The 54,980-nt window shown below is 70.1% G+C and carries 58 protein-coding genes, 1 tRNA gene and 2 pseudogenes (2 of these 61 cut by a window edge); 45 read left to right on the forward strand and 16 right to left on the reverse strand.

Annotation, left to right across the window (positions count from 1 at the left end; all coding sequences use genetic code 11):
- The 3 genes from FDO69_RS27660 to FDO69_RS27675 form a co-directional block, all read left to right on the forward strand.
- A protein-coding gene (locus FDO69_RS27660) for an aldo/keto reductase (protein WP_104782904.1) crosses the window boundary here: on the forward strand, window positions 1–117 show its final stretch. It extends 870 nt beyond the left edge of the window; only the last 117 of its 987 coding nucleotides appear in the window; the start codon falls outside the window, past its left edge; its stop codon occupies window positions 115–117.
- Window positions 118–659: 542 nt separating this feature from the next.
- On the forward strand, window positions 660–1,337 hold the full coding sequence (locus tag FDO69_RS27670; protein WP_199838332.1) for a formylglycine-generating enzyme family protein: 678 nt from the start codon (window positions 660–662) through the stop codon (window positions 1,335–1,337).
- A 94-nt stretch (window positions 1,338–1,431) separates the two neighbouring features.
- Complete coding sequence (locus FDO69_RS27675; RefSeq protein WP_138430195.1) at window positions 1,432–1,722, forward strand: hypothetical protein; 291 nt, start codon at window positions 1,432–1,434, stop codon at window positions 1,720–1,722.
- 123 nt (window positions 1,723–1,845) lie between these two features.
- Here the strand turns inward: FDO69_RS27675 and FDO69_RS27680 are convergent, their stop codons facing one another.
- Window positions 1,846–2,319: an ArsI/CadI family heavy metal resistance metalloenzyme gene (locus tag FDO69_RS27680; protein WP_104782914.1), complete on the reverse strand. Its 474-nt coding sequence runs from the start codon at window positions 2,317–2,319 to the stop codon at window positions 1,846–1,848.
- A gap of 79 nt (window positions 2,320–2,398) precedes the next feature.
- Between FDO69_RS27680 and FDO69_RS27685 the strand changes: the two genes are divergently transcribed.
- The 3 genes from FDO69_RS27685 to FDO69_RS27695 are packed head-to-tail and all read left to right on the forward strand — an operon-like array spanning window position 2,399 to window position 4,315.
- Window positions 2,399–2,806 (forward strand): ArsR/SmtB family transcription factor, encoded by a 408-nt coding sequence (locus tag FDO69_RS27685; protein WP_104782916.1) that lies wholly within the window; start codon window positions 2,399–2,401, stop codon window positions 2,804–2,806.
- Between the two features lie 23 nt (window positions 2,807–2,829).
- Window positions 2,830–3,903 carry an ACR3 family arsenite efflux transporter gene (gene arsB, locus FDO69_RS27690; RefSeq protein WP_104782918.1) on the forward strand — a complete coding sequence of 358 codons (1,074 nt, stop codon included), beginning with the start codon at window positions 2,830–2,832 and terminating at the stop codon, window positions 3,901–3,903.
- Window positions 3,896–4,315: an arsenate reductase ArsC gene (locus FDO69_RS27695; protein ID WP_104782920.1), complete on the forward strand. Its 420-nt coding sequence runs from the start codon at window positions 3,896–3,898 to the stop codon at window positions 4,313–4,315. Before arsB ends, FDO69_RS27695 begins: the two co-directional genes overlap by 8 nt.
- Before the next feature lie 200 nt (window positions 4,316–4,515).
- Here the strand turns inward: FDO69_RS27695 and FDO69_RS27700 are convergent, their stop codons facing one another.
- On the reverse strand, window positions 4,516–5,115 hold the full coding sequence (locus tag FDO69_RS27700) for a TetR/AcrR family transcriptional regulator (protein ID WP_104782923.1): 600 nt from the start codon (window positions 5,113–5,115) through the stop codon (window positions 4,516–4,518).
- Between the two features lie 55 nt (window positions 5,116–5,170).
- On the opposite strand from FDO69_RS27700, the gene FDO69_RS27705 reads away from it, so the two are divergent.
- From FDO69_RS27705 to FDO69_RS27725, 5 genes are all read left to right on the forward strand, one after another.
- Window positions 5,171–5,635, forward strand: coding sequence for an SRPBCC family protein (locus FDO69_RS27705; protein ID WP_104782925.1), 465 nt, complete (start codon window positions 5,171–5,173; stop codon window positions 5,633–5,635).
- A 460-nt stretch (window positions 5,636–6,095) separates the two neighbouring features.
- Entirely contained in the window at window positions 6,096–6,665 is a 570-nt protein-coding gene (locus FDO69_RS27710; RefSeq protein ID WP_159030655.1) for an NADPH-dependent FMN reductase, read from the forward strand.
- A 55-nt stretch (window positions 6,666–6,720) separates the two neighbouring features.
- Window positions 6,721–7,377: a GTP cyclohydrolase II gene (locus FDO69_RS27715; protein ID WP_104782931.1), complete on the forward strand. Its 657-nt coding sequence runs from the start codon at window positions 6,721–6,723 to the stop codon at window positions 7,375–7,377.
- On the forward strand, window positions 7,374–9,077 hold the full coding sequence (locus FDO69_RS27720) for a WD40 repeat domain-containing protein (RefSeq protein WP_104782934.1): 1,704 nt from the start codon (window positions 7,374–7,376) through the stop codon (window positions 9,075–9,077). The genes FDO69_RS27715 and FDO69_RS27720 overlap by 4 nt, the downstream gene beginning before the upstream one ends.
- Window positions 9,078–9,082: 5 nt before the next feature.
- Window positions 9,083–10,057 (forward strand): formylglycine-generating enzyme family protein, encoded by a 975-nt coding sequence (locus FDO69_RS27725; protein WP_234388144.1) that lies wholly within the window; start codon window positions 9,083–9,085, stop codon window positions 10,055–10,057.
- A gap of 22 nt (window positions 10,058–10,079) precedes the next feature.
- Here the strand turns inward: FDO69_RS27725 and FDO69_RS27730 are convergent, their stop codons facing one another.
- Window positions 10,080–11,957: an AfsR/SARP family transcriptional regulator gene (locus FDO69_RS27730; RefSeq protein ID WP_104782937.1), complete on the reverse strand. Its 1,878-nt coding sequence runs from the start codon at window positions 11,955–11,957 to the stop codon at window positions 10,080–10,082.
- A 274-nt stretch (window positions 11,958–12,231) separates the two neighbouring features.
- Between FDO69_RS27730 and FDO69_RS27735 the strand changes: the two genes are divergently transcribed.
- The 5 genes from FDO69_RS27735 to FDO69_RS27755 all read left to right on the forward strand — a co-directional run bounded on the left by FDO69_RS27735 (window position 12,232) and on the right by FDO69_RS27755 (window position 17,151).
- Window positions 12,232–13,266: a PLP-dependent cysteine synthase family protein gene (locus FDO69_RS27735; RefSeq protein WP_199838333.1), complete on the forward strand. Its 1,035-nt coding sequence runs from the start codon at window positions 12,232–12,234 to the stop codon at window positions 13,264–13,266.
- A gap of 66 nt (window positions 13,267–13,332) precedes the next feature.
- A complete protein-coding gene (locus FDO69_RS27740) occupies window positions 13,333–14,613 on the forward strand; it encodes an ATP-grasp domain-containing protein (protein ID WP_104782940.1) in 1,281 nt (426 codons plus the stop codon).
- Window positions 14,610–15,221 (forward strand): serine O-acetyltransferase, encoded by a 612-nt coding sequence (locus FDO69_RS27745; RefSeq protein WP_104782943.1) that lies wholly within the window; start codon window positions 14,610–14,612, stop codon window positions 15,219–15,221. Before FDO69_RS27740 ends, FDO69_RS27745 begins: the two co-directional genes overlap by 4 nt.
- Window positions 15,218–15,889, forward strand: coding sequence for a class I SAM-dependent methyltransferase (locus FDO69_RS27750; RefSeq protein ID WP_104782946.1), 672 nt, complete (start codon window positions 15,218–15,220; stop codon window positions 15,887–15,889). The genes FDO69_RS27745 and FDO69_RS27750 overlap by 4 nt, the downstream gene beginning before the upstream one ends.
- Window positions 15,886–17,151, forward strand: coding sequence for an MFS transporter (locus FDO69_RS27755; RefSeq protein WP_104782948.1), 1,266 nt, complete (start codon window positions 15,886–15,888; stop codon window positions 17,149–17,151). Before FDO69_RS27750 ends, FDO69_RS27755 begins: the two co-directional genes overlap by 4 nt.
- A gap of 254 nt (window positions 17,152–17,405) precedes the next feature.
- Here FDO69_RS27755 and FDO69_RS27760 read toward each other — a convergent pair whose 3' ends face one another.
- Both FDO69_RS27760 and FDO69_RS27765 read right to left on the reverse strand, forming a co-directional pair.
- Entirely contained in the window at window positions 17,406–18,191 is a 786-nt protein-coding gene (locus FDO69_RS27760; RefSeq protein ID WP_104782951.1) for a TSUP family transporter, read from the reverse strand.
- Between the two features lie 103 nt (window positions 18,192–18,294).
- A complete protein-coding gene (locus tag FDO69_RS27765; protein WP_062931093.1) occupies window positions 18,295–18,672 on the reverse strand; it encodes a MerR family transcriptional regulator in 378 nt (125 codons plus the stop codon).
- Window positions 18,673–18,747: 75 nt separating this feature from the next.
- On the opposite strand from FDO69_RS27765, the gene FDO69_RS27770 reads away from it, so the two are divergent.
- Window positions 18,748–19,476, forward strand: a complete 729-nt coding sequence (locus tag FDO69_RS27770; RefSeq protein ID WP_104782954.1) for an SDR family oxidoreductase — start codon at window positions 18,748–18,750, stop codon at window positions 19,474–19,476.
- Window positions 19,477–19,692: 216 nt separating this feature from the next.
- Here the strand turns inward: FDO69_RS27770 and FDO69_RS27775 are convergent, their stop codons facing one another.
- Window positions 19,693–21,210, reverse strand: coding sequence for an FAD-dependent monooxygenase (locus FDO69_RS27775; protein ID WP_104782957.1), 1,518 nt, complete (start codon window positions 21,208–21,210; stop codon window positions 19,693–19,695).
- Window positions 21,211–21,338: 128 nt separating this feature from the next.
- On the opposite strand from FDO69_RS27775, the gene FDO69_RS27780 reads away from it, so the two are divergent.
- The 7 genes and pseudogenes from FDO69_RS27780 (at window position 21,339) to FDO69_RS27800 (ending at window position 26,662) form a co-directional block, all read left to right on the forward strand.
- Complete coding sequence (locus FDO69_RS27780) at window positions 21,339–21,992, forward strand: TetR/AcrR family transcriptional regulator C-terminal domain-containing protein (protein ID WP_104782960.1); 654 nt, start codon at window positions 21,339–21,341, stop codon at window positions 21,990–21,992.
- Window positions 21,986–22,201, forward strand: a pseudogene (locus FDO69_RS43120) (hypothetical protein); the annotation flags it as partial. The gene FDO69_RS27780 and the pseudogene FDO69_RS43120, both read left to right, overlap by 7 nt.
- Window positions 22,202–22,230: 29 nt before the next feature.
- Complete coding sequence (locus FDO69_RS27785; RefSeq protein ID WP_420878549.1) at window positions 22,231–23,469, forward strand: DUF418 domain-containing protein; 1,239 nt, start codon at window positions 22,231–22,233, stop codon at window positions 23,467–23,469.
- Between the two features lie 30 nt (window positions 23,470–23,499).
- Window positions 23,500–23,841, forward strand: a complete 342-nt coding sequence (locus tag FDO69_RS27790; RefSeq protein WP_267896259.1) for a cation:proton antiporter domain-containing protein — start codon at window positions 23,500–23,502, stop codon at window positions 23,839–23,841.
- Window positions 23,842–23,990: 149 nt separating this feature from the next.
- Window positions 23,991–24,164: a hypothetical protein gene (locus tag FDO69_RS41345; RefSeq protein ID WP_159030656.1), complete on the forward strand. Its 174-nt coding sequence runs from the start codon at window positions 23,991–23,993 to the stop codon at window positions 24,162–24,164.
- 142 nt (window positions 24,165–24,306) lie between these two features.
- Window positions 24,307–26,160, forward strand: coding sequence for an ABC transporter ATP-binding protein (locus FDO69_RS27795; protein ID WP_104782965.1), 1,854 nt, complete (start codon window positions 24,307–24,309; stop codon window positions 26,158–26,160).
- Window positions 26,161–26,446: 286 nt separating this feature from the next.
- On the forward strand, window positions 26,447–26,662 hold the full coding sequence (locus tag FDO69_RS27800) for a hypothetical protein (protein ID WP_138430198.1): 216 nt from the start codon (window positions 26,447–26,449) through the stop codon (window positions 26,660–26,662).
- Window positions 26,663–26,745: 83 nt separating this feature from the next.
- Here the strand turns inward: FDO69_RS27800 and FDO69_RS27805 are convergent, their stop codons facing one another.
- A complete protein-coding gene (locus tag FDO69_RS27805; RefSeq protein WP_104782970.1) occupies window positions 26,746–27,273 on the reverse strand; it encodes a hypothetical protein in 528 nt (175 codons plus the stop codon).
- Window positions 27,274–27,610: 337 nt separating this feature from the next.
- On the opposite strand from FDO69_RS27805, the gene FDO69_RS27810 reads away from it, so the two are divergent.
- The 3 genes from FDO69_RS27810 to FDO69_RS27820 all read left to right on the forward strand — a co-directional run bounded on the left by FDO69_RS27810 (window position 27,611) and on the right by FDO69_RS27820 (window position 29,854).
- A complete protein-coding gene (locus FDO69_RS27810) occupies window positions 27,611–28,276 on the forward strand; it encodes a response regulator (protein ID WP_170320959.1) in 666 nt (221 codons plus the stop codon).
- Entirely contained in the window at window positions 28,276–29,412 is a 1,137-nt protein-coding gene (locus FDO69_RS27815) for a sensor histidine kinase (RefSeq protein WP_104782976.1), read from the forward strand. The genes FDO69_RS27810 and FDO69_RS27815 overlap by 1 nt, the downstream gene beginning before the upstream one ends.
- A 109-nt stretch (window positions 29,413–29,521) precedes the next feature.
- Window positions 29,522–29,854, forward strand: a complete 333-nt coding sequence (locus tag FDO69_RS27820) for a hypothetical protein (protein ID WP_104782979.1) — start codon at window positions 29,522–29,524, stop codon at window positions 29,852–29,854.
- Between the two features lie 203 nt (window positions 29,855–30,057).
- Here FDO69_RS27820 and FDO69_RS27825 read toward each other — a convergent pair whose 3' ends face one another.
- From FDO69_RS27825 to FDO69_RS27840, 4 genes are all read right to left on the reverse strand, one after another.
- Window positions 30,058–31,797, reverse strand: coding sequence for an alpha/beta hydrolase (locus tag FDO69_RS27825; protein WP_104782981.1), 1,740 nt, complete (start codon window positions 31,795–31,797; stop codon window positions 30,058–30,060).
- The gene (locus FDO69_RS27830) at window positions 31,794–33,002 is read right to left on the reverse strand and encodes a serine hydrolase domain-containing protein (RefSeq protein ID WP_104782984.1); all 1,209 of its coding nucleotides are present in this window, start codon (window positions 33,000–33,002) and stop codon (window positions 31,794–31,796) included. Before FDO69_RS27830 ends, FDO69_RS27825 begins: the two co-directional genes overlap by 4 nt.
- Window positions 33,003–33,656: 654 nt before the next feature.
- Window positions 33,657–33,932, reverse strand: a complete 276-nt coding sequence (locus tag FDO69_RS27835) for a DUF5994 family protein (protein WP_199838334.1) — start codon at window positions 33,930–33,932, stop codon at window positions 33,657–33,659.
- Window positions 33,933–34,044: 112 nt separating this feature from the next.
- On the reverse strand, window positions 34,045–34,452 hold the full coding sequence (locus FDO69_RS27840; protein WP_104782987.1) for a DUF5994 family protein: 408 nt from the start codon (window positions 34,450–34,452) through the stop codon (window positions 34,045–34,047).
- Window positions 34,453–34,895: 443 nt separating this feature from the next.
- Here FDO69_RS27840 and FDO69_RS27845 point away from each other — a divergent pair, with 443 nt between their 5' ends.
- On the forward strand, window positions 34,896–35,351 hold the full coding sequence (locus FDO69_RS27845; RefSeq protein WP_234388146.1) for a hypothetical protein: 456 nt from the start codon (window positions 34,896–34,898) through the stop codon (window positions 35,349–35,351).
- 24 nt (window positions 35,352–35,375) lie between these two features.
- Here FDO69_RS27845 and FDO69_RS27850 read toward each other — a convergent pair whose 3' ends face one another.
- Entirely contained in the window at window positions 35,376–37,091 is a 1,716-nt protein-coding gene (locus FDO69_RS27850; RefSeq protein WP_104782990.1) for a SpoIIE family protein phosphatase, read from the reverse strand.
- A 578-nt stretch (window positions 37,092–37,669) separates the two neighbouring features.
- Between FDO69_RS27850 and FDO69_RS27855 the strand changes: the two genes are divergently transcribed.
- The 3 genes from FDO69_RS27855 to FDO69_RS27870 all read left to right on the forward strand — a co-directional run bounded on the left by FDO69_RS27855 (window position 37,670) and on the right by FDO69_RS27870 (window position 39,511).
- Window positions 37,670–38,266, forward strand: a complete 597-nt coding sequence (locus FDO69_RS27855; protein WP_104782992.1) for a DUF5994 family protein — start codon at window positions 37,670–37,672, stop codon at window positions 38,264–38,266.
- A gap of 728 nt (window positions 38,267–38,994) precedes the next feature.
- Window positions 38,995–39,177, forward strand: a complete 183-nt coding sequence (locus tag FDO69_RS27865; protein ID WP_104782994.1) for a hypothetical protein — start codon at window positions 38,995–38,997, stop codon at window positions 39,175–39,177.
- Window positions 39,178–39,283: 106 nt separating this feature from the next.
- Entirely contained in the window at window positions 39,284–39,511 is a 228-nt protein-coding gene (locus FDO69_RS27870) for a hypothetical protein (RefSeq protein ID WP_104783301.1), read from the forward strand.
- Window positions 39,512–39,604: 93 nt separating this feature from the next.
- On the opposite strand, the gene FDO69_RS27875 is transcribed toward FDO69_RS27870, so the two are convergent.
- The 3 genes and pseudogenes from FDO69_RS27875 to FDO69_RS27880 all read right to left on the reverse strand — a co-directional run.
- Window positions 39,605–40,648 (reverse strand): fatty acid desaturase family protein, encoded by a 1,044-nt coding sequence (locus FDO69_RS27875; protein ID WP_104782996.1) that lies wholly within the window; start codon window positions 40,646–40,648, stop codon window positions 39,605–39,607.
- Window positions 40,649–41,705: 1,057 nt separating this feature from the next.
- A tRNA-Ser gene (locus tag FDO69_RS41020) sits at window positions 41,706–41,772 on the reverse strand.
- A gap of 374 nt (window positions 41,773–42,146) precedes the next feature.
- A pseudogene (locus FDO69_RS27880) lies at window positions 42,147–42,317 on the reverse strand (IS5/IS1182 family transposase); the annotation flags it as partial.
- A gap of 593 nt (window positions 42,318–42,910) precedes the next feature.
- Between FDO69_RS27880 and FDO69_RS27885 the strand changes: the two are divergent.
- On the forward strand, window positions 42,911–43,405 hold the full coding sequence (locus FDO69_RS27885; RefSeq protein ID WP_138430200.1) for a lactococcin 972 family bacteriocin: 495 nt from the start codon (window positions 42,911–42,913) through the stop codon (window positions 43,403–43,405).
- A 1,700-nt stretch (window positions 43,406–45,105) separates the two neighbouring features.
- Here FDO69_RS27885 and FDO69_RS27900 read toward each other — a convergent pair.
- Window positions 45,106–46,203 (reverse strand): DUF1152 domain-containing protein, encoded by a 1,098-nt coding sequence (locus FDO69_RS27900; RefSeq protein ID WP_104783005.1) that lies wholly within the window; start codon window positions 46,201–46,203, stop codon window positions 45,106–45,108.
- 144 nt (window positions 46,204–46,347) lie between these two features.
- Between FDO69_RS27900 and FDO69_RS27905 the strand changes: the two genes are divergently transcribed.
- The 13 genes from FDO69_RS27905 to FDO69_RS27970 all read left to right on the forward strand — a co-directional run.
- Complete coding sequence (locus FDO69_RS27905) at window positions 46,348–47,088, forward strand: GntR family transcriptional regulator (protein WP_104783008.1); 741 nt, start codon at window positions 46,348–46,350, stop codon at window positions 47,086–47,088.
- Window positions 47,089–47,364: 276 nt separating this feature from the next.
- Window positions 47,365–47,805, forward strand: a complete 441-nt coding sequence (locus FDO69_RS27910) for an ATP-binding protein (RefSeq protein WP_104783011.1) — start codon at window positions 47,365–47,367, stop codon at window positions 47,803–47,805.
- 86 nt (window positions 47,806–47,891) lie between these two features.
- Window positions 47,892–48,620, forward strand: a complete 729-nt coding sequence (locus FDO69_RS27915) for a GntR family transcriptional regulator (protein ID WP_104783014.1) — start codon at window positions 47,892–47,894, stop codon at window positions 48,618–48,620.
- 628 nt (window positions 48,621–49,248) lie between these two features.
- Complete coding sequence (locus FDO69_RS27925) at window positions 49,249–49,599, forward strand: SCO3933 family regulatory protein (RefSeq protein ID WP_104783017.1); 351 nt, start codon at window positions 49,249–49,251, stop codon at window positions 49,597–49,599.
- A 5-nt stretch (window positions 49,600–49,604) separates the two neighbouring features.
- The gene (locus FDO69_RS27930; protein ID WP_104783019.1) at window positions 49,605–50,978 is read left to right on the forward strand and encodes an FtsK/SpoIIIE domain-containing protein; all 1,374 of its coding nucleotides are present in this window, start codon (window positions 49,605–49,607) and stop codon (window positions 50,976–50,978) included.
- A gap of 80 nt (window positions 50,979–51,058) precedes the next feature.
- Window positions 51,059–51,715 (forward strand): DUF2637 domain-containing protein, encoded by a 657-nt coding sequence (locus FDO69_RS27935; RefSeq protein WP_104783021.1) that lies wholly within the window; start codon window positions 51,059–51,061, stop codon window positions 51,713–51,715.
- Between the two features lie 18 nt (window positions 51,716–51,733).
- The gene (locus FDO69_RS27940; RefSeq protein ID WP_104783024.1) at window positions 51,734–51,925 is read left to right on the forward strand and encodes an RING finger protein; all 192 of its coding nucleotides are present in this window, start codon (window positions 51,734–51,736) and stop codon (window positions 51,923–51,925) included.
- The gene (locus tag FDO69_RS27945) at window positions 51,925–52,116 is read left to right on the forward strand and encodes a mobile element transfer protein (RefSeq protein WP_104783026.1); all 192 of its coding nucleotides are present in this window, start codon (window positions 51,925–51,927) and stop codon (window positions 52,114–52,116) included. Before FDO69_RS27940 ends, FDO69_RS27945 begins: the two co-directional genes overlap by 1 nt.
- A 9-nt stretch (window positions 52,117–52,125) precedes the next feature.
- Window positions 52,126–52,320, forward strand: coding sequence for a hypothetical protein (locus FDO69_RS27950; protein WP_104783028.1), 195 nt, complete (start codon window positions 52,126–52,128; stop codon window positions 52,318–52,320).
- 26 nt (window positions 52,321–52,346) lie between these two features.
- Window positions 52,347–52,604, forward strand: coding sequence for a SpdD protein (locus FDO69_RS27955; protein ID WP_104783031.1), 258 nt, complete (start codon window positions 52,347–52,349; stop codon window positions 52,602–52,604).
- 130 nt (window positions 52,605–52,734) lie between these two features.
- Window positions 52,735–54,036 carry a replication initiator gene (locus tag FDO69_RS27960; RefSeq protein ID WP_104783033.1) on the forward strand — a complete coding sequence of 434 codons (1,302 nt, stop codon included), beginning with the start codon at window positions 52,735–52,737 and terminating at the stop codon, window positions 54,034–54,036.
- A complete protein-coding gene (locus tag FDO69_RS27965) occupies window positions 54,033–54,245 on the forward strand; it encodes an excisionase family DNA-binding protein (protein ID WP_104783036.1) in 213 nt (70 codons plus the stop codon). Before FDO69_RS27960 ends, FDO69_RS27965 begins: the two co-directional genes overlap by 4 nt.
- Window positions 54,245–54,980 carry the 5' portion of a tyrosine-type recombinase/integrase gene (locus FDO69_RS27970; RefSeq protein ID WP_104783038.1) on the forward strand. The gene runs 431 nt beyond the window's last position, so 736 of the gene's 1,167 nt are visible here — the first part of the coding sequence; it begins with the start codon at window positions 54,245–54,247; the stop codon falls past the right edge of the window. The genes FDO69_RS27965 and FDO69_RS27970 overlap by 1 nt, the downstream gene beginning before the upstream one ends.

Consider the following 54,980-nt stretch of genomic DNA (forward strand, 5'->3'; position numbering starts at 1 on the left):
ATCCCGGTTCTCCCGCTGGTCGGTGCCTCGTCCGTCGCACAGCTGGAGGAAAGCCTGGGTGCGGTGGATCTCGACCTGACCCCGGAACAGCGGGCCAAGCTGGACAGCGTCCACTGAACCGCCTGAGCGCCCAGCGCCGCCGGGCCCGGCGCCGGTGACCACGCCCCGTGCGGGGGACGGACGCCGTGCCCCGGGCGGTGACCGTGCCCCGGGCGGTGACCGTGCTCCGGGCGGTGACCGTGCTCCGGGCGGGGACCGTGCTCCGGGCGGGGACCGTGCTCCGGGCGGGGACCGCGCCCCCGGCGGTGACCGCGCCCCCGGCGGTGACCGCGCCCCCGGCGGTGACCGCGCCCCGGGCGGTGACCGCGCCCCGGGCGGGGAACCGGCGCCTTGCCCCGGACAGGCGTCCGCGCCCCGGCACGGGGGAGGGATCGTCGTCCGTACCCCGGTGTGACCGGCGCACGGACGACGCCGGGTTTCCGTGCCGGGGCGAAGCGCCGGCCGCCTGCTTCGGGCGGGGGGGCTCCTTCTCTGTCGGGCATGCCCGACTGCTAGCGTCCGGCACCATGTGGGCTCAAGAGACCGTGGCCGGCCGACCGGCCTGGCGGCATGTTCCTTCCGGAGTGGTCTTCCGGGCTGTTCCCGGTGGGACGTTCCGGATGGGCCTGTCCGACGCGGAACTGGACGCGGTGCGTGCCATCGAGCGGGCCGACGGCGCCGATGACGACCTCGCGGCGTTCTTCGCCGACGCCGACCGGGCCCGGCCGGTGCGGGACGTGCGGGTCGAGCCGTTCCTGATCGCCCGGCATCCGCTCACGGTGGCGCAGGCACGGCACTGGCTGCCCGACTACGAGGACACCTTCGCCGAATCGGACGCGAGCACGGCCCGGTTCGAGGACGACTTGGACGACCTGCTCGGGGCGTTGCCCTTCCGGCTGCCCAGCGAGGCGGAGTGGGAATACGCGGCCCGGGCGGGTACGACCACTCTGACCTTCCGCGGAGACGGGAGGCCGGACGAGGAGCAGGTGCTCGACGACTTCGCCGACGAGGAGCGCACGGCCGCGGCGGAGAACGCCTTCGGGCTGGCGGCGATGGGGTCGGCGAACGAGATCTGCGCCGACATGTGGATACCGCATTTCGAGGACGCGCCGGTGGACGCACGCCCCCGCACGGGGGACGGACCGCGGGTGGTGCGCGGAGGCGGCGGCGACCTCCACCCGTGGCAGGGCTGCGACGAGTGGCTGCTGCTGCTCTCCGCCACCCGCGACGCGTTCCAGGACTTCACCGCGCTCCGCCCGGTCGCACCTGTGCCGACGAGTGCTGTGGGAGCCGGCTGATCAGCGGCAACGGCCGGGAGATCACCCACCAGGACGGCAGCGCCGACGAGGCGTGTGCGCACCTGTTCGTCGCGGGCGAGCGGAGGGAAGCGACGTGGATCGACATCATCAGGTGAGCGACGGCGAGGGCCGAGGCGAGACCAGTGGGGGGCGCGGTACGCCGGACAGCGTGCCGCCCTTGCTGCTCCCGCTGGAGATCGCCGTGTTCGTCGCCGTCACCGTGGCCGTGACCGCGCTCGTCCTGGCCGGCATCCAACTGGTGAAGTCCCCGGTGGTGATCGGCACGACGTACACCGCGCTGCTTCTCGCAGGGGCCGGGGCCGTCGGTGTCGCCGCCGCGACATACACCCGCAGGCGCCTGCTGCGTCGCAGGCGACGCTCCTGACGCACCGGTACACGCAGGGCCGGAACCACCGGGTTCCGGCCCTGCGGCGTCACCCGGCAGAGGCCTGGACCGTGCACGAATCGCTTCCCGCAGCGCCTGCTCGCACGCTTCAGGCCGTTCGCCTCACTGGCCGCAGGCGCATCCAGCGGCCGCCGGGGCGTCCACGGTCGCCTGGCCGGTGCAGCAGGCGTCCCCGGCGGTGCCGGGATCGGCGCTCTTGCCGAGGTTGTCGGCGTCGGCCTTCACGACGTACACCTCCCAGGGCTCCTGGCCGGGACCGTGGACCCACACCTTGTCCTGGAGGGCGTAGCAGCAGGAGGTGTCGTTCTCCTCGAAGGTGGCCAGGCCGGCGTCCTTGAGACGGGTGGTGGCGGCGCTGACCTGATCGGTGGACTCGACCTCGACGCCGAGGTGGTCCAGGCGGGTCGTCTCGCCGGGCTGCCCCTCGATCAGGACGAGCTTGAGCGGGGGCTCTGTGATGGCGAAGTTGGCGTAGCCCTCACGCCGCTTGGCCGGTTCGGTGCCGAACAGCTTCGAGTAGAAGGTGATCGACGCTTCCAGGTCGCTGACGCGAAGGGCGAGCTGAGCGCGAGACATGGCACGTCTCCCAACGGGTTGCATTGATGTCTGTCGATGCAACCTTGCGCTCTGAATCGAAGGATGTCAACATAGAGAGATGTCGAATCAAGAGTTCGTAGTGCTGGGTCAGGACGATGCGGCCGGCGGCTGTTGCCCAGCACTGCTCACGACCCCCTTGGACGAGAGCCAGGCAGGAGAACTGGCCAAGGTGTTCAAGGCGCTGGGTGACCCGGTGCGGCTGCGTCTGCTGTCGATGATCGCCTCCCGTGCGGGCGGCGAGGTCTGCGTGTGCGACCTGACCCCGGCCTTCGACCTGTCCCAGCCGACGATCTCGCACCACCTGAAGCTGCTCCGGCAGGCCGGTCTGATCGACTGCGAGCGGCGCGGCACCTGGGTCTACTACTGGCTGGTCCCGGAGATGACCGACCGACTCGCCGCGATCCTGACCCGTCCGGCAGGAGAATCGCTGCCCGACCGCACGGCGGCTGCCGGGGCCGCCTCGTGAGCGCTGCGGCCGCTGAGAGGAACGTGGCGGGACGCCTGTCCTTCGTCGATCGCTACCTGGCTGTCTGGATCCTCGCGGCCATGGCCGTGGGGCTCGGCCTCGGCCGCCTGGTCCCGGGCCTGGGTGACGCGCTGGCCGAGGTGACCGTCACGGGTGTGTCCCTGCCGATCGCCCTGGGCCTGCTGGTGATGATGTACCCGGTGCTGGCCAAGGTCCGCTACGACCGCCTCGACACCGTCACCCGGGACCGCCGTCTGCTGCTGCCGTCCCTGTTGCTGAACTGGGTCGTCGGCCCTGCGCTGATGTTCGCGCTGGCCTGGCTGTTCCTGCCGGACCTGCCCGCCTACCGCACCGGCCTGATCATCGTCGGCCTGGCCCGCTGCATCGCCATGGTCATCATCTGGAACGACCTGGCCTGCGGACACCGTGAGGCCGCTGCCGTCCTGGTCGCCCTGAACTCCGTCTTCCAGGTGATCGCCTTCTCGGCACTGGGCTGGTTCTACCTCTCCGCCCTGCCGGGCTGGCTCGGGCTGGAACGGACCGGCCTGGACGTGTCGGTGTGGGAGATCGCCCGCAGCGTGCTCATCTTCCTCGGCATCCCGCTCGCGGCCGGTTACCTCACCCGCCGCATCGGCGAGAGGACCAAGGGCCGCACCTGGTACGAAGCCGAACTCGTCCCGCGCATCGGCCCTTTCGCCCTCTACGGCCTGCTCTTCACGATCGTCGTCCTCTTCGCCCTGCAAGGCGACGCGATCACCTCACAGCCGCTGGACGTCGCCCGCATCGCTGTGCCGCTGCTGGTCTACTTCGCCGTCATGTGGGCCGGGTCCATGGCCCTGGGCCGTGCCGTCGGTCTGGACCACTCACGCGCCACGACGCTGGCCTTCACCGCCGCGGGCAACAACTTCGAGCTCGCCATCGCCGTCGCCATCGCCACCTTCGGGGCCACCTCCGGCCAGGCACTCGCCGGCGTCGTGGGTCCCCTCATCGAGGTGCCCGCACTCATCGGCTTGGTGTACGTCGCCCTGTACGCGCGCCGCTACTTCACCGCCCCAGCCGCTGTTCCCGCACCTCAGGAAGACGCAGCCCATGTCTGACACAGCCACCCCGTCCGTCCTGTTCGTCTGCGTCCACAACGCCGGACGCTCACAGATGGCCGCCGCCTTCCTCACCCACCTCGCGGGCGACCGCGTCCAGGTCCGCTCCGCAGGCTCCGCCCCCGCCGACACCGTCAACCCGGCCGTCGTCGAGGCCATGGCGGAGGCGGGCATCGACATCACGGCCGAGGTGCCCAACGTGCTCACGGTGGAAGCGGTCCAGGCGTCCGACGTCGTCATCACGATGGGCTGCGGGGACACCTGCCCCGTCTTCCCCGGGAAGCGCTACCTCGACTGGGACCTCCCCGACCCGGCCGGACAGGGCGTCGCAGCGGTCCGCCCGATCCGCGACGAGATCGAGAAGCGCATCCGCGGCCTGGTCGACGAGATCACCCCGGCGGACCGAGCATGAGTACGCGGTCGGTCACCGTTCACATCGGCGGCCCTGGGCCCCGAGCGCGCCTCGAACTCTCGTCCTCGGCTGGGGAAGGGATGGCCCTTGCAGCGGCTTCGTGGCGTTGACCAGCACGGATACCCGGCCCTTGGGGAGGTCGATTCGTTCGGGCGCCGGTACGACGTCTGACCCAGCCGCTCTGCCCGACCGGTGACTCCTCACTCCGGGCCGTAGTACAGCCGGAGGAACTCCTCCATCGCCGAGTCGACGCCGGCGCGGTCACCGGTGGCGAGCAGGTCGAGGAGCAGGCCGCGGACGGTGGCGAGTCCCAGCCTGGCCCGGTTCCGGGCCGTGGCAGGGTCTGCCCCCGCACCGACCTCGGCGGCAACGAGCGGCTCCAGCCAGTCCGTCACGAGCCCTTCGAGGACCGGGACGGCCTCGGGGCGGCCGCGCAGCGCGTGCCCGCAGAGCTCGAAGAAGAGCCGCTCCTGCCCGGCCAGCCGAGGGTCCGTCAGGTGCCGCCACAGCAGCCGCGCGGCATCGGCGGGCGAGAGGCCGGGCTCCAGGCGAAGCCGGGACAGCACATCGCGCTGGCGCCGCTCCGACGTCCGGACGATCTCGACGAGCAACTGTTCCTTGGAGCCGAAGTAGTGGATCAGCATGCGGTGACTGACGCCGATCGCGGCTCCCAGGCCGCGCAGGCTCAGGTCCGCGATGCCGTGCGCCGCGACGTGGTCGACAGCCGCCTCCACCAGTTGCGCGCGCCGATCCGCAAGCGCGCCTTGCCCGGCCTCGCCCTCGGGATGAGAGTCATCCATGGTCGCCACGTCACGACTGTACCAATGGGTACATGCCGCATGTACCGTGTGGTACATGAAGCCCGTCACCGTGTCGATCGATGTACCTCAGACGCCCGAGCAGGCCTACGGCTTCCTCGACGTCATGGCTCACCATCAGCGGTTCACCGACCACTACCTGACCGACTGGCGCTACAGCGGCCCCGCCCGGGGCGTCGGAGCATGCGCCACGGTGACCGCCGCCCTGGGCGGCACGAAGACCGAGGTCACCATCGAGGTCGTCGAGGCCGAGGCGCCGAAGCGCATCGTCGAACACAACGTCAGCGCGGCCGGCCGGCGACAGGCCCACGGCACCTACACCATCGAACCGCTGCGAACCGGTGGGACCCGCATCTCGTTCACGTACACCTGGGTGCGCGCCCCCCTCGCCGACCGGCTGCTGGCCCCTGTCGTACGGGCCACGATGCGGCGCGCCAACCACACGGTCATGCGACGCCTGGCCACCGAGTTGACTCGCCACGTGTCCGCCGCCGGTTCCTGACGACGGTCCATGTGCACGGCCCGGCCGAGGGCAGTCCCGTGAGGCCGTCGCGACCGCGCACAAGCCGTCTTTCGGATGCAGGGGCCCGCATCAAGCATCCTGCTGCTGAGGATTGACGGCCGGGAGCCTTCCGCGTGTCCTGGTCAGCCCGTGCGAACCGCACCGGCGTCGACGACCACCATGACCCCCGCCGCATCCTCCAAGCGGCTCGGCTGCCGCAGGCCTTCGGCCTTGCTCAGGGCAGAGAGTCGGCCCGGCGAATGGTTACTGCCTGCGCCGTGTTCGCCGTAGCCGGGCCCGTCCAGATCGCCCGGGGAACCTTGCCGCTTCGTAGCCCCTCGAGGTACCCGTCCGCGGGAGGAGCGAGGGAACGCAGCGGGAACTCCTGCGCCGAGCATGCTCCCGAAGTCGAAGGTCGGCCCCTCTACCGGCCGATCCGCAGATCCTCGGGAGCCCCCACGTGACCACCATCGTCCTCCTTTCGGGAAGCCTGCGCCGGGACTCCGTGAACGGCGCCCTGCTGATGACGGTCCGGGCGATCCTCGAGCGCCGCCCGCGGGACATCACCGGCACCTTGCTGACTCCGGCGGGACTGCCGCTTTTCGACGAGGATGTCGAGGCGCAGGGCGTGCCGAAGTCCGTCGCGGCAGCCCAGGAGTTGGTGAGCACCGCCGATGCGGTCGTCATCAGCAGCCCCAGCTACAACGGATCGATGCCCGGCGGGCTGAAGAACACGCTCGACTGGCTCTCCCGTCCCTGGGGCGCCGGCGCCCTGACGGGAAAGCCGGTCGCGGTGGCGACGGCGTCCCCCGGCAGGAGAGGGGGCGCGGAGGTTCAGCCCGAACTCCACAGGGTGCTGGAGCGCGCCGGGGCGCTGGTGGTGGAGCACGGCCGGGTCGCCGTGGGAAACGCCGTCGCCCGCCTCGGTCCGCGCGGGATCTTCACCGACCCAGCCGTGACCGCGGCTCTGGACGGACTGATCGACGCCACGCTCACCGCCACCGGACACCTGGCTCGCGGCGCGGTGTAGCGCACTCTTCCCGAGCCATCCGACGGCAACAGCCCTCATGCGAAGAGAGACCGGCATGCACATCTACATCGACGGCCCTGACAAACCCTGCACAGTGCGTACCCGGGTGCGGGTGCCGCTGCGGCTGTCCACCGGCCTGATGGTGGATTCGTGGGTCTCGACCTTTCACGGACTCCGTGACGGCGCCGAGCATCTCGCGGTCGAACTGGGCCCGGCGGACACGAGAACACCGCTGGTCCGTGTGCACTCCGAATGCCTCACGGGCGACGTGTTCGGGTCGGCCCGCTGTGACTGCGGTCCGCAACTCGACGAGGCCCTGGTGTCCCTCCACGCAGCCGGCGGCGTGCTGGTCTATCTCCGCCAGGAGGGGAGGGGCATCGGCCTGTACTCCAAGATCGACGCCTACCGGCTGCAGGACGGTGGCCTGGACACCTACGAGGCCAACGAGGCTCTCGGACTCAGCGACGACCTGCGGGACTACACCGCGGCCGCGCAGATGCTCCGGGCGCTCGGCCGCACCGCTGTGGACCTGCTGACGAACAACCCCGACAAGGCCAGGCAGTTGGCGGCGCACGGCATCACCGTGCACCGCACGCTCCCCACAGGTGTCCACGTCAATCAGCACAACCGGGCCTATCTCACGGCCAAGGCCGAGAAGACCCTGCACACCATCGAGCTGCACGACCTGACCGAGAAGGAGAAGATCGCATGATCCGGCATCAGGGGCCCATCAGTGGCGTCGCCACCCACGAAGGCCGCTACGTGGCGACCGCCGGCTACGACAACCAGGTCGTCCTGTGGGACGCCGGCACCGGGGAGCCACTCGCCCGTGCCTTCCACGACCACCTTGCCAACCAGGTGGCCTTCAGCCCCGACGGTCTACGGCTCGTGACGTCGTCCAGCGACTACACCGCCCGGTTGTGGTCGGTGCCCGACCTGAAGCTGGTCGCGGTGTTCGCGGATCACAAGGACGATGTGGAGATGTCCGTCTTCCACCCGGACGAGGAGCTGGTCGCGACCGCCTCACGTGACCACAAGGTCCGCGTCTACGACTTCTCGGGCACCATGGTCCACGAGTTCGAGGGGCACACCGCCGACGTCATCTCCGTGGAGTGGTTGCCCGCAACCGGGGAACTGCTGTCGTCCAGCGACGACGGAACGGTCAAACGCTGGTCCCTCGTGACGGGTGCGCTCGTCGAGGAGGTCGACCTCGGCGGCGTCGAGACGGACACGATCGCCATCACCCGGTCCGCAGTGGTGTTCGCGGGCAACGACGACGGCGCGATCATCCGCATCGAGGGCGATGAGCGGACGCACTTCCCCGCGCACGACGCCGGCATCAAGCGGCTGGTGTACAACGCGGCCACCGGTTCCCTGGTCAGTCTCAGCTACGACCGGTCCTTGCGTGTCTGGGACACGAGCGAGGGACTGCGGCCCGTGCACACCGCCGAGTTCCCGGCCGAGGTGTGGGCCCGCTCGTGCGCCTTCCTGAACGACCATGAGCTGGTCTTCGCCACGTTCGGCTCCACGTACGCCGTCTACGACCTGGCCGAGGGCCGGTGGGACGTCGGCCGAGTGCAGGGCACCCCCAGTGTGAACGCCGTCTGCGAACTGCCCGACGGACGCAGGTACACGGTGGGTGACGCGGGTGTCGTCCACGTCGACGGTGCTCCCGTCGCGGCCATGGGCAGCCTGTGCAACTTCCTGGTCCAGGTCGGAGGGCGTGTCCTCACCGGCGGCCAGCTGGGCCGGGTCTTCGACGCCGACACCGGGGAGGTCCTGTACCAGCACCGTTCCCCCCTGAACTGCGCGGCGGCCTTCGAGCGCGACGGAGTACCGCACGTCGTCGTCGGCGCCTACACCGGTGAGGGCCTGGTCTTCGCGGTATCCCCGGGCGGTGCACTGCGGCACGTCACGACGCTGTCGTTGCACGCGAACGCGGTGAAGGGTGTGGCCTGCTCGGGCGACACGATCTTCGCGGTCTGCGCCGACTCCGCGGCCGGCTGGTTCAGCACCCGCACTCTGGAGGAGACGGCCCGCGTCGAGTCCGCGCACAGCAGGATCGCCAACGGCTGCGCGGCGCTGCCCGACGGTCGGTTCGCCAGCATCAGCCGTGACCGGGTGCTGCGACTGTGGGACGGTCAGGGGGCCACGGCGGTGCCCACTCCGCATGATCACTCCGTCAAGTCCGTCGCCGCCTCCGCGGACGGTGCCCTGGTCGCGACCGGCTCCTACTCCGGTTTGATCGCGGTGTACGACACGCGCACCGGCTCCTGGCCCGTCGTCACCCGACCGACGACCGCCGGCATCTCCTGTGTGTACTACGCGCAGGACGGGGACCGGTTCCTGGCCGCCTCGTACGACGGCTCCGTCTACGAGACGCCCGCACCGAGGGCTGCGCAGGGCGAGTGAAAACGGTGGTCAACCCGAACGAGTTGAGCGACCGGGCGGCGATGGGGTTGCCCGACTCCTTCGTGGACCGCGTGTCTTCGGACCGGTTCGGGGCAGAGTGCTCCCGGCTGGCCGGACACGACCCACTGGAGCTGGCGGCCCTCGCCGAGGAACCGACCGCCGTCTTCCTGACCCGGCTGGCTGCGGGAAGCCTGCTGGCCCTGCTGGGAGATCCACGGATCGACGTGTACCGTCCCGCGATGCTGGAGGTGCCGGAGGCGCAGGTGTGCCTGGGGCTTCCGGCGGAGCACGTGGACGCTGTCACCGAACGCTGGGCCGGCGTGGGCGTGGAGCGGGCCTGGATCGCCAAGGAGTGTCCGAGGTACGAGGTGCGGATACCGGCCTTCCGGATCGCCCGCTACCCCGTCACCAACGTCGAGTACCGCGCCTTCCTCACGGAGAATCCACAGATCAGTCCGCCCTCCTCCTGGCAGTTCGGCGTATATCCGGCTGCCTTGGCCAACCACCCCGTGTGGACGGTGAGTCCTGAGGATGCCGATACCTATGCCCGGTGGCTGGCCCGGCGCACCGGACGGCGCTTGCGCCTGCCGACCGAGGCGGAGTGGGAGTATGCGGCGGCCGGGCCCGAGGGCCGGGAGTATCCCTGGGGCGACACATGGGACAGCGGGCTGGCCAACACCGTGGAGGCCGGACCACTGACCACCACACCGGTGGGCGTGTATCCGGCGGGCCGCAGCCCCTTCGGGGCGGACGACATGGCCGGCAACGTCGAGGAGTATGTGGCCGACGACTACCGCCCCCACCCCGGGGGCGAGCCGGTCCTCGACGATCTGGCCCGCGCCGAGGCCGGCTACCGCGTGGCACGTGGGGGCAGCTTCACCCGGTACGGAGACCTGGCGCGCTGCCGACGGCGCCACGGCTGGTACCAGCGCTCCTTCTACGCGATGGGCTTCCGGCTGGCCGAGACACCCGGCGCGTAGGACAGAGGGCAGCAGCCGGACGTCACGCGGCGCAGCGGTGTCGGTGATCTCGCCCGGCCGGATCCTCCGGTCCCCGACAGCCGCCCTCTGTCACCAGGGCCGGGTGGTACGCACAGAGCGCGTAACCGCGTACGAGGGGGTGGAAGGCATACCGGCAACGTCCGTCCTGCCGGATCAGGTTGGCATCCAGCAGGCGGTCCAGGATGTCCTCGGCCGCGCGGGGCGCCGCCTCCAGGAGCGCGATGGCCTGTTGGTGCGTCAGGTCGGAGGCGGAGTGCCGCGCCAGGACGTGGAGGGCGCTGCGCAGTTCCTCCGGCAGGTTCTCGTACGACCGCGCCAGAGCTCCGGCGATGCTGCGCTCCGGTGAGTACAGCTCATCGATCCGCTTCCGTTCGTCCCGCAGTCGCTCGACCAGCTCGGCGTCCCGCCGTCCGGGGCGCCGCAGCAGGCGGGCGGCTGCGAGGCGCAGGGCCAGGGGGAGTCCTCCGCACAGCTCGACGAGTTCGTGCACAGCCGCCGAGGCGCCCGATGACCGGTGGGGTCCAAGGGCACGGCGTAAGAGCTGTACACCGTCCTCATGGGGCATGTCCCTCAAGGGCAGCCAGAGGGCCCCGTCCACGTCCGGCAGCCGGTTCCTGCTGGTGACGAGAACCAGACTCTGTGACGAGGCGGGCAGGAGGGTGCGTGCCTGATCGGCGGAGACGGCGTCGTCGAGGATCAGCAGCAGCCGCCGGCCGGCGCTCAGACGGCGCCACAGGGCGGTCTTGCCGACCAGGGTGCCGGGGTGCTGTTCGGCGGGCACGCCGAAGGAACACGCGAGCATGTCCAGAGCGGTGCCCACATCCAGCGGCGGATGCTCGCCCGAGTGGCCGCGTAAGTCCAGGAAGAGCTGCCCGTCCGGATACCGGTGGGCCAACTGGTGGGCGCTGTGCACGGCAAGCGCCGTCTTGCCGCTGCCCGCCATACTGTCGATCACGACGATGGCGGGACCAGTGGGGGTCTGGCCCGCGAGCTCGGCGATCCGGGCCAGTTCCGACCGGCGCCCTGTGAAGTCGCTCAGCGTGGAGGGCAGCGTGCGTGGCACGCCCAGCCCTTGCCGGACACGCGCCTCGGCGGACTCCGCGGTCACCGCCGAGGGTGCACCGTCCAGCTCCGGGGCCTGGCGCAGAATCGCGTCCCGCAGGGCGGACAGCTTGGCACCCGGGGCGACTCCCAGCTCGGCGGTCAGCAGCGTGCGCAGGGAGGCGAACTCCTCGAGCGCTTCGGCCTGGCGGCCTGACCGGTACAGCGCGAGCATGAGCTGGCGGCGCGGCGCCTCGCGCAGCGGATGCTCCGCGATCAGGCTCCTCAACTCGCTGACCAGTCCGGCCGCTTCGCCGAGTTCCAGACGCAGGTCGAAACAGTGTTCCATGGCCTCCAGGCGGCGCTCGTCGAGAGTCGTGGCCGCTGCTTCCAGAAACGACCCGGGCAGACCTTGCAGGACGTGCCCGCGCCACAGGGCGAGCGCCTCCCGTAGCCGGTCCACCGCCTGGTTGGTTCGCCCGTCCGCTTCGAGGGCCTGCGCCTCGCCCAGCAGCCCAGTGAAGACAGCGGCGTCGAGCTGCCCCACTCCCGGATCGATGCGGTAACCGCCGGTCTGGGTGACGATCAGGCGGTCGCCCTCGGGTATGCGGCGCCGCAGCACGGACACCGCCTTGCGTACCTGGTGGGACGCGGTCTCCGGGGGGAGGTCGTCCCACACCGCATCCACGATCCGGTGCAGCGGCACGGCGCGGCCCGCCGCCAGCAGAAGCAGTCCCAGCACGACGGCGGGGACCAGGCCGCCCGGCTCGACCAGTTCGTCACCGCAGCGGATGTCCAGCGGTCCGAGGATGCCGAACCGAACCTGTTGCGCCAGCACGTTCCGCCCTACTGCAGCCAGGGCTTGTGGCCCTTGGAAGATCCGCTCTACGCGGCCTGTACAAAGAGTATGTATCGCTCATGCATCTTAGGTGACGGACTTTGCCGGTGCGCACGACAGCGGCGCTGACGCCCCTCGTGCCGCACACTCCGCATGCCGCGCGCCGCGGTACTGAACCGGAGGAACCCAGAGGGAACTCAGCGGGAAGTGGGCCGGAGACGCTTGCCGGCGTCCTGATCGTCACAGCCCTCGAAGCTCGCACACGGAGGCGTCCTTGCCCCGGAACACTGTCGCGGTGCCGCCGCTTCAGGCCCCGCTCCTGCCGGAGGAACTGGCGGTGGCTCCGCCGGATTACGCGGCGCTGGAGGATCGCCATCCCGCCTTCCGCCGCTTCGCCGCGGCGCTGGGCAACACGCCGTTGATCCCGCTTCCCGGGCCCGACGGCGGGGCCCGGCTGCTGGGCAAGTGCGAATGGGAGAACCCCGCCGGGTCCATCAAGGACCGGGTCGCCTACGCGCTGATGGGCGACGCCCTGCAGCGCCACGGGAACAGTCCGCTCGCCGGGCTGCGGGTCGTGGAGTACTCGGGGGGCAACCTGGCCCGTGCGCTGTCGCTCCTGTGCGCCGACCTGGGGGTCACAGCACGGTTCGTTCTGTCCTCGGCCAGCCCGCGCAGCCTCCTCGACGTGCTCGCCGAACGCGGGGCGCAGGTGGACCTCGTGGACAAGGAGCTGGGATTCCTCGAAGTGGTCAGGACCGCCCTGCGCACGCCTGTCGAGGAGGACGGCTGGACGCTGCTGTACCAGCACCGCAACCCGGCCAACCTCTTGTTGCACGAGGCGGCTACCGGTCAGGAGATCATCCGGCAGCTCGACGGAAGGGCACCGGCCGCCTGGGTCGCCTCGATCGGGACGGGCGGCACGCTGATCGGGGTGCTCAGAGCGCTGCGTTCGGCATTCCCCGGCGTACGGGCTGTCGGCGTGACGCCGGAGGAACTGCCCTACGGCAGCCCCGAGCCGCCCAACGGCAAGCCCAAGTACGCCGGTTCCGGTGGAATGGGCCACGGCATCCGGCAGCCCTTCGTCGCTCTGCACGATCACGAGATCGAGCACTACGCGGTCTCCTATCCTCAAGCCCTCGACGGCATGGCCGAGTTCCACCGGCTGACAGGGGTCCGCATCGGAAGCTCCGCCGCAGCGAACTGGCTGACCGCCCGCCGGATCGCTGCCGCACTGCCGCCTTCACAGACCGTGGTGACGGTGCTTCCCGATGCCGGCACGCCCGAGGAGTGGGAACGGCTCGGCGGATGAGAGCGGGCGACACCGCTCACCTGTCCCCGTTCAGCGCGTTCCTCTCGCGAAAGGTGATGGCCTGACATGGCGCATCTGGTTCTCGTCGAATCCACGCCCACGGCCGGCTTCCAGATCGTGCGGACCGCCGCCGCCCTCGGCCACGAAGTGACATTCGTGGCCCATGACCTGGCCCCCTACCTGGTCACGAGCGGGGCCGAGGCGGCACTCCGCACGGCCGCCGCCGTACGCACCCACGTGGCCACCGGCGACGCCGCAGCGCTGACCCGGGCACTGGCCGAGCTGCACGAACGGACCCCCATCGACGGCTTCCTCGCCCTCAGCGACGGCCATCTCCTCCCGACGGCGGTCGCCGCCCGGAACCTCGGCATCCCCTTCGAGAGCCCGGAGGTGATCGGCCGCCTGCGCGACAAGCACGCCATGCGGACCGCTCTGCACCGGGCCGGTGTTCCGCAGCCCGGCTTCCGGTCCGCCACCACTGCCGAGGAGGCGGTCGCGGCGGCATCGGCCCTGGGCTGTCCCGTTGTCGTCAAGCCTGCCGACGGTATGGCCTCACTGCATGTGGGCGTGGCCGAGACCCCGGACGAGGTCCGGGCTCTGGCCGAGGCGATCACCTCCACGCGGGGATACGGCCGGGGCATCCGGAGCACCGGACGGATCCTGGTGGAGCAGTTCGTCCCGGGCCCGGTGGTCAGCTGCGAGACAGTGACCTTCGACGGGCGGCACGAGGTGTACGGATGCGTCGACCGCCGTCTGGCCGAGGGGCCCTTCCCTCTGGAACTGGGGGGCTGCTTTCCGGCGGAGCTGCCGGCTCGGACCGTCGACGACGTGGTCCGCGTGTGCACCGAGGCGCTCGACGCGGCGGGCCTGCGGCGTTCCCATGCTCACACCGAACTCGTACTCGGTCGCGAGGGGCCGCAGATCATCGAGATCAACGGCCGGCTGATCGGCGGTCTCGTGCCCACGATGATCAACCATGTGCTGGAAGGCGACATCTACGAGGATGTCATCGCCCTGGCCCTGGGGCGGCATCCACGTCCGCCCGCCATCACCGGCGTGGGCTGCATCCGTGCGGTGACCGCACCGGCGGCCGGGATCCTGGAGGGCATCGATACGGAGTCGGCCCAACAGGCTCCCGGTGTGCGGGAGGTGGTGCTCCACGCGCGGACCGGTCAGGCCGTTCGCCCGCCCCGTGACAACCTCGACAGGCTCGGTTTCGTCATCACCGCGGGCGCCTCCGCGGATGCCGCCCGAGCAGCGGCGGACGAGGCCCATGCGCGCGTGCGGGTACGCGTCGCCGCCGCGAGCGTGGGAGTCCGCCCAGGCACACCGGAGCCGGCCGCATGATCGGCGCACGTCGGTTCCGTCGGACCTGGCAGCGGCTGCGCGCCGATGTCCGCGTGGTGGCGGAGCGCGACCCGGCCGTGCGCAGCCTCGGCGAGGCCGTACTGGCCCCCTACCTCCCAGCGCTGTGGCTGCACCGTGTCGCCCACCCGCTCCACCGGCGCGGGCACCGTGTCGCGGCCAGGGTGCTGACCCTGCTCGGGCGGCTGCTGTCCGGAGGATGCGACATCCACCCGGGAGCCCGTATCGGCACGGGTCTGTTCATCGACCACGCGACTGCCGTGGTGATCGGCGAGGACGCCGTTCTGGGCGACGACGTCACCCTCTTCCACCATGTCACCATCGGAGCGGTCGGCTGGTGGCGGGACCGGAGCCGACAGCCGGGGGAACGGCGGCATCCGACCCTGGGCGACGGCGTCGTGGTGGGGGTCGGAGCGTCCGTGCTGGGACCGGTGCACATCGGAGGCGGCGCGTTCATCGGCGCCCACTGCCTGGTCACGTCCGACGTCCCGGCCGGCAGTCGAGTCACCGCCCCCGCCACCACTGCTCCACCACGCGCCGTGCCCGCGCAGAGCGCGCGTACCGAGACACCCAGGAGAGAACCCGCATGACCCCCGCTGTCGGCGCCGACGCGCCCTACGACAAGGTCCTGTACGCAGCGTTCGAGCGGCGGTACCGCGCGGGCGAGGACTCCTGGAGCCGCGAGCCCGCCATGCGGCAGCTCGTCCCGCTGCTGCTGGAGCGGTTGGACAGCCGCAGCGGTCACGTTCTCGACATCGGCGCGGGGCGCGGCCCGGACACGGTCGACCTGCTGTCGGCCGGTCACCGGGTAACGGCCACGGACCTGCTGCGGCTGCCCGATTGGGATGCCATCGAGAGCCGGTGGGCAGACCGGGTGGCGTTCCTGGAAGGCGACATCACCGAACTGCACCTGTCACCCGAGACATTCGATGCGGCAGTGGACAACGGGGTGCTGCACCATCAGGATCCGGCACGTTACCTGACGTACCTGGCGGCTGTACGCCGGGCGCTGCGCCCCGGAGGACTGCTGGCGCTCAGCCTTTTCAGCACGGCCGAGGAGAGGCCGGACGGCGTGGCCAACCACGCGGACGACGGCCGGATCTCCCGCTGGTTCACCGAGAGCGAAGCACGGCAGCTGCTGGGTGCGGCGCACTTCGAGGTGGTCGCGCTCGAACGGATTCCGCGGAAGCTCGAGGGCCTCGCCTACCTGCTGGTCATCGCTGCAGCCGCCGACACCGATGACGAGGAGGGGCGGTGAGCGCGTCGTCCCCGCGCACCCGCTCCGAGACGGCCGGCATCGGCCGACGCCCGGAACCGGTGCGACGCATGTTCGCGGCGATGCGGATACGCGACTACCGGCGCTTCTTCCTCGGCCAGCTGATCTCCAACACGGGAACATGGACCCAGTTCGTCGCGCAGGACTGGCTGGTCCTGCGTCTGACCGGCCGGTCCCTCGACGTGGGCATCGCCTCCGCGCTGCAGTCACTGCCGGTACTCGTATTCGGTCTCATAGGCGGGGTAGCGGCCGACCGCTACCCCAAGCGCCGTCTGCTGATCACCTGCCAGATGCTCCTCGCTCTCTGCGCCGCCGCGCTCGCCGCGCTCACGCTGGCCGGAGCGGTGACACGTTATGAAGTCTTCGCTCTCGCCCTGCTGACCGGCTCGGTGAGCGCCTTCTCCGCCCCGGCACTGCAGTCCTTCGTGGCGGAGGTGGTCGGGCCGGACCATCTGCGCAACGCGGTGAGCCTCGGTGCTCTCAACTACCAGAGCGCACGGCTGGTAGGACCATCGCTGGCGGCCGCGCTCATCTCCGTGATCGGCATCGGCTGGGCCTTCGCCGTGAACGCCGCGACGTACTGCGTCGTGATCGCTACCTTGCTGGCCGTCCGGGTCAGCGGCGACCGGGGCCCCGCACCCGGCCCGCGTCCCAAGGGCCAGGTGCGGGAGGGGCTGCGCCATGTGCGGCAACGACCGGAACTGCTCTGGCCCATCACCCTGGTGGGCTTCGTCTGCACCTTCGGATACAACTTCCCGACCCTGCTGACCGGGTTCTCCGGCACGTATCACAGCGGTGCCCAGGAATACTCCTTGATGACCACTGCCCTGGGCCTCGGCGCCGTGACGGGTGCGCTGGCCATGGCCTGGCGCGGCACCGGCGGCACACGGCGGCTGGTCTTCTGGGCCCTGGCGTTCGCGACCGCGGAGGCGGTGGCCGCCGTGGCTCCGGGCTATTTGGTCTTCCTGATCGTGATGGCTGCCGTCGGCCTGGTCAGCATCCTCTTCAACACGACGGCGAACACCACCGTCCAGTTGTCGGCCCAGACCGACATGCGTGGACGGGTCATGGGCCTGTACACCCTCGTGTACTCCGGCGGCACCACCCTCGGTGCCCCGGTCGTGGGCTGGGTCATCGACGTGTGGGGAGCCAGGGCAGCCATGGCGGCGTGCGCCGCCGTCGCCCTGACGGGCACGCTGACGGTGGCCTGGGCACGAAGGCGAAGCAGCGCATCCGCTACGTGAAGGGCATGGCGAACCGGAGGGGGCGGCATCGCCGCGTCGGTGCGGTGCGCCGCCGGGGCGACATCGCCGCATCGGTGCGGTGCGCCGCTACGGGTCCGACGCCGGACCGCGTCGTACCCAGGGCCGAGCGGCCGCAGCGGCCGGCTCGCCGTCACCTGGTGCCCGGAACCGGCTGCGCTCGGCTGCGTCTGGTCCGCTTCCCCGACCGACCGTGACCCGGAGTATGGGCCGGCAGGGTTCAAAGCGCCGACGGTTCACGTCGAAGTCTGGACGGCGTAGAGGAGGCCGACCGATGTGGCGAGCCCGCCCAGCAGGAGTCGTAGCGCGGTTTCGGGCAGGTGCGGCTGCAGACGGGCGCCGAGGTAGCCGCCGAGCAGGCCGCCCAGGCCGCAGGCGAGGCCGAGGGGCCAGTCCGGGGAGATGGGACCGGTGGTGGTGAGGGCGAGCAGAGCGTATGTGGTGGCGCCGACGACGGAGGTGAGGAACGTGGCGGCAAGCGCAGCCGGGGCCACCACGGCGACAGGCAGGCCCAGGCCCACCAGGAGCGGTCCGAGTATGGAGCCGCCGCCGATGCCGTAGATCCCGCCGACCACTCCGACTGCCACGGCGAGCACGGTTACGGCCGGACCGGAGGGGGCCGACCGGGCCGTGTCGGTACGAGGCGGTCTAAGGGTGCGCAGGCACAGCCACAGCCCCAGGGGCAGCAGGAGTGCTGCGACCAGGGCCCGGAAGACGCCGGGGCCGGGTACGACGAACACTCGGACGACCGCGCCCACGACCACGCCGGGCAGCGTGCCCAAGGCCAGCCGGCGGGTGAGCGGCCCACCGAGACAGCCCTTCCTGGCGTGGCGTATCAGCGCGCCGGGACCGGCGACCACGTTGTAGAGAAGGTTGGTGGGCGTGACCGACGGACTCGGCACGCCCAGCACGCTCAGCTGCACGGGCAGCAGGAACACCGCCCCCGACACCCCGACCGGCGCGGTGACGACGGCGATCAGCAATCCGGCGACGAAGCCGAAGAATCCCGTCGACCAGCTCATGGCACGAGGTTAGTGGGGCCACGCGGCGTGTACATGGCGGCCGAGCAGGCCCTGCCTGGTACTCCAGCCGTAGATCGCTGGTGCGACGTCCGACCGAGAGCGCCTACGGGTGCGTGTCCGTGATCGCGATGACCTCGTCGAGGCGGTCCAGGGCAGCCTGCAAGTCGTCGACCTTGGCCTGGATACGGTCCCGCTCGGCGCGCAGCATGGCTCGTTGCCCGGCGTCGGTGTGCCCGGAGTCCCAGCACGGCAGGAGTTCCGTGATCCTTCGGCTGGTCAGGCCGGCGGCGAACATCTGCTGGAAGAAACGGACCAGGGTGACGGCATCCTGACGGTAGAGGCGCTGGCCGGATGGGCTGCGCTCGGCGATGAGCAGCCCCTGCTGCTCGTAGTAGCGCACGGCGCGCACCGAGACGCCGGCACCCCGAGCCACCTCGCCGATGCGGATCAGCCGCTCGCCCGCGGCCTCGGTGACGGTCATGGCGATTCCTCTCCCCCCGGCACTGCTGATCAGCGCTTGCCTCTGACGTTGGCGTCAGGTTTTAGCGTACGGGGCATGGACATCACCCACTCAGTTGCCCTTGTCACCGGAGCCAACCGCGGCCTGGGCCGCGCCTTCGCCCAGCGCCTGCTCGAACGGGGCGCCCGCAAGGTCTACGCGACGGCCCGCCGGCCCGAGACCGTGGACCTGCCCGGGGTCGAGGTGCTGCCCCTCGACATCGCCGATCCCGCATCCGTGAGGGCCGCAGCCGAGGCCGCCCCGGACGTCTCGCTGCTCATCAACAACGCGGGAATCAGTACGGGAACCGACCTGGTGACCGGTTCGCTGGACGCGGTACGGCACGAGCTGGAGACCAACATGTTCGGCCACCTGGGAATGATCCGGGAGTTCGCGCCGGCGCTCGCCAGGAACGGCGGGGGCGCGATCGTCAACGTCCTCTCCGCCATGTCATGGTTCGGGGGCAAGGGCGCCAATGCCTACCACCTGACCAAGGCCGCCGCCTGGGCCATGACCAACGGCGTCCGCCTGGAACTCGCCGAGCAGGGCACGCTCGTGACAGCGGTGCACCTCGGCCTGGCCGACACCGACATGGCCGCGGGCTGGCCCGTGGCCAAGATCGCGCCGCCGGACCTGGCCGACGCGGCGCTCGACGGTGTCGAGGCGGGCTCCGCCGAGGTCCTCGCCGACCAGTGGAGTCGGGACGTCAAGTCCCGGCTGCCGCTGACGCCGGAAGAATTCAACGCCGCGATGGACCGCGCCCTGGCGGCGCTGACGGCGGCATGAGGGGCCCCTCGGGCCGCACTGACTTCGGTCGGCTCCTTCTGAGCTCAGTCGATCAATCCTCCATCCGCTGATACTCCATCCGCAGTTGTGCGCTGCGCCGAGCGCCGGGCGGGCGGTTCGCCGGTGCGCCGCCGACGCGGCAGTGCACGTCCACCGTGCTGCGGCAGACCGGTGTCGCATCGCCGCGGTGTCCCGCGGCAGGCTTCTTGCCCCGGTTCAGTCGGCCGTGGCCGGGCCGAACCAGGCCGTGAGGGCGGTGCGGAGGGCGGCGGGGTCGGGGGTGGTGCCGGCGGGTGCGGCCCAGGCGACGTGGCCGTCGGGGCGGATGAGGAGCGCGGCGGGGGCGGGGGTCTCGTCGACCGGCCAGACGGGCCAGTGGTCGGCCGCGGACCGGGCCTCGACGAGGTCGACGCGATCGGCCCAGCTCTCGGCCGTGGCCGCCAGTGCGGTGTCACCGCGGAGGTCGAGCAGCACGGGGCGCGCGGTGCGCAGCAGTTCGAAGACGCGACACCGGCCGTCACCGGTCTTCAGGTCGACGTCGGGGACCCGGCGGCCGGTCAGCGGGTGGTCGTCGCTCGTGGGGTAGCGGAGGTCCAGCGCGGTGATCATGCCACCCAGGTGCCGGTTGACGTCGTCGTATGCGATGAGCGAGCGGAGTACGTCGCGCAGCGCGTCGGTCTGCGGGCCCGGACGCGTCAGCGCCGCCTGGGCCCGGGTGTTGTGCAGCACCCGTTTCGCGACGGGGTACCGCTCGGCGTGGTAGCTGTCCAGCAGGATGTCCGGCGCCCGGCCGTGCACCACCGAGGCGAGTTTCCAGCCGAGGTTGACCGCGTCCTGGACCCCCAGATTCAGTCCCTGGCCACCTGCCGGGAAGTGGATGTGGGCCGCGTCGCCCGCCAGCAGCACCCGGCGTTCCCGGTACCGCTCGGCCTGCCGGGCCGCGTCGCCGAACCGGGAGACCCAACGGGGGCTGTGCATACCGAAGTCGGTGCCCGCGATCCTCACCAGTGACTCCCGCAGCTCCTCGAACGTCACCGGTTCCCGCTGGCCGGCGACACGGTCGTACTTCGTGGTGATCACCCGGTACCAGCCCGGCTCGAAGGCGAACACCGAGAAGTCACCGCCCGGTCGCCGCTGCATGAAGAGCGATTCGGCGGGCGGATCGGTGAGTTCGACGTCGCCGAGCAGCGCGGTCACGGTCGCCGGGGTGCCCGGGAAGCCGATGCCGGCGAGCTTGCGCACCGCGCTGCGCCCGCCGTCGCAGCCCACGAGGTAGCGGGCGCGCAGTGTCGAGCGTGAGCCCTCCAATCCGCCTACGTCGACCTCGACATCGGAGTCGTGCTGTCGGATCCCGGTCACCTCGGACGACCAGCGCACCCGTACGCCGAGCTCGGTGGCCCACTCCTCCAGCAGCCGCTCGATGTGGGACTGCAGGAGCACCAGCGACCGGGAATGCCTGGTCTCGAACTGGTCGAAGTCCAGCCACAGCCCCGAGAAGTGCCCTATAGGGCGCGGTGTGCCGGCCGCCAGGAAGCGGTCCAGGACGCCCCGCTGGTCCAGCACTTCCATGGTCCGGGCGTGCATCCCGCCGGCCCGCGACTCACCGGTCCGCGCGGCGAGCCGGTCGGCCACCACCACGTCGACCCCCGCCAGCCGTAGCTCGCAGGCGAGCATCAGGCCCGTCGGCCCGGCTCCCGCGATCACCACATCCGTGTCCGTCTTTGTGTCGGTCATCTGCGTTTCCCCCTGTTCCGGTTCGGGTTCCCAGCCCGCCGCGTCTAACAGCGTTAGGGACTCTAACGTCGTTAGAGAATGCCCCTAACGGTGTTAGGGTGTCAAGTGCTCAGGAAGGAGGGAGCGGGATGAAGATCAACTCCGAGGTGATCGCCCGGACGGCGTTGCGACTGCTCGACGACGTCGGCCTCGACGGGCTCACCATGCGCCTCATCGCCCAGGATCTCGGCGTGCGAGCCCCCACCCTCTACTGGCACATCAAGAACAAGCAGGAGCTGCTCGACGCCATGGCCACCCTCGTGTACGTCGAGGCGGCCGAGAGACTGGAACCACCCCGCGACGGCTCCTCCTGGGAGGACTGGCTCGCCGACTGGGCCCGCCACCTGCGTCAGGCGATGCTGAGCCACCGGGACGGAGCACGCGTCCTCGCCGGCACCTACGTGAACCACGAGACCGTGCACCGGGCGGTGGAGCTGAACCTGCGAACCCTGCGGGATGCCGGCTTCACCCTCAGCGAGGCGGCGCGCGGTTTCCCGGCGGTCCTGCACTACACCATCGGCCACACCATCGAGGAGCAGGCCCACACCAGCGCGGCGTACGGCGACGACAACCCCTACGCCCCCGAGCGGCTCGCCGCGATGATCGATGCCGAACGCTTCCCCCTCACCGCCCAGGCGTCGGGCGACCTGCTCGGCATGGACGGCGACGTCGGCTTCGAATATGGGCTTCGCCTCGTCGTTCTCGGTCTGCGCGCCGCCAGGGAGGAGCGGGAGCGCGGCTGATCGGGCACAGCCTCTCCGCCCCTTCCGGTGCCACTCTGAAGGACACGATGGTGCGCGCCGGTCAGTCGTCCGAGAAGGCCGCGCTGATCTGCCAGCCATCGGCAGCGGCCACTATCCATGCGGCGCGTACGGCCGCCCGAACCCCGCCGATCGGCGGGGTGGTGGGGGCCGACCGGCGGGGCAACTGCCGTAGGCCGTCGGATGGTTGACGGCGGCCGCATGTCGCAACGTTGTCCCGGTGACTGAGATCGAAAGCGCCGAGAAGGCGCCTGCGGAGACGGAACGCCCTGCGCCGATGGCGCGGCTGGTCGGGGTGGATCTCGCCCGTGCCCTGGCCGTGTTCGGCATGTTCGCCGTGCACGTCGGCCCCTTCCCCACGCCCGGGGGCGGCGTCGGCGACTGGTTCCTGGAGCTGGCGAGCGGCCGGGCGTCGGCGCTGTTCGCCACCCTTGCCGGGTTCTCGTTGACGCTGATCGCCGGCCGCTTCGAGCCGAAGACCGGACCGGCCGGCCGGCAGGCGAGAGCCCGGATCGTGATCCGGGCCGTGATCCTGCTGGTGGTGGGCAGCGCGTTGGCGATGACCGACTTCGGCGGCGCCGGGATCCTCAACTTCTACGCGGCGTACTTCCTGTTGGCGCTGCCCCTGCTGCGGCTGCGGGCCAGGACGCTCGCGATCACCGCGGTCACACTCGCGGTCGTCACGCCGCAGGTGGCGTACGGGATCCGGGCGCTGCTCACCGAGTCGATCGTGAGCAGCATCGACTCCTGGGACCCGATCGCGCGACTCTCCGGTGTGGGTGTGCTCGACCTCCTGCTCCTCGGCCTCTACCCGGCGATCACCTGGATGACGTTCGTGGTCACCGGCATGGCGTTGGGTCGGCTGGATCTGGCCTCCGGCGCGGTGCGGCGGCGGCTGGCCGTGGTCGGACCCGCGCTGGTCGCGTTCGGGTACGGCGTCTCGTGGCTGGCGCTCCGGTTGTCCGGCGGCGCTGAGAAGATCATGGCCGGGATGCCTGCCATGAAGGATCCTGGTGCCATGAAGGACCCCGGCATGGCATCGGGCTCCTTCGACACGCCGGTCGGTGGTGGGCTGTGGGGCCCCGACGCATGGGGGTTGCTGGCAGCCGAGCCGCACAGCGGTTCCACGTTCGACCTCATCGGCAGCATCGGGATCGCGATCACCGCGCTCCTGTGCCTGACGGTGGCCCTCGACCGGCTGCCGTGGCTGCGCCGGCTGGCGGCCCCGGTCATCGCCGTCGGCACCATGTCCCTGACCCTCTACGTCGGCCACATCCTGGTGATCCTCGCCCTGCCCGGCGAAGCGGCCACCCCGCCGCAGTCCGCCTCCGCCGCGCTGCTGCTCTGCTTCATCCTCGGCGCCACCCTGTTCGCGGCGGGCTGGTCCCGCTTCTTCCGCCGCGGACCGCTGGAGTACCTGCTCAACAACGCCACCAAACTGGCGCGTCACGTCCGCTGAGCCTCGGGCGGGCACCCCGAGCGGTCGGCGTTGGTCGCGCTCACCGTCGTGCGCATCCTTCCGATCATGCTCGCCTTCCTCGGCTCGAAGTTCACCTGGCGAGAACGGCTCATGGTCGGCGCGCTCGGGCCACGCGGCACCACCTCCATCGTGTTCGGCCTGCTCGCGTTCAACGCTGCGCCGGACGGGCAGTACGCCGACACCGCCCTGTACGCCATGACCCTGACGGTGCTCGGCAGCGTTCTGCTCCACGGCGGCGGCTCGGTGGTCATCACCCGGTCTTTGACCGGCCCGCGCCCGTCGGCCGGCGGCGGCCCCGGCTCCCCGGGGACCGACGAGCCGGACCCATCGGTCGTCGCCATGCGGAGTTGATGTTCCCTACTACCCCAGGCCGGTCTTCTCCAGCCACTCGGCGGGGGCGGACCCGACAGTCGCCGGATATGCGCAGAGCAGCCGGGCGTCCAGCCTGGAGGCATGACACAGCACGTTCGTGACAAGGAGCCAGAGACCACCGTCGGGGCGTGGCCGACGTCGACGTGCCAGGCCGTGACGTCACGCCTCGCAGAGGCGGGTTGCTGGAACTTCTCGGCCTGACGCTGGTGGCGGGCGCCGGTGTCCTGTTCGTCGTCCGTCCTGAGTTCTACGAGGCAGGGGTGCACGTCTTCGCCACGCGGGCGGCCTCACTGGTCCACTGAGCCGGCGATCGCAGATCTCTCGGGGCAGGCGCCTGGCCGTCGTACGCCCTGATCTCCGTGATGCCGTTGTGCACACGCTCGCCACGAGGGCTGTGGCAACCGCCGACGCGGTGCGCGGCCGACCCCGTAGGAAAGGAATCCTGTGAACACCGCATCCGCCCCAGAGGCGACGGGTGCCGAGTCCTTGCGCGCCCGCGAGACGCTCAAGGCGCTGTACGGGTACGTCCGTCCGCACCGGTGGGCCGTCGCGCTCGGTCTGCTGTTGGCGCTGGTAGGGGCCGCCGGAGGGCTGCTGCAGCCGCTGGCCACGAAGACGCTGGTCGACCGGCTCTCGTCCGGTGGCACGATCGGCACCATTCTGCTGGCCATGACCGTTCTGGTCCTGCTGAGCATGGTGGCCGAGGCGTTCGGTGCCTATGTGCTGGAACGGACGGCGGAGTCGGTGGTGCTCGCCGCCCGCCGCAGCCTCATCGGACGGTTGCTGCGGCTGCGCCTCACGGAGGTGGACCGGATGCAGCCGGGCGATCTGATGTCCCGGGTGACCTCCGACACCACGCTGTTGCGGGCTGTCAGCACCCAGGCGGTGGTCTCCGCGGCGACGGGGGCGGTGACGCTGGTCGCGGCGGTCGTGGTGATGGCGTTCCTCGATGCCGTCCTGCTGGGCGTCACGCTCGGAGTCGTCGCGGTCGTCGGTGTGGCTGCCGCGCTGGTGATGCCGAAGATCGGGCAGGCCGCCGAGCGTGCGCAGGCGGCTGTCGGGGAGATGTCCACGGGCCTGGAGCGGGTCTTCAGCGCGTTCCGCACGGTGAAGGCGTCCGGCGCCGAGGAGCGGGAGACCGCTCGCGTCGAGGCGGCGGCACGCAGGGCGTGGCGCCACGGCGTGCGCAGCGCGAAGTGGGAGGCCGTGCTGGGTTCGGCGGACGACCTCGCCGTCGAGCTGGCGTTCCTCGCGGTACTCGCCGTCGGCGGGGCGCGGGTGGCGTCCGGGGACATGCCCGTGTCCACGCTCATCGCGTTCCTGCTGTACCTCTTCTACCTGATGGAGCCGGTGTACAAGCTGGTCGAGGCAGCGTCCCACTACCAGGAGGGCGCGGCGGCGATCGCCCGGATCGCGCAGGTGGACCGCCTGGCGACAGAGAAGCAGGACCGGCACCGGTCGGCGTGGCCCGCGGCGACCAAGACGGTGCGGCCCGCGGCGACCAAGACGGTGCGGCCCGCGGCGACCAAGACGGTGCGGCCACGTCCGGCGTCGGTTCGCTTCGAGGAGGTGTCCTTCCGCTACGGGGCCGGGTTGCCGGACATCCACCAGCGGGTGGACTTCGAGGTGCCGGGCGGCGGGATGACGGCGTTCGTCGGCCCCTCGGGCGCGGGCAAGTCGACGGTTTTCGCGCTCGTCGAGCGGTTCTACGAAGCGACCGGCGGCCGTGTCCTGGTCGACGGCAAGGACGTGACAACGTGGCCGCTGTCCGAGCTGCGGTCCGTCATCGGATACGTCGAGCAGGACGCGCCGGTGCTGGCCGGCACGCTGCGGGAGAACCTGGTTCTCGCCGCGCCCGGCGCGACCGACGACGACATACGCGCGGTCCTCACCCGGACCAGGCTCGACGCCCTCGTCGAGCGTCTCCCGCACGGCCTGGACACCCCGGTCGGGCACCACGGCACGAAACTGTCCGGCGGCGAGCGCCAGCGCATCGCGATCGCCCGCGCGCTGCTGCGCAGGCCCCGGCTGCTGCTCCTGGACGAGGCGACCTCGCAGCTCGACGCCGTCAACGAGTTGGCACTGCGGGACGTCATCGCCGAGACCGCACGCGAGACCACCGTGCTGGTGGTGGCCCATCGCCTGTCGACCGTCACGGACGCCGACCGCATCGTCGTCATGGACGGGGGCAAGGTCCGCGCGGTCGGCACCCACGAGGAGCTGGTGGCAAAGGACGAGCTGTACGCGCAGCTCGCGGCGACGCAGCTCCTGACCTCGGCGGGACGCCTCGGCGGGTGAGACGGGCCTGCGACGCCGAGGACCTCCCGCAGGCCGCCCTCCTGCGCACGCAGGCGGGCGGCCTGCATTCGTGACGAGGCGCGGGCCGGCGCGTACGCGCGCCGAGTCATGATCGACCCGAGCACCGAATGGTGGCTTGCGCGCAGAGCGGAGGAGGTGCCGCTGGAGCACCTCCCGGGTGCCGGACACGACGAAGTCCGCGTGCAGCGATTGCTGGACCAAGAGCAGCTGCGGGAGGTTCTTCCCCTGCTCGGGGAGCGGCAGCTCGGCCACCACATCGCGCCCGATGACGGGGCGCCTTTTGAACGTGGAGCTCTCGGACGAGTTGGACCACGTCGATGTCGCGGCTGTCCGCGACGTCGTCGTGGACGCGGTCGAGGAGGGCGGTGTCCACGACCGGAGTGGGTTTCCCCCCGAGTTGCCCGGTGCGACGCCGCGAGTCTCCACACCTGCCTGGGTGGCCGTCGTGGTCTCAGCCGCACCGGCGGCCATCGTCTCCTGACCCGCACCAGCCGTTGCCCTGGGCCGCGCCGGACATCATGCCCACAGATGCCCACACATGCCTCGGCTCGGACGGCCAACTGCCTATTTGATGAAGGCGTTGGCCACCACGACCGCAAGCCCGAGCAGCGCGTCCACTGTGCCGATCTTCAAGGCGGAACCCCACGTGCGACCTGCGGCGCGGGCCGCGAGCAGGCCCCAGGCGAACAGCAGCACCACGTTCACGGCGAAGGCCACGTACTCGATGCCCGCCGAGGGCCACCACCCCCAGGCCGTGCCGAGCAGCAGGAGCAGTGTCGGCGCCGTCGCCACCACCAACGGCCACTCGGACAGCAACAGCCGCACCGCGGCGCGCACCCCGTGATGGGTCCGGTCGCCGCGCAGGGCGATCAGATGCGCGTAACCGTGCGCCAAGGCCGATGCGACGGCCGTGACCAGAAGCCATTGGGCGCTGCTGAACCGGTCGGCGGGCGCCGTCTCACCCTGCTCCGTCAGGGCGGCCACCATGGAGCTGGCCAGTACCGCCCCGTACACGCCCCCGAACAGCACATGGGGCCGCGCCGCACAACGGCGCAGAGCACGGACAGGCTGACGCAGGTACGGGCGGGGCATGGCTGGGTGATCCTCTGACGGTACGGAAATCGACTGCGGCCCGCAGACTCGGCGGGCCCACGGACCGATCCCACCGGACGAGAACCACGGACACCATCCGCCGAGCCTCTTCCACCCGCCCGCCGACGGGCCGGAGCGCTCCCCCCGACCGGCGGGAACCGGTCTGCCGGGTAGCGGGTGTCCAGAGCGGCCGCACCCTCGCGCGCCCCGCCGGACGTACTGTCGGCAGCAGGCGGTCACCGTACGAGAACCTGGACGCCCCGATGCGGGGTGTACGAGGCGCCGAGAAGCTGGACAGAGCAGACGAGTGTGAGGCGGAATACCGGTGATCCGGGTAGTGGTGGTGGACGACGAGGCGCTGGTGCGGTCCGGGTTCGAGCTGATCCTGAACCTCTCTGACGGCATCCAGGTCGTGGCGACCGCAGAAGGAGCGCAGGCGGCCGACGTGATCCGGCGCGAGGACCCGGACGTCGTGCTCCTCGACATCCGCATGCCGGACGTGGACGGCCTGACCGTCCTGAGGGAGATCCGGACGCTGCCCGAGCCGCCGACGGTGGCCATGCTGACCACCTTCGACACCGACGAGTACATCCTGACCGCGCTGCGCTCGGGAGCCGCGGGCTTCCTGCTCAAGGACACCGAGCCCGAACAACTCGCCCAGCTCGTACGCACTCTGGCCGCGGGCGGGGTGGTGATGTCCCCGAAAGCCTCACGGGTTCTGCTGCGCAGCCATCCGGGGGCGGGCGCGCCCCAGGACGCGGACGTGGCGCGCGTGAAACTGCTCAGCGACCGCGAACGTGACGTCCTCGTCCTGATCGCGGAAGGACTCTCCAACGCCGACATCGGCACCCGCATCCATCTGAGCGCGGGCACCGTCAAGGACCACGTCAGCTCGATCCTGACCAAAGTGAGGGTCTCCAGCCGCGTCCAGGCGGCGCTCCTCGCGGAGCGGGCCGGACTGCTCAGCGACGACGGCGCCCACACGGCACGGAGCAACGGATGATGGGCACGGGTCAGGCACTGTGGCGGCGGGTGCCGCCCGGGGCAGTCGACGCGGGCCTCGTCGCGCTCGCCGCGCTCGACGCCTGGATCAACCTCTACGGCGAGGCGACACCGTTCATATGGGCCAGCGCCGCCCTCGGCTGCGCCGGACTGCTCCTGCGCAGGCGCCTTCCACTGACCGTCTTCCTGCTGACCCTGCCCATGACCCTGTTCATGGACGTGGCGGTCGCACCGATCGCAGCCCTGTACACACTGGCCACGCGCACCCGCAACCGCCCCCTGCTGGCCGGCTGCGCCCTGCTGAACGCGGCGGCCGGCACCCTTGCCTGGCCCCTGTCCGACACGTTTTCCGGCGACACGTTTCACGGCGACCGGACCTGGACGCTCATCCAGTTCGTCTACACGCTGGCCACGGCCTTCGCCCCGATCCTGTTCGGCCAGCTCGTCCAGGCCAGACACGACGTGGCCCGCCAGCTCGTCGAGGTCGAAGTGGCCCGCGAACACGAACGCGCCCTGTACGCCCAGACCGTCCTCGCCCGCGAACGCGCCCAACTGGCCCGCGAGATGCACGACGTCGTCTCCCACCAGGTCAGCCTCATCGCCGTACAGGCCGGAGCCCTGCAGGTCGCCGCCAAGGACCCCGGCGCCCGCGACGCCGCCCGCACCATCCGCACGCTGAGCGTGAACACCCTCGACGAACTCCGCCACATGGTCACCCTTCTGCGCGCCTCAGGCGGCAAGGAAACCGAACTCACCCCCCAGCCCACCCTCGCCGACCTTCAGCAGCTGATCGCCAACAGCGGCATCGAGACCACCCTGACCGGCGGGCTCCCGCCCGGCATCAGCACAACCGCCCAACGCACCGTCTACCGCACGGTCCAGGAAGCCCTCACGAACGTACGCAAGCACGCCCCCGGCGCCCGCGCCGAGGTGCGCCTGTGGCACGACGCGCAGCACTTCGGCGTCACCGTCACCAACACCGCGCCCACCCGCCCGTCCGTCGCCCTGCCCAGCGCCCGGCACGGCCTGATCGGCCTGAGGGAACGCGCCGAACTGCTCGACGGCACCCTCACCGCCGAACCTTCCCCACAGGGCGGATACAAGATCGAACTACGGGCTCCCACCCGGCCCGCCTGAGCGCGACTGCGTGGCCGGGCACCCTGACAGATGTCTGGTACCCGGGGCCGCCCCCGTGCCCTTCACTGAGGTCAGCACATGCACACCGCGACCTCTCGGGGGCACGAAGATGATCCGCAGTAAGAAGATGTTCGCCGCAGGGCTGGCCACCACCGTCTCGGCGGTGGCCCTGTCCGTCGGCGCCATGGCCGCCCCGGCGTCGGCCGCGGGCTCGGTCGACTGCCGTGGCGCGGTCCACGGTGTCGACACGGACCGGGGCATCGCCAGCTGCACGAACAACAGCGACCGCACCATCCGGTTCCGCGCCGAGGTCGTCTGCGGCCGGGCCCCCGACGTCTCCGGCGACTGGGTGACCCTGAGCCCGGGCCAGTACGGCCAGTCCTCCGCCACCTGTGCCTGGTACAGCTCGGGTGTCGGCAGCGTCGGCTGGAGCGTCGAGTAGGACCCGGTCGAACGGGGGAAGGGGCGGCGGCCGGATGCTCTCGGGAGCACGGCCGCCGCCCCACCGTCTTGGGCCGTTTCCTCCGGAGCCCGCCGTGGACGGACCTGCCCGAGGAGTTCGGCGCGCTCGACCTGGACGGGGTCACGGCACGTGCGTCGTGACCCGGACGGTGGGGAGAGCCGGTGGCCGCCGGGCCGCCTTCCTCAGCCCGGAAGCCGGTCACAGGTGACGTCCGTGGCCGGCAGGCGGCCGGTGGCCAGGTAGGTGTTGACCGTGGCGTCGGCACAGGAACTGCCGAAGACGCCGTACACGGCGTGCTGGTCCGCGCCGCGGAGGGTGACCAGGCGGGAGGAGGGCCACATGCGGCGCACCGTCTGCGCGCTCCGGTAGGTGGTACGCGGGTCACCGGTCGCGTTGACGAGCAGGGCCGGAAGGTCGCCGCGGATCGTGGTCGGGCGTTCGCGTGGCGGGTCCCAGAACGCGCACGGGCCGATGTTGTCGGTGACGGGACCGAACAACGGGTCCTGCGCGCGGGCGCGTTGGACATCGCGCCAGTACACCTCGGGGGAGCGGGGCGCGGACGCGTCCCCGCACAGGATCGCTGTCTGGGCACTGCCGTACGCGGATTCGGATCCCGTCAGCAGGAAGCGGAGCGTTTCGGCCAGCCACGGCGCGGGGGTGACCGTGTGGCCGCCGACGGCGCGACGCATGTCCCGTACGGCCTGCGCGAGATCGGCGTAGGCGGCGTCGTTGTCCTGTGAGAGGCCGTTGAGGACGACGACGGGCACCAGATGCTCGTCCACCCGGTGGGCGCCGATCAGCAGGGGCGTACGTCCGGCCGCCGCCCGGACGCCGTCCACGGCCGCCAGCACTTCGCCCGGGGTGCGGCCCAGACCGTAGGTGGTGTGGCGGGCGGCCGCCCAGGAGGCCCAGCCCCTGAGAGCGTGCCGGTTGGCCGGTTCCGTGCCGCGCAGCAGCCGGGGGTTGTAGCTGTCGGGAGCGACGACGCCGTCCAGCACGACTCGGCCGGTTCTGCCGGGGAACATCGTGGCGTACACCTGGCCGAGGTAGGTGCCGTACGAGTATCCGAGGTAGGAGATCCGGGTCTCGCCGAGCGCGGCGCGGATGACGTCCATGTCGCGTGCGGTGTTCCGGGTCGTCGCGTACGGCAGGACGTTTCCCTGGGACGTCCGGCAACGACCGGCGAGTTCCTCGGCCAGGGCCACCGCGCGGTCGAACCCGGCGCGGCCGGTCCCCGCGCCGCGTATGAAGGAGCCGGTGGGCCAGTGGCAGTCCAGCGGGGTGCTGCGGCCGACGAAACGGGGGTCGACGCCCACCACGTCGTAGCGCTCACCGACCTTCTTCATCGCCGTGCGCACCCACGGCGGGTCGCCGATCGTCTGCCCCCCGGGGCCACCGCCGTTGAGTAGCAGCGCGCCCACGCGGTGGGCCGTTTCGGTGGCCCGGATCCGCGAGATCGCGACGGTGATCGTGCGGCCGTCCGGGTCGTCATAGTTCAACGGGACGGTGACATCGGCGCACTGGGCGCCCGCCTGCTGGAGTTCCTTGCCGGTCGCGTCGTCGGGTCCGAGCAGGCAGCTCTTCCAGTCGAGGTACTGCCGGTGGTAGCGGGCGAGGGGGTCCGCGGCCGCAGAGACGGGCGCCGCAGAGACGGGCGCTGCAGAGACGGGCGCCGCCGCTGCGGGCGACGCGCCGACGGTGAGCGATCCGACGAGGCACAGGGCGGCTCCTGCCGCGGTGCGCGACACGAGACGGTGCAGGCCGCCGCCGGTCAGGGAGCCGCGCGGGCCGGCTGTGCCCGCGGCCGCGCGGGACGAGGTCGTACCTGACGGTGTGCCGGGGGAGGGAGGGGAGCCGGAGCTGGAGCCGGAAATGGAGCCGGAAATGGAGTCGGAAATGGAGTCGGAAGGGAAGCCGGTCATGCGGAAGTCCTTTCGGAAGACCTGCCCTCACAGAGGGACTTGTCGACGAGGTCGAGGAAGTCGAGCTCGGCCTGGAGCGAGGCGGGCACCTCGTTCAGGGCGACGGCGACGCTCCGGCCGCCGGGGCCGACGGCGATCAGCGCCCGGTGACCGCCGGGCACCGTGCCGCCGTGCCCGAACCACGTCCCGCCGCAGGACAGCGGTGTCGAGATCAGACCCAGCCCGTAGCGGGCCCCCGGCCACAGCCGGTCGGCGTCGGCCTCCACCGTCCGCCGCATCTCTGCGAGTTGGGCCGCGGGCAGCAGCCGGCCGTCGAACAAGGCGGCGGCGAACCGCGTCAGGTCGCCCGGCGACGAGACCAGGGCGCCGCCGACCCCGCCGAGGGTCATGTTCCAGGCGGTGCCGTCGACGCGCCGGCCGTCGCCGTCGGTGAAGTAGCTGCGGGAGTGAGGTCCTCGGATACGGGTGTCGTCGCCGGGCCAGTACGTGTCGTGCAGCCCGAGGGGCTTGATGACGCGGCGGGTGATCTCCGCCTCGGGGGTACGGCCGGTGACCGCGTGGACGATCAGGCCGAGGACGAGGTAGTTGGTGGTGGCGTAGTGCCAGGTGCCCTGCGGGCGCGGCAGTTCGAGCGCGCGTGTGACGAGGTCGCGCGGCTCGAAGTGGTGGTACCGCAGCCGCTCGGGATGCTCCCATTCGGGCGCGTCGAGATAGTCGGGCAGTCCGCTGGTGTGCTGCAGGAGCTGTCGTACGGTGATCTGGCCCCCGTCGTGGCCGTGCCCGTGGATCAGGCCGGGCAGGTAGCGGTCGACGGGGGCTTCCAGCGAGAGGCGGTGCTCGGCGACGAGTCGGAGGACGAGCGCCGCGGTGAACGTCTTGGTCACGCTGCCGACGCGCAGCCGGTCGACGGTGTTCATCGGGCGTCCGGTGCGCAGATCCGCCGTTCCGGCGGCCTCGGCCACGCGCCCGCAGGGCTCGTACGCGGTGGGGTCGTTCACCAGGATGGCGGCACCGGTGATGCCGTCGCGCTCGGTGAGGATGCGCAGCGCCTGACGGGTCTGGTCGTGCGTGCCGCAGTCGCCGCCAGAGCGTGAGCCCGGCGCCTGAGCGGTCGCCACCGGGCCGGTGGCCAGCACGGTGGCCACCACCAGGGCCGCGAGACCGATGCGCCTGCCGGTCTCCGAAGTCGGTGAGAAGGTTGGCATGCCGCATCACGGTAGGCACGGGTCGTCCCGTGATCACTCCGGCAGGCATGTGCTTCGAAGCTGAGGCCAGCCCAAGCAGAGAGACGGAAGCAGTCCCCCTGGACGGGTGGGACGTCGTGCTGGTACGGGCGAGTTGGGCGGCGGTGGACGCCGCTCCTCACGTCACACCGGAGCCACACCCTCGACCCGCTCGGGCCGGTCCACCGTTGGAGCGGGTGACGAGAATCGAACTCGTGCTCTCGGCTTGGGAAGCGACGGCGCTTGCGGGGGTGCGTCGTGTCTGACCTGCGCCTACGCGATTTGGCAGCCCCATGCCTTCAGCTTGGATCGCACCGTAATTGACCGTAGTTCTCCGTTCTTACGGGCACGCCAAGGGCACGACATCCGACAGACCGGTTTCCGGGCCGCGGGCAACGTTCCTCTCCGCTCGCGCGCGACAACGCACGGGCCGGCCACGTGGGCCTTCGCTCATGCGCATTCGGAGAAATCGTCCGGTGGAAGCTGCCGACGGGTGTCGGGCGAGCGCCGAGGACCGGGCCTTGCCGACGGCGGCGCGAGCCGCGATGACAGAAGCGGTCCGATCCGGCAACCCCGAGCCGGCCCAGCAGATCCTGATCGACACCAGCCTTTGACATCAGCTCAGATGCAACAACATCAGGCGGAGTCCGCACGCACGGCGGTGTCGTCGCCCACGGAGAAGACGTCGATGTGCACCACACGGTCGTCGACGGTCACTCGCGTCGGCATTTCGTCCCAGGCCGCGGAGTCCAGGCCGATCCGTGTGATCGGGCCGAGGCGCTCGGTCAGCGCGCTGACCAGGCCGGGCAGTTCGGCGGCGAGGTTCCTGGAACGGGGCCACCACGCACCGTCGAGGATGCTCCGGCGTTCGTGCGTGGTGGTGAGCCGCGGGAGCGCCGTTCCGGGCCGCATGGATTCGTGTGCACCGTCCGCCGGCAAACCTGCCGGAGGCGGGAATCGGGATCGGGCATCGTGCTCACCTGCCTGTTCGGGGCCTCCTCGCGTCCACGCTGCTCCTGGCGTGTCAGGCGTGGTCGCTGAGTGCGGCGGTCATGATCGGTTCGGCCGCCTCCTCGGTGGTGTCGGGCGGCACGACCAGCAGGTCCCAGCGGCCGTGGCCGGGGGCGAGCAGGACGACGGTGTCCGGGGCGTGCGCTGCGGCCGTCTTCCGCAGTCGCACGACCTGGTTGGCGACGAGCATCCGGCCAGGTGCCGTGGACCAGTCCGCTCCGTTCACTGTGACGCCGGCGATGTGTCCCCAAGCGCGTGGCAGTGCGGCGAGCAGCTCCGGAAGCTCCGCCAGAAGGTCGTAGGAGCGTGGCCACCACACGCCGTCGAGACGACGCGGCAGCGCGCTGTGGGGCGCGAGGCGCAGGCGGAGGAGAGGGCGGGTGGGCGGTGAGGGCGGTGGGGGTGGCGTTGTGGTGATCATGACGTTTCCTTCTACGGGTTGTGCAGCGGTGGGTTCGGGTCAGGTCCGGCGGGCGGCGAGGCGGTGCGACGCGCTCGGCGCCGCCGCGGGCGGGCGCCGTTCCGTCGTAGGCGGGCGGGCGGGCGGGCGGGATCCGGCGGGGCCCCTGCCGGTGAGGCAACGGTCGCGGAGAATCGAACGGCATGACGCGGCTCCTCGGCGGTCTGTCAGCCGCCTCGGCCTCAACGTCTGGCGGCGTTCCGCGTGTTGTGCGTCGTCCGTTCCCGGTGGCGGCGCGGTCGGAAGCGCCCCCGCCCGCGACGCGGAAGCCCGGCCCGAGGCCGGAACGGGGCTCCTCGCCCCGGGAAGGGCAACGCGTCCGTCCGCTGACCCGGCGTCAGATCGAGGACCGTCTACAGGAGCTGGGTGATCTGTACGCGGAGACGTCCGGCGGTGGCCCCTGGGTGTGGAACCAAGCCCGCAGCGCCTTCCTGCGGCGGCTTGCGGCCGACGCACGGCGACCGGGATTCGAGCTGCTGATCGCGGAGACCACCGGGCTGACCGGTTGTGCCTACGGTTTCCCCGCAGGCGGCGACGGCCCCTGGTGGGAGGGCTTCGACGGATACCTTCCGGGGCGGCTGCTCCGGCTGGCCGCCTCCGGACGCCTCTTCGTGATCTCCGGGATCCACGTTCCCTCCCGGGTACGCAGGCAGAACCAGGACCGTGCCTGGAACCTCGCCCGGCGGCTGCAGAGACGGCTGCTCACCGACCACGGTGCCGCCGTCGCCGTCACGCTGGTGACCGCTCCGACCACAGGAACGTCGAGGCGCTGCGGTCCTGGGGGTGGCGGTATATCGAAGGCGACACACCTCGGACGGCCCCGCTCGGCCCGTTCCGCGTCCCTGGTCCTCGAGACCTGAGCACCCCGTCCCGCGCCACGGCGGTCACGGCGACGGCAGACGCAGGGCGAGGAGGGCCACGTCGTCGGTGCTGCCGGGCGGCATGCGGGCGGGCAGTTGGTCGCACAGCGTGTCCAGCGGTTCGTGGGCGAGAGCGAGGGCGTGGCGGCGCAGACGGGCGAGGCCGGTGTCCAGGTCGCTGCCGGGGATCTCGATCAGGCCGTCGGTGTAGAGCAGGAGAGTGGAACCCGGGGGAAGGGACTGCGCGGCGCTCGGCCGGCTGCCGCCGGTGCCCGGAGGGACACCGAGGACGACTCCCTGTCCCGCTTCGAGGTACTGCGCCTGTCCGTCCCGGGTCAGCAGCAGAGGCGGCGGGTGCCCCGCGCTGGTCCACCGCAGCGTCCAGGGACCGGTGTGCGGGTTGCCTTCGAGCAGGGCGAGGACGAGGGTGGCCATGGGGACGGTGGTGATGGCGGGCATGGCGTCGTCGAGGCGGTCGACGACGGCACCGGGCGGGCCGGTGTGGTCCCAGGCCAGTGAGCGCAGGATGCCGTGCAGTTGCGCCATTCCGGCTGCCGCGGTCAGGTCGTGGCCCACGACGTCGCCGATGACCAGAGCGAGCGTGCCGTCCTTCCGCTGGAACGCGTCGTACCAGTCGCCGCCCACCTGGGAGCCGGCCGGGGCGGGCTGGTAGCGGGCGGCCAGTCGCAGGCGGCCGGGCTGGGGCAGCGGGGCGAGCAGGTTGCGCTGCATGGCCTCGGCGACGGCGCGCTGGCGGCCGAACCGCCGTGCGTTGTCGATGACCAGGCCGACCCGGCGGCCGATGTCGCTCACGACGTCCAGGTCGTCGCCGTCGAAGGGGTGCTCCGGGTCCGTGCGCACCACCGTCAGGGCGCCGGTGATCTGCCCTCGGGGGCCGAGCGGCACCGTGATGGCCGACGTCGAGCCCACCGTCCGCAGGAAGTCGTCGTGGACGGCGGCCAGGGGAGAGGCGGGCGGTGCGGCCGGAGCCGCCTCCTGCTGCAGTACGGGATCAGCGCCGTTGAGCACCTGGACGAGCGGTGAGTGATCTCCCTCCCCGGCCCCGGTATGACGCTGGCGCCCGCCCTCCAGTCCGGCCTCCCGGCCCGCGGGACCGGTCACCGCCACCCGGTGGACCTGCCCGGAACCGACCAGGAGATCCACCGCCGCCCAGTCGGCGAGGCGGGGAACCAGCAGGCGGCCCAGCCGGACGAGGGCCTCATCGGTCTCCAGGGTCTGGCCGAGTACGTCGGTGATCTCCGCGACCAGCGTCAGCCGCTCGGTGAGGTCCTCCAGAGCACGTGTGTAGGCAGCACGCTCCCGACGCGCGCTGCGCTCGCCGGCGGTGTCGGTGAACAGCACGGCCATGCCGATGAAGGCGCCGTCGTCCGTCACGGGAGCAGCGGACCAGGAGATCGCGAGCAGGCGACCGTCACCGCGCAGACAGACGTCGCCCTCCTCGCGTGCCTCGGACCTCTCGGCCACGGCACGCAGCAGCGGGCACTGCTCCCGGGGGATCCTGCCGCCGTGCGCATCCCGGTGCAGCAGGTCGTGTGCGTCCTCCCCGCGCATCGCCGGGGCGGCGCGGCCGAGCAGCAGCTCGGCCGCCGGATTGACCGCGAGGATCCTTCCGGCGGGATCCACCACGACCAGGGCCGTGCCCAGTTGCCCGACGACCAGCTGCCAGAATCCCTTCTCGGCCGCCGGCCGGCTCTCCTCGTCTCCCGCACCCTTCACCATGCCACCCCCTCCGTCAGGGAAACCCTCGCCGAAGCCCGTGGGCGCATCGGGGGACCGACACGCCAGTGGATCGATAGTCCCCCGCCGCGGCACGGATCAGCTCGGCGACGTCGCGTGGCCATGTCGTTCCCCCGGCGCGAGACGCTGCGACCACCCTGCTGCGGCACGGGCTCAGGCTGACGCAACGACTCCCCTCCGTGAAAGCGACTTCGGCCTGGGCGGGTTACGAGAGCCGAACTCGCCCTGCCAGTTTGGGAAGTGCCGGCGCTTGGGCAGGTGCGGGCGTCCTGGCCTGCGCCTACGCGGTCCGGGGCCAGAGGGCGACAGCCCGGATCGCACCGCCTCCGTATCGAATCGAATTGTCTGCAACTCGCCCGGAATCCCTGCCTCAGGGACGACGGTTCCGGGGAGGAACGCATGAAAGCTTTCCTCCGTCGTCCGCACGGTCCGTCGGGCCTGTTCGAGGAGTACGCTGGATTTACCGAGGATATTTCGAACACCGGCTTCCAGGCTCGTGTCGTTTTCGGCGATTCAATATTCCGGGCCGACCCTGGTCGGCCCGGGGCAGGGTTCGCGTCATGATGACGACCCTTTCCCGCCCGCCGACGACCGAAGCCGATGACCGGCTCCCCTCGCTCTCTCCGCGTCTGTCGCTGGCGCCCATCGGCTCCGCGCCGGCTCTGCTGGACGGCGCCTGGTGGCCCCGCTCCCGCGACCTCGAGGCGGAACTCCCGTCCCTGACCGCCGTACTGGAACCGCTGTGGGGGCGGATCACCCGGGTCACGGTGAATCCCGCCCAGTGGCCGGTCATCCCACGCAAGGTGCCAGTCGCCGGGCGCGTAGTGCACGTGGGGTGGTTCCGGGACGAGCAGGACCCGCATGAACTGCTGTTGCTCTCCTACCACCTGGGCCGCTGGAACCTCTTGGTCGTCCCGCCGCAGACGTCTCCCGACTCGGCCGCATGGCTGATGGCCGCCGCGAGCGACCCGCGCGGTACGTCGAGCGCGAGCCGGTTGATGGAGGAGGCGGGGCGCCTGCGGACGCTGCGGGACGCCGACCGGGCCGTGGAAGCGGTCTGGGACTCCGAAGGAGGGCACAGGTCCCGCGACGCGGCCGCACCTCCACGGGTGCCGGCCATGACCGGCACGGTGTGGCAGCAACCGAGGGGTAGGTGAGGACGGTGGAGACCTTTGTGACCGTGGCCGTGATCGTGGGACTCATCGTGGTCGGGGCGTTCCTCATCCGCCTGCTGAACTCGCAGCACGGCGACCGTATGGCCGGCGTCCATTACGGCCGCACCGGGATGCCTGTCGCGGGACCGGCTCCGTCGGCTCGGCGAAGGGCCCGTGGCAGGGCGACGACGAGTGGCACCCGCCGCCCCGAGGGCCCCGAGGGCCCCGGGCTCGGCGCACGCGGGCGACTCCGCCCGCGCGCCCGTTAAGGAGCGACCCCCCTTCCGGCAGGCTCGCCGGGCCCGTCACCCGACGGGCGGAACTGACCGCACCGACAACACAACCCGCAATCCGGGGCCCCGGTCGCAGCCGCGCACACGACAGGCCGGTGCCCACCCGCGTCCGGTGTCCGCAGGCCGGGGCAGCCGGCCTCCAGGACACGATGCCGTCAGGCGCGGACCTTCTGTCCGGTTCGTGGCGCATCCCCGGACGGCGGTCCACCACGATGCCCGCCGACCCCGGCTCGTGGAACGGCCCTCCGCTTCCCTTCGTCCGAGGCGATGGCGAGCCGATCGCGCCATGGGCAGCATGTCGTCCCAAGCGCCCTCGCACACAAGCTTGGACAGAAGGGGAACTTCCCGCCACCGCAGTCCTGATTGCACCATTTCGCCAGGGATTGTTTACAAAGCGGACGACAGGGAGCCAGAGTCGAGTGGAGGCAGGAGGCAGCCATGACCGTCCTCGCGGTGTTCCTTCTCGTCATCGGGACGATATTGATCCTGGTGGGGTCGATGTTGATCCTGGTCGGGACGGTCCTGATCTTCCTCGGGACACCGCTGATCCTCATCGGGATCGCCCTGGTCGCTGTTGCGGCCTTCTTGCTCATCCGCAGAGCGCTGAGGCGGGAGGAGTAGGGACGGCCGGACCGGAGCAGAGCCGGACCGGAGGACGGCCGGGACCGGAGCAAGGGGACCGGATCAGGCGGACTCATCGAGCTCGGTGCGTCGAAAGGAGCACATGATGAGCAGGGGCGTGGTGGGCTTGATCGCGGGAATGGCGCTGGGGTTCGCCGCGTACTTCGGTGACTTCTGGGCCTTCCTGCTGGTGCTGGGGCTGGGCATCGTCGGTCTCGTGATCGGGCGGCTCGTGGACGGTGATCTCCAACCGGGCGACTTCATCCGCCGCCGGGACCGGCAGGACCGCATCCGCGATGACAGACGACGGGCCAGGGGCGACCGGCTGCGCTGACCGGTGAGCCGATCGGCGCCCGGGCCCCCACTGCGTCGCGCGGTGCCGTCACCGCCTCCGACGGTCGCCGCGGGCATCGCCGGACCCCCGCTCCTACGCGGGAGTCCGGGTCCCCCGGAGCGGTGCGCCCGCCTGATGGAGGCTGACGAGGGCCAGTCGGTAGGAGGTGATCAGCCCGGTCTCCGCGTAGTCCACGCCCAGGTCCTCGCAGTGGCGCCGGACGATGGTCCGCGCCCTGCGCAGGTTGGCGCTGGGCATGCTGGGGAACAGGTGGTGCTCGATCTGGTGGTTCAGCCCGCCCAGCGCGATGTCGGTGAGCCGGCCACCGCGCACGTTGCGCGAGGTGAGCACCTGGCGGCGCAGGAAGTCCGGGCGGTCCTCGCCCTTCAGGATCGGCATGCCCTTGTGGTTGGGCGCGAAGAGGGAGCCGAGGTAGACACCGAAGAGGCACTGGTGGACGGCGAGGAAGGCGATCGCCATACCGAGGGGCAGCAGCCAGAACAGGACGGTCAGGTACACCGCGAAGTGCGCGAACAGCAGGACGCCGTCGAGCGTCCGGTGCTTGAGCGAGCGGTCGGCCAGCGCCCGCACGCTCGACACGTGCAGGTTAAAGCCCTCCAGGGTCAGGAGCGGGAAGAACAGGAACGCCTGCCAGCGGCCGATCAGACGGGGGAGCCCGGTGGAGGCCCGGGCCTGGTCCTGGGACCAGACCAGCAGGTCGGGGTCGAGGTCGGGGTCGAGGTCCTGGTGGTTGGGGTTGGCGTGGTGGCGGGTGTGCTTGTCCTGCCACCACCCGTAGCCCATCCCGATACCGGCACCGGCGATCCGTCCGGACACCTCGCTGGCCCGGCGCCGGCGGAACACCTGACGGTGGGCCGCGTCATGGGCGAGCAGGGCGACCTGACCGAAGACGACGGCCAGGACAGCGGCGACGGTCAGGGTCCACCAGCTGTCACCGATGAGCGCGACGGCGGCCCACCCGCCGACGTAGAGCCCGGCGACCACGGTGACGCGCAGTGCGTAGTAGCCGGGACGGCGGCCCATCAGGCCGGCATCGGCGATCTTCCTCGACAGCCGGGCGAAGTCACTGCCGGACCTCTCCGAGGGCGGAGGGCGGACGATGGAATGCGTGGTCATGACGGTTGTTCCCCCAGGGTGAGGCCGATGACTCGGCGCCGCCCGGGAGCCGCTGAGACCGGGCCGTGGGTAGGGATGCGCTTCCTCCATTGCCGGAAGCGGATCGCGCGACCGCGGAGCAAGGACGACGTCTGCTTCGTCAGCGGGCGGCCGTGCAGACCCTCTATCTGAATGCGTGTTCCCTGCGGACGGGACTCACACACCGCGACGGCACCGGGCTTGCGGAGCGGGCCGCGACTTCGACGTCATGGCCGGATCGGTGGCAGAGGCAAAAGTGCTCCACCTGAGGCGAGTTGCGGAAGACCGTGATCAAGCAGGGCGACGTGGGCGTCGGGCCTGTCCGGTCATGCGGCGAGGGCGAGAGCAACGTGCAACTCGGCGGGTGTTCCGACATCGTTCCGCCGTCCACGACCTGTGGACGAAAGGCCGCGGCCCTTGTGGGGCGGCGTGGTGCGCATCTGGCACGCCGCCCATCCGCTCCGCGCAGCAAAACGGCCCAGGTCTCTGACCTGGGCCTTCTTCGTGGAGCGGGTGACGAGAATCGAACTCGCGCTCTCAGCTTGGGAAGCTGCGATCATTCGAGGCCCGTCCGGACAGTGACCTGGAGGAATGCCCCGGTTGCAGCCTCCTCAGGCTAAACAGGTTTCACCGTGATTCCCCGCTGTTCCCCGACCCATCTGGTGCGCTTGTGGTGCGGCCCGCCCGGCGCCCGGCCCTGACGGACTGATCGTGGGTGCAGGCGCGTTGGTAGGTGCATCAGAGATGGCTCTTGGACGCTCTGACCAGTCGACTGATGTCGTCCAGGGTCTTCACCCTGCGCTGGCCCGGTCCAGCTCTGCCGTCCGTCTTGGGCAGGGCTGTGACGTCCGCAAGTACCGCTTCTGACGCCTCGCTCAAGGCTTCGTCAAGCGGGGGCCTCGGCATTTGCCGGCCCTGACCTGCGGATTCCTGGCCTGTGGCCAGTCCACGGATAGTCCACGGCACCCGACATACAGCCGCTCTGACCCCGTCCCAGCGAAAGCGCTGGTGACGGGGTCTTTGGGCACCTCACACAGGGTGCCCCCGGCAGGATTCGAACCTGCGCACACGGCTCCGGAGGCCGCTTCGGACCGGGTCAACGCGGCAGGTCACGACCCTGCACGCGGCAGTTGAGGGTGGAGGAGTGCGCGGATAGTCCACGGCTGGTTGAGCACCGCTTTAGGAGTTCGAGCTCGGCTCCGGGCGACCTGGCGGAAACCTGTACGCGTGCTGAGCGCTCGGTTCTCCTGGGATCGGCCTAGTTCGCCAGCGTCCGACGACGTTGATGTCAGCTGGTGATGTCAGGGCGTGTCGGCGTCCGCTCCAGCGCACTTGACCCCCCTGTGCATGGCGGTAGATGTTTCCGCCGGTCGGAGGACACACGGCGCACGAGCCACCGTTTCTGTGAGCTGCCGTTGTGTTGGTGCGCATAGCGTGTGGTCCCAAGTGGCCCCAACGGATCCGGCATCAATGAGCCTCTTCAGCGTTGCCGCTCCAGGGTGAGAATGGCTTTGGCGATTGACGTCATGCGGTTGGGGCTGCAGCGGGACCTGCGGAAGATCCGCCAGGACTTCAGGCAGGCCACGCCGCGCTCCATTTCCACACTCCTGGCCCGCCTCATCGCCTGCGGAAAGAACGTCAGCCAAGGTCCCTTTGCCAGCGCCCCAGACTTCCTCGTCCGCATCCTCGACACGGCCGACCCTGGCCACCGCCACCTGGTGTACGGCGTCTCGGCCACGCTGGAGACGCTGGTCTCCGTCCTGCACGCAGACACGGACCCCCACGGTGCTACCCACCTCGACGACACCGAGGCCCTCGAACTCGCCACGGTCCTCGCCATCCGTCTCGCGGCTCTGCCCGGCTCACTCGTCATGAGGAGCGCAGCTCAGGAGCCCCGGACTCCGTCAACGGCTGTCGGCTGCGAGCGGGAGACCTCAACCCCGTCACGGCCGGAGACGATGTCGACGCCTACTGCATCGACATCGACTCCCGTGACCCCATCTCACGAGGAGCACTACGTCGGGAAAATGCGGTACGGGTCGCGAGGCTCGGACCCGTACCGTAGGCCCACAAAAGTCCAGTTCAAGGACGGCGAACTGGCCACACCCTGCCGAATGCTGTACTACAACCCTTTAACGGACAGCCCATTTTCGGACAGTCCTTATCGAGGCTATTGACTGCCCCCACCCCCTGACCCAAGATCATTACTGAAACTCCCACTGGGGGAGTTAGGGGAGGAATACCGTGAGGATATCCGGCAGATCGATCGTTCTTGGCTTTGCGAGCGTGGCACTCGCAGCATTTAGCTTCGCTACGCCGGCGGCCGCAGACGCCTCTCAGGCCGCCACCGTTACGGCGAACGGCACTGTCGTCGCCGCGGATGGTTCCAAGATCGGCCAGGTCACCTTCCATAAGCGTGGTGACGGGACAAAGCCGCCCGCAGAACTGGGTAACCCCTCAAAATGGGGTGCGATGGTGATCAACACAGGCAATTCTCCTGCTGCGGCGCAGGGCTGCATCGGTGCCAGTGGCGGAAATTGGTGCTACGGCTACAACCTGACCACCGACGGTAAATACTGCTACTCGAACTACTACCACGGCACTAAATTTCACCATTCCACGGTCAAGATTGGCTCACAGGAGGGGAGCGGTTACGCGGCCCCTGGCAAGACCTCCTATGCCAACCGGACAGGGGGCGGTGCCTTCACCTGCCAAAGCTTCTACAGTCTTGATGAGTAGATTCTGATCCCCGCATGACGCGGTGACCCTTTCGGTAAGTGAGGTAAGTCGGTGCGCCACTCGGGTCTGTTCCTTCGCCTGCGCAGTATCCGAGTGACGCCACCTCCTACTTTGAGTGACTCACGGAACAAGGAAGAAGAAATCGCACACTTTCCGCGCACTCGTGTTGCGCCGCTCACAGTGCCCCTCGGGGTCGGTTTTCTACTTGGACTAGCGGGTCCCCTTACCGAAAAATGGGGCAATCCCGTTTGCGCCTCTCTAAACGTTGTTTTTTCAGATGGATGGTCCTGGGTCTGTTATGCATTCTTGGTGGGCTATTTCAGCCGATCCAAAATCGAGTCAGCGTTGCTGTCCTCTTTCGGGCTGGCTATCGGCGTGGTCACATACTATGTATTCAAGGACCTGAGCCCCACCATCCCGGCCGGACTGCAATCTGGCGCCACCGGCGAGGTAAATTACTCCAGTATACTTGTATGGGGAATAGCGGCTTTCATCCTTGGGGCACCCGTCGGGCTCTTGGGTAACCTGGCGCGAATTCCAAGTGTTGGCGGTCTCCCATTCCGACTGATTGTTCCGCTCGTAGCACTTGTCGAGACCTCCATGCAGCTGGCTGCAGAGGCGGATGGGCAACGTGCGGTCCTAGGAATTACTTGGAATGTGATTCGGTTTATCGCGGGCGCTGTTGCTTTGGCTCTAGTAATTCACACCATCCGGAGTCGGTGGCACTCTCGGCGTACTCGCTCCGTGGCGTCGGATGAGCACCGCGCCAGAAGGGACATTTCGCCCTTGTGACCTTCTGAAGTCCAGCCTCCATTCGTCAGCTGGGACCGTCGGTCATTTGATGGCACTGGTCCGCAAGGGATCGCGACGGATCGTTATCGACGGCACGGCCTACCGGTGGCGGCTGCGGGGCAGGCCTACGTACGCCCAGGGGCTGGTCGCCGTGCACCTTTGTAGCCGAGTATGCGGTCCCCCGGGCGTGACGCTCGCGGTCACCACCGACCAGTCGCATCCGAGTACCTGAATGGGGCGCAGGCTGAGAAGGGTTTTCTGTGGAGAGCCACTCGCTCGGCAACGTCTGCCGAGCGGGAACCAACAGACGCGTCCCGTCGTCCTCACAGCATGCACGGTTGTGGCATGAATTTCAGCTGACGACAGTCATTGTGGCGGGTGCGCCATGAATACGTCATGGAATTTTCCGCGACACGAGCGTGCCACCGGACCGCTAAGAACGTGACAGTATGGCGGTATGGATGGCGGTATTGCAGCGGTACTTGGAGCGCTTGTCGGGGTTTCCGGAACAGTGGGTTCCGCTTGGCTTGGTTACCAGGCCTCTCGCGCTCAAGTGAAGGATCAGACGTAGGTCGGCGTAGCGACTGTGGCCGGGAGCTGCTTTGGCGCGAGTGATCATGGCCCCGTAAGCTTCCGGCGCGTCGGGCAGTCTGTGGACCTGCCCGCTAAAGCACGACGTTGGGGCCATGATCTTCGAGGCTCGCGCCAAAGTGGCTGGCTAAAGTCGCGGAGCCGACCGCCCCAGCCACGATGTACCCCTTCTCTCACGTCAGGCCGCTGATTGCTGTGCGCGCGGCACGGGCGCCGGCCGGGCTGGAGCGGGGCGGAGACTGGAGCGCAGGCCCGGCCGGGGGCCGGGCCGCGCGCGGTGAGCGGAGCGAGCCGCCTTGAACCCGCAAAGAAGGTTGTTACTCAGTAGTGGCTGCGATACGCCACAAGGGGGCGTCGTACTGCTTCGGACGGCTATTGATGAGCAGGTGGCGTAGGTCTTCGCGCAAGGAGCCGTTGAGGTTCAGGGCCTCGGTGATGCGGCGGAACGTAGTGTGGGTGGCTCCGCGACTGTGGGCTTCGGCTTCGAACTGGTCGAGCTGAGACAGTACGGCGTCCGGGTCGAGCTGTACCGGTCGCTGGGCCTTGAGCCAAGCGGCCTTGTTGCGCTCGTAGTCGATCTCCGAGTAGCCGCAGATTTCGCGGCTGTGCGCCTCGACCTCGTCCAGGGTGGCGGTCGTCAGGATGGCGCGGGCCAACTGGTTGCGGGTCAGTGCCTCGTCCAGGTGGACTTCGTGGACCTTCGGTCCTTCGTCGGTGAGGGGGGCCGGGAGGCCGGCGTCTCGCATTTCGCAGGTGCCGCGTACGCCTCGGGCTGTCGCCGCGAGCATCCCGGTTGCCTCGGAGGGGTGCCATTCCAGGACCGAGCTGATCAGTTCGACGTCCTTCGCCGTGAGGGTGTGGATGAGCGGGCCGAGCATGCCGCGCAGCTCGTCGAGAGGGAGTTCGCCATCAAGGCCGGGGCCCGTCACCAGGAGGCGGATGGGCGCGTTCACCTGGCAGCACGCGGCGAGCGTGACGGCGTCAGCGAGCGGGCTTTTCAGCGTCGGCTCATCGCCTCGGGCGAGGATGTCGCCTCCCACGTCCAACAAGTCGATCGACTCTGGTGACAAGTGGTCCACCAGCTCTTCGAGTTGACGGGTGACGCCCTCAACTCCGTGGCGCGGATCGAGCAGCGTGAACTTGTGCCGGAGCTCTGCTGCGAGTCGGGGGAGAGTCGAGCCTGCCGGGGCGATCGGGCGGGCCTCGGCCGGCACTGCCCAGACTGCTGGAGTGAGGGGGTGGAGGCCGGTGAAGTTGTCTGGTCCTCGGGGGCCCGGTACTGGGTCGATCAGGAGGCGGTCCCACGCGTACGTGAGGATCACCGCCTGGTCCTCGTCGCCGTAGAGGGCGGCGTGAATCATTGCGGCGGCGACTGCGTCGCCCCCTCCTCCTGCTGCGACGATCAACCGCGTCATGCGCCTCAGCCTACGGGGTAGGGGGTTGACCACTCACCCTATAGTGGCTAGAGGCCATAGCCACTTGTATCGAGAAGCAGGCCTCAGCTCGGTAGCGGGGTGCCCGCCTACTCGCTTGGGGCTCGCCTTGGGTGAGGAGGACTGATGCCGCAGATCGAGGAGGCTCAGCCGAAGTATCTCCAGATCGCGCACTACATCCGTGATCAGATTCTTCGGGGTGACCTGCGACCGGGGGATGAGGTGCCGTCCGAACGGCAATTGGCGGCGGACTGGAAGGTGTCCCGGCCCACGGCTGCACGGTCGTTGGAGGCGCTGAGTCATCAAGGGCTCGTCGAGAAGCGTCAAGGCTCGGGCACGTACGTGCGGAGCCTGGAGGTCAACCGGCGGGCGCGTGAGTTGTACGGCCGCGCTCGGCAAACCGGGAAGATCTACACGCCGGGCGAGTACGCCGTGATCACCTCTGCCGGTTGGCTGGAGGCACCGGATCACGTCGCTGAGGCACTGGGCCTGGTCAAGGATCGCCGGGCGGTGCACCGGCGGCGTGTGACCAACAACCAGGACGGGCCAATCACGCTGTCCACCTCGTGGTTCGCTCCGGATGTCGGTCAACGGGCTCCGAAGCTTCTGGAGCCGGAGCGGATCCAAGAAGGGACGCTCCTGTACGTCGAGAACATGACCGGACGGCAGGGGAGTTACGCGGAAGATCGCATGTGCGCGCGTGAGGCGACCGAGGAAGAGTCCGAGGACCTTCAACTTGCGGTCGGCTCCGCCGTCCTGATCGTCCACCACGTCGTCTTCGACCTCCAGGACCGGCCGTTGGAGTTCGCTGAGGCCACCTACCCGCCGCATCGCTGGGCGTTCGAGCAGGGCTACCCCCTCACCTGAGGGGGCCAGTTGCAGCGAACCGCTTGCCTCGACGAAGTGGCTAATGCCACTATCCAGGAAGTGGCTAAGGCCACTTCACTGGGAGGAGGCGCGGTGTGACGAGTCAGCGGCCGGATCAGGGCACGCAGTTACCTTGCCCGGGTTGCCGGGGGCGCGGCTGGAAGCGTGTCGGCTCGCGTACGACCCTGGCGCTTGCCACCGCTGCCGATCGCACCCGCGCAACATCGAAGCGGCGCTGCCTCGACTGCGACGGTAGCGGCAGGAAGTGAGCACCTGATGGCCTACATGATCGACCGCTACCCGTCTGAGGAATCACCGCGTCTCGGTGCGATGACCTTGCACCCTGTCGCTGAGTCCGTACCGCGGGCTCGGCGCTGGTTCCGCAAGTTCATCGCCCCGTACAACCCGGCCTGCTCCGTCGACGACTGCGCGCTGATGATCTCGGAGCTGGTGACCAACGCCATCGCTTACGGCCGGTCGGACGAACCCTGGCTCGTACGGGTCGAATGGTTCCGTGAGGGAGCTTCGCTTCGAGCCGACGTACACAACCCCGGCTTTCCGGCGAACGTACGGCTGAGGCACCCCGACGCCAACGATTCCCACGGACGTGGACTGCTCCTGGTCGATTCGCTGGCCGAGTCGTGGCACGCCGCACCGAGCCGCTTCGGCGGAACCGTCGTCTCCTTCGTGATGGCCGATGCCTGGCCCGGAAGGTAAGAGTTCGCTCCGCTTCTACTTCGACAATCGAAGATTCGCTAGTCTGGTTGACCAGTTGACTTGGCCAATCCCGACAGGCGGCGTTCATGGCGTATGAAGTGGAGCCACCGAAGTACGTGCGCCTCGCGCAGACGATCCAGCATCGCATCGAGGACGGCACGTATCCGCCTGGCACTCGGGTACCCAGCGAGAACCAGTTGGTGCAGGCCTTCGGGATGTCCCGCCCCACCGTTGTGCGGGCGCTGGAACTGCTGAAGCGTGACGGCTGGCTCGAGTCCCGACAGGGGTACGGCACGATCGTCCGGGACCGGCCTGAAGTGGTCGAGCAGAAGGACAGGCGGGGGCGAGAAGCCCTGGAGCGCGATGAGTCGCAGACCTCGGGACGCCTCGTGGAAGTTGCTGAAGTCGTTGTCCCCGCACGGGTCACCTCAGCGCTCGGCTTGCCGAAGAAGGCCAAGGTGCTCATGCGCCGCTTCCTCGTTGAGGAGGAAGGCGAAGCAGTTGAGTTGGTCTCGTCGTACTTCCCCGCCGGCCTGGTGGAGGGCACCGAGTTGGCGAGCGCTGATGTCCTGCCCGGCAGTGTGCGTGAGCACCTGGAAGCGAGGAAGAAGGTCCGCTTCGACCATGTCACGGAACGGGTCTCGGCTCGACTCCCTGAGGCAGGTGAAGCCGGGCTCTTGGGCCTGCCGGACGGCGTGCCTGTGCTGAGCGTCCTGGTCATCGCGTGCGATGCGTCAGGACAGGCGTTGCAAGTCTCTGACGTGCTACTTCCTGCCGACCGTCAGGAACTGGAAGACACCTACCGGCTCAACTGACGTGGGGATGCGGGCCACGCCGTGCGTTGCTGACGTGGCCCTGCGTATCAGGTGCGTGAACCTCGGCTGGCAAGTCGGTAGATCACATATGTGAGCGCCAAGATGAAGTCGACGGCCACCCACAGCGTGATGATGAGGCCCACTCCGATCGTGGTTCCGACATCGCCAGCGTCCTTGCAGACCTCCAACTCCTGGCCTGTCAGGCCCCGGCACTCCTCAGGGGTGCCGCGACCAGTTGAGGCACCGACTATTACAAAGATCAGAAAGAGAATCTGGACTGCCAGAAAGAACCAGAAGAAGACACGGTGCCGCTTCCTTGGCGGCGGCGCTGTGGCGCTCTGGTCTGGCGGGTGACCTGGCGGCGGTCCTTCTTGTGGTCCTTGCCAGGTACTCGATTGCGATGCCGGCTCCTGGGGAGAGCGTGGACCCCAGGGCGGCTGCTGAGCGCGGTGCTTCTTGCTCATCTCGCGCCCTCCCTTACTGCTGACTCCATAGTGCGCTCGGCGCTCCAGAGCCGCTTACCGACCACCGTGAAGTCACTTGACAAGTCAACCTGGCATCCGTAGCTTCGAACTTGCTAAGTCAACTTGTCAGGTTGGCGGGTTGATCGACTCAAGAGGAGAAATCTGTGCGTGTGATCCGTATTGACGCCTCGGCCGCCACGATCCTGCTCACCGAAGCGCCGGCGCCGAAGGTGCGTGACCGGCAGACCGGTGAGATCGCCAAGGACGCCGTGAGCGGTGAGGCGTTGATGACGGTCGGCGTCGTCTACGTCGACGAGGGCGAGTCATCGCTGATCAAGGTCACCGTCCCCGAGAGTGGTGTGACGGAAGGACTGACCGTCGGGGCTCCGGTCTCGCTGCCTGGGCTCATCGCCCGGCCGTGGGAGAGCGTGTTCAACGGGCAGCAGCGGCACGGCATCGCCTACCGGGCGACCGCCGTTGCTCCGGGAGCCTTCCCGATGGAGCAGGCGGGCTGATCGTCGTGACCGACCTGGTGACGTGGGCCGAGCTGGGCGGGTCGCTCGCTGTGATAGGCGGCGCGGCCTACGCCCGGCATGCCCATCCGGCGGCGTACTGGTCCACGGTGGGGCTGCCCGTCTCGGTGGCGCGGCTGCTGGCCTCGTACACGTCCACCATGGACGCGTGCGGCCTGACGGTCGAGCCGCCCCGGTGGCGGGCCCTGGCCGTCAAGGCCACGACTCGCCGTGAGGTCCGGCCGGTGCCTCCTCGCCGCGGCATGATCCGGCCCACCTCGACCGGTCTGCGGCTTCGGCTGCGGCTGGCTCCGGGCCAGGAACCGGCGGACGTGGCGGCCTCGGCCGAACGGCTCCGACATGCCTGGGGCGTTCACGCCGTGTACGTGCGGGACGTCAAGCCCGGTGTCGTGGAACTGCGGCTCGTCGGCTTCGACGTCCTGCGGAAGGTGCGGATGCCCCGCCGGACCGACGTCGGTCCGCTCCGCGTGCCGGTGGCTCTGCGGGAGGACGCGACCGCCTTCGTGCGGGACTACCAGGCCGTACCTCACGAACTCGTGCTCGGGGCCACACTGTCCGGCAAGTCGATGTTCCTGCGGAACCTGCTTGTCGGGCTGGCCGCTCAGCCGGTGGTCCTGGTCGGGATCGACTGCAAGCGAGGGGTGGAGCTGGCGCCGTTCGCTCCCCGGCTCTCGGCGCTGGCGACCGACCCGGAGCAGGCTGCCGAGCTGCTGCCCGTGCTCGTCAAGGAAATGGAGGATCGATACGACCTGATCAAAGCGCGGCAGGGCATAGCACCTGGCACCCCGGATGAACTGATCACCTCGGACGTCTGGGGCCTGCCGGAGGACGAACGCCCGGCTCCCATCGTGCTGTTCGTCGACGAGGTGGCAGAACTCTTCCTCGTCGCCACGAGGAAGGAGGAGGAGCGGCGGGACGAGATGGTCACCCAGCTCATCCGACTCGCCCAGCTCGGCCGGGCGGCCGGCATCTACCTGGAGGTCTGCGGGCAGCGCTTCGGGGCCGAATTGGGCAAGGGAGCGACCATGCTCCGGGCACAGCTCACCGGCCGGGTCTGCCATCGGGTGAACGACGAAGCGTCCGCGAAGATGGCGCTCGGTGACATCGCCCCTGAGGCTGTTCTGGCCTCTTGCGCCATAGCGGCTGAGTTGCCCGGCCTCGCCGTCGTCGGCGACACGTCCGGCGGCTGGTCCCGCATCCGCACCCCTCACCTGTCCCTCGCCGACGCTGCGGCCACCTGCCGCGAGACGGCGCACCTCGTCCCGGATGTTCCGGCGCTCGCGCCGTTCCGGCCTCATGTTCCACCCGTGCCGATGGAGGAGTCCGGGCCCCTGGCCACTCCTCGGCCGATCACCGAGTAACCGACTCGCTCCCACGGTCGGCGCGGCCGTCCCGCGCCAAGTCCCTACCCCACCCATGCCCGGAACTGGAAGGAGTGGCCGTGCGCGCCCTGCCCGTTCGTGTGGACGCCGTGCTCGTTCAAGCTGTGATCGCCGCCGCGCTGTCCTTCGCTCACCTGCATGACCTGGCACTCGCCGCCGGACAGGACGGCTGGAAGGCCTGGGCCTATCCGGTCTCTGTCGACCTGCTGTTGGTCGCGGCCTGGCGGCGTCTGCGCTCCGGTGAGTCGAAGACGGCCGGGTGGTGCTGGTTCGTCGTCGCGCTGACAGCGTCCCTCGGCGCCAACGTCGCCACCGCCGGTCTGCTCGACCTGGAGGACGTACCGGCCTGGCTCCGCATCCTCGTCGCCGGCTGGCCCGCGGTCGCCTTCCTCGGCGGCACGCTGCTCGCTCACGGATCAGCGCATCCCAGTGCGGACCCGGCGACGACACCGGAACCACCTTCGACGGCACAGGCGCAGGAACCGACCACCGCACGCGTCGAGCCGCCCACGGCCACGCCCGAACTGCCGACCTCCACACCGGAGTCAGCTGCACCGCCTCCATCCCCGGTACCGCCCGCGCTCGTCACCCTCGCCCGCAAGGTCGCCGACGAACACCGCGCCCGAACCGGGACCGACATCGACACCTCGACCCTTCGTGCCCGGCTCGGTGTGCCCATGCCGCTCGCCGAAGCCATCACCACCCAACTCACCTGACCTGGAGGAATCTCCCCCTTGCGCCCGTCCACGCTCCGCGCGCTGAAGCGCGCCGCAGAGCTGACCCGACAGAACCGCCTCACCGAAGCCGTGCTGATCGCCGAACCGGTGATCCTCGCCGCCGACAGCTACGAGGGCGACGAGATCTTGCGCTGGCTGGCCGACCACGTCACCGACTTCACCGGCGAGACCGACAAGGAGATGCCCTGATGTCCGCCAATCGCCGCTTCCGCCGCGTCGTCCGCATCGGCCCTGTCCAGGTCGCCACCTACTACGACGGCCGGGGCCGCGAGAAGCACACCGCCGCCTGCACGGCTCCGCGTTGCGGCTTCTCCACCGACTACGACAGCCGCGCCGCCGCCGAGCTGGCCGCGCGCACCCACCGCTGCTGCGTCCGCTGAGGAGCTCCCGTGACCGTCTCGCTGCCGCTCGTCTTCGTCCTGGGCGTCATCGCCTGGGCCGCGATCAAGTTCCTCGGCATCCGCCTCCGGGTCGCCGTCGTGATCGCGCTGTTCGGCTTCTGGCTCTCGCACACCATCCTCGCCCCGGCCATCGAGTCCGGCACCCGAACCGGAGTCGACGTCGTCAACGGCACGCACGAATGACACCCCGACCGACAAGGAGTCCCGCGATGTTCCGCCCCAAGCTGCCCGACACCCCGCACGTCCCGAGCATCACCACCCACATTCCGCAGGATCACGCCCCGGCTCCCTCCGCCGGCCGCTCCGTCGCCCCGTTCGTCGGGGTCGGCGCCGGTGCGGTCGCCGCGGTGGTGGTCGTCGGTGTCGTCCTCACCGCGCTCCTGGCGGCGGTCGCCGTCTCGGCCGTGTCCGTGGCCATCGCCGCCGTGGTCCTGCGCTCCCTCGTCACCGGCGCCAACAGGCGCTGACCGGCCGCCGGGGCGGCAAACGCCGCCAAGCATCCCGCCGCCCCGGGGCCGCCCCTCCCAACCGCAGAAACAGCCGAAAGGAAGACCCATCATCACCCGGCAGACTCCGCCCCCGCTGGCGGAACTCTCCATGCTGGCCTCCCTCGGCACCATGCCCGAGCTGGCCCGCCAACTCTCCGGCCTGGGCGGCTGCACGAACCCCGTGCGCCTCGACGGCCACCGAACCGAGTACGCGGTCGACCGGACGACCGGAGAGATCGGGCGCGTCCTCCACCACCTCGACTCGTCCTCCCTGCCCGTCGGGAGTCTCCTCGTCCGCTGCAACAACCGTCGCGCCACCCGCTGCGCGGCCTGCGCGGAGGTCTACCGCCGAGACACCTTCCACCTGATCACCGCCGGACTCCGCGGCGGCAAGGGCACCACCGAACAGGTCGCCACACACCCACGCGTCTTCGCCACCCTCACCGCACCGAGCTTCGGCCCGGTCCACAACCGCCCTTCCAGCGGGCGGCCCTGCCGCTGCGGTGCCCGGCACGACGACACAGACCCGGCCCTCGGTACACCCCTCGATCCGGACACGTACGACTACGAAGCGGCCGTGCTCTGGAACGCCCACGCCGGAGCCCTCTGGCGGCGCTTCTCGATCTACCTGCGCCGTGAGATCGCCAAGCGCGCCGGACTCACCCAACGGGCCTTTCGTGACCACGCACGCGTCTCCTTCGCCAAGGTCGCCGAGTACCAGAAGCGGGGCGCCGTCCACTTCCACGCGGTCATCCGCCTCGACGGCCCGGAGGGCGGCGACACGGCACCTCCGGCCTGGGCCTCCGCCGAGCTGCTGACCGACGCCATCCATGCCGCCGCCACCGCCACACGCGTCAACGGCCCCGACGTCGACGGCCGCGCCCACACCCTCACCTTCGGACGCCAACTCGACGTGCGCACCATCCGCTCCGCCGACTTCGACGGCGGCCAGGAACTGACTGACCGGGCCGTAGCCGCGTACATCGCCAAGTACGCCACCAAAGGCGCCGAGACAGCGACCGGCACCCTGGACCGGCCGATCCGCCTCCTCGCCGAACTGGCACAGGCACGGATCACCGACCATGCCCGCCGCATGATCCGAACCGCCTGGACCCTCGGCGCACGCAAGGACCTCGAACACCTCCGCCTGCGCCCCTGGGCCCACATGCTCGGCTTCCGCGGCCACTTCTCCACCAAGTCGCGCCGCTACTCCACCACCCTCGGCGCCCTCCGCGACGCCCGCGCCGAATGGCGCCGCGCACAAGCCGCCACGGCCGCTCCCCAGGACGGCGAAACCACGCTCGTCCTCGCCCACTGGGTCTTCGCCGGTACCGGCCTCAGCACCGGTGAGCAATGGCTGGCCGCATCCCTCGAACCCGCCCCCGGAACGGAAGGAGAGCCCACTACATGAACGACCGCTACCTGTCCGTCGACCAGGTCGCCGAGCTGCTCGGTACGACTCCCCGCTTCCCCCGGCGGCTCATCGAGGAACGGCGCATCCGGTACGTGAAGGTCGGCCGGCATGTACGCATCCCTGAGAGCGCCATCGAGGAGTTCATCCGGTCCAGGACCGTCGAGCCGATCAGGCCTCGTCGCGCCGCGCTTCGGAGGGCTGCCTGATGGCGAACAAGAAGGGCAGGCGTCGCCGCTTTGGTGCGGTGCGGCAGTACCGGTCCGGACGCTGGACCGCGTCATACCTCGGGCCCAACGGTGAGCGCATTCGCGCGGAGGAGACCTTCGACACCAAGAAGGACGCCGAGATCTGGCTCTCCCAGGTAGAGGCCGACCTCAGCCGCGGGGACTGGCGCGCCCCTGACGCCGGAGCCGTCAACCTCCGCGTGTACGCCGAGAAGTGGGTCGAAGAGCGGGAGCTGTCCGTTCGCACCGACGACCTGTACAAGCATCTCCTGCGCCTGTACATCCTCCCGACCTTCGGCCCGCTCGACCTGGACGAGATCACCGCTCCCCGTGTCCGCGAGTGGCGCGCGGAGCGACTCCGCACCACCGGGGCCAAGACGGCCGTAGCCAAGGCGTATCGCCTCCTCAAGGCCATCCTGGAGACGGCCGTCGACGACGACCTGATCAGCCGCAACCCGTGCCGGATCAAGGGCGCTGGCAAGGAGTCCGCCGCCGATAGACGCATCGCCACCGTCGCCCAGGTCGACGCCCTCGCCGACGCGATCGGTATCCGCTGGCGCCTCATGGTCTACCTGGGCGCATACGGTCCGATGCGCCCGGAGGAGCTGGCCGGCCTTCGCCGTCGAGACGTCGACCTGGACAACCTCGTCATCCGCGTCCGCGTCGCCGAGCCCGAGCGAACGAACGGCAGACGCGCTCCCGGCGAGACCAAATCCG

This window comes from Streptomyces tibetensis (assembly GCF_007655005.1).
In the GTDB taxonomy this organism is placed as follows: domain Bacteria; phylum Actinomycetota; class Actinomycetes; order Streptomycetales; family Streptomycetaceae; genus Streptomyces; species Streptomyces tibetensis.

Coding starts and splice junctions, on each gene's coding strand:
- FDO69_RS27750 (WP_104782946.1), top strand. CDS start 15,218: ATGACCCCCGCTGTCGGCGCCGACGCGCCCTACGACAAGGTCCTGTAC.
- FDO69_RS27850 (WP_104782990.1), bottom strand. CDS start 37,091: ATGGTGAAGGGTGCGGGAGACGAGGAGAGCCGGCCGGCGGCCGAGAAG.
- FDO69_RS27775 (WP_104782957.1), bottom strand. CDS start 21,210: ATGACCGACACAAAGACGGACACGGATGTGGTGATCGCGGGAGCCGGG.
- FDO69_RS27830 (WP_104782984.1), bottom strand. CDS start 33,002: ATGCCAACCTTCTCACCGACTTCGGAGACCGGCAGGCGCATCGGTCTC.
- FDO69_RS27770 (WP_104782954.1), top strand. CDS start 18,748: ATGGACATCACCCACTCAGTTGCCCTTGTCACCGGAGCCAACCGCGGC.
- FDO69_RS27855 (WP_104782992.1), top strand. CDS start 37,670: ATGATGACGACCCTTTCCCGCCCGCCGACGACCGAAGCCGATGACCGG.
- FDO69_RS27720 (WP_104782934.1), top strand. CDS start 7,374: ATGATCCGGCATCAGGGGCCCATCAGTGGCGTCGCCACCCACGAAGGC.
- FDO69_RS27910 (WP_104783011.1), top strand. CDS start 47,365: ATGGCCTACATGATCGACCGCTACCCGTCTGAGGAATCACCGCGTCTC.
- FDO69_RS27765 (WP_062931093.1), bottom strand. CDS start 18,672: ATGACCGTCACCGAGGCCGCGGGCGAGCGGCTGATCCGCATCGGCGAG.
- FDO69_RS27715 (WP_104782931.1), top strand. CDS start 6,721: ATGCACATCTACATCGACGGCCCTGACAAACCCTGCACAGTGCGTACC.
- FDO69_RS27955 (WP_104783031.1), top strand. CDS start 52,347: ATGTTCCGCCCCAAGCTGCCCGACACCCCGCACGTCCCGAGCATCACC.
- FDO69_RS27705 (WP_104782925.1), top strand. CDS start 5,171: ATGAAGCCCGTCACCGTGTCGATCGATGTACCTCAGACGCCCGAGCAG.
- FDO69_RS27825 (WP_104782981.1), bottom strand. CDS start 31,797: ATGACCGGCTTCCCTTCCGACTCCATTTCCGACTCCATTTCCGGCTCC.
- FDO69_RS27875 (WP_104782996.1), bottom strand. CDS start 40,648: ATGACCACGCATTCCATCGTCCGCCCTCCGCCCTCGGAGAGGTCCGGC.
- FDO69_RS27840 (WP_104782987.1), bottom strand. CDS start 34,452: ATGATCACCACAACGCCACCCCCACCGCCCTCACCGCCCACCCGCCCT.
- FDO69_RS27865 (WP_104782994.1), top strand. CDS start 38,995: ATGACCGTCCTCGCGGTGTTCCTTCTCGTCATCGGGACGATATTGATC.
- FDO69_RS27965 (WP_104783036.1), top strand. CDS start 54,033: ATGAACGACCGCTACCTGTCCGTCGACCAGGTCGCCGAGCTGCTCGGT.
- FDO69_RS27695 (WP_104782920.1), top strand. CDS start 3,896: ATGTCTGACACAGCCACCCCGTCCGTCCTGTTCGTCTGCGTCCACAAC.
- FDO69_RS27670 (WP_199838332.1), top strand. CDS start 660: ATGGGCCTGTCCGACGCGGAACTGGACGCGGTGCGTGCCATCGAGCGG.
- FDO69_RS27915 (WP_104783014.1), top strand. CDS start 47,892: ATGGCGTATGAAGTGGAGCCACCGAAGTACGTGCGCCTCGCGCAGACG.
- FDO69_RS27900 (WP_104783005.1), bottom strand. CDS start 46,203: ATGACGCGGTTGATCGTCGCAGCAGGAGGAGGGGGCGACGCAGTCGCC.
- FDO69_RS27905 (WP_104783008.1), top strand. CDS start 46,348: ATGCCGCAGATCGAGGAGGCTCAGCCGAAGTATCTCCAGATCGCGCAC.
- FDO69_RS27680 (WP_104782914.1), bottom strand. CDS start 2,319: ATGTCTCGCGCTCAGCTCGCCCTTCGCGTCAGCGACCTGGAAGCGTCG.
- FDO69_RS27700 (WP_104782923.1), bottom strand. CDS start 5,115: ATGGATGACTCTCATCCCGAGGGCGAGGCCGGGCAAGGCGCGCTTGCG.
- FDO69_RS27780 (WP_104782960.1), top strand. CDS start 21,339: ATGAAGATCAACTCCGAGGTGATCGCCCGGACGGCGTTGCGACTGCTC.
- FDO69_RS27745 (WP_104782943.1), top strand. CDS start 14,610: ATGATCGGCGCACGTCGGTTCCGTCGGACCTGGCAGCGGCTGCGCGCC.
- FDO69_RS27685 (WP_104782916.1), top strand. CDS start 2,399: ATGTCGAATCAAGAGTTCGTAGTGCTGGGTCAGGACGATGCGGCCGGC.
- FDO69_RS27815 (WP_104782976.1), top strand. CDS start 28,276: ATGGGCACGGGTCAGGCACTGTGGCGGCGGGTGCCGCCCGGGGCAGTC.
- FDO69_RS27760 (WP_104782951.1), bottom strand. CDS start 18,191: ATGAGCTGGTCGACGGGATTCTTCGGCTTCGTCGCCGGATTGCTGATC.
- FDO69_RS27820 (WP_104782979.1), top strand. CDS start 29,522: ATGATCCGCAGTAAGAAGATGTTCGCCGCAGGGCTGGCCACCACCGTC.
- FDO69_RS27805 (WP_104782970.1), bottom strand. CDS start 27,273: ATGCCCCGCCCGTACCTGCGTCAGCCTGTCCGTGCTCTGCGCCGTTGT.
- FDO69_RS27835 (WP_199838334.1), bottom strand. CDS start 33,932: ATGCGGCCCGGAACGGCGCTCCCGCGGCTCACCACCACGCACGAACGC.
- FDO69_RS27800 (WP_138430198.1), top strand. CDS start 26,447: ATGACGGGGCGCCTTTTGAACGTGGAGCTCTCGGACGAGTTGGACCAC.
- FDO69_RS27870 (WP_104783301.1), top strand. CDS start 39,284: ATGAGCAGGGGCGTGGTGGGCTTGATCGCGGGAATGGCGCTGGGGTTC.
- FDO69_RS27960 (WP_104783033.1), top strand. CDS start 52,735: ATGCTGGCCTCCCTCGGCACCATGCCCGAGCTGGCCCGCCAACTCTCC.
- FDO69_RS27740 (WP_104782940.1), top strand. CDS start 13,333: ATGGCGCATCTGGTTCTCGTCGAATCCACGCCCACGGCCGGCTTCCAG.
- FDO69_RS27945 (WP_104783026.1), top strand. CDS start 51,925: ATGTCCGCCAATCGCCGCTTCCGCCGCGTCGTCCGCATCGGCCCTGTC.